Consider the following 56187-nt stretch of genomic DNA (forward strand, 5'->3'; position numbering starts at 1 on the left):
CGCCCGGTTACATTCCGAACCCGGAAGCTAAGCCTTTCAGCGCCGATGGTACTGCAGGGGGGACCCTGTGGGAGAGTAGGACGCCGCCGAACAATCTTTGAAGGACCCTTGGTCCCAGCGTGCATGCTGGGACCAAGGGTCCTTTTTGTTTTTGTTTGATCTTTTCTCAAAGCGCGTCGGGCGGCCGGCTGCGCGAGAATGACTGCGGTACCCGAAGACAGGAGCCATAGCCATGTCCACCAACTCCCCCGACGATCGTCCGGAGCGCGAGCCGCGTCGTAGGGACGGTGGTGAGCGGGGCGGCTTCCGTGGGCCGCGTCGCGACGACAACCGTGGCGGTGGCGGCGGGTTCCGTCGTGACCGTGACGACCGTGGCGGGCGCCCCGCTGGCGGTGGTGGCGGTGGTGGCGGTGGATTCCGCCGCGATGACCGCGCGCCTCGCCGGGACGACCGCCGTGACGACCGTGGCGGGTTCCGCCGTGATGACCGGCGTGATGACCGTGGCGGGTTCCCCCGTGATGACCGTGGTGCGTTCCGTCGGGACGACCGGCGTGATGACCGTGGCGGGTTCCCCCGTGACGACCGCGCGCCTCGCCGGGACGACCGGCGCGATGACCGCCGGGACGACCGCGGTGGGCGCCCCTCGGCCGGCGGTGGCGGTTTCCGGCGGGATGACCGTGACCGTGGCGGCTTCCGCCGGGACGACAACCGTGGCGGTGGCGGCGGCTTCCGTCGTGACGAGCGGCCCGCGTTCCGCCGTGACGACCGGGGCGACGACCGTGGCCGCCCGGGGTTCAACCGTGACGACCGTGGGCCTCGCCGGGATGACCGTGGTCGTGATGACCGGGGTGGCTTCCGTCGTGATGAGCGGCGTGACGACCGGCGCGACGACCGTGGCGGGTTCCGTCGCGATGACCGCCCGGCGTTCAACCGTGACGACCGTGGGCCTCGCCGGGACGATCGTGGTCGTGATGACCGGGGTGGCTTCCGTCGTGATGAGCGGCGTGACGACCGGCGTGATGACCGTGGCGGGTTCCCGCGTGACGACCGTGGCGGTTACCGGCCTCGTGACGATCGCCGTGACGACCGTGGTGGCTTCCCGCGCGACGAGCGGGCGCCCCGTCGGGACGACCGGCGTGACGACCGGGGTGGGTTCCGTCGGGACGACCGCCGGGATGACCGGCCGCGTGGGCCTCGGCGGGACGACCGTGACCGGGGTGGGTACCGGGGGCGGGACGACCGTGGTGGGTTCCGTCGGGACGACCGCCGGGATGATCGGCGTGACCGGGAGCGGGAGCCCATCAAGCGGCTGCCCATCCCGCCGGAGGTCACCGGTGACGAGATCGACAAGGACGTCCGGCAGGAGCTGATGAGCCTGCCGAAGACGCTGGCCGAAGACGTCGCCAGGAACCTGGTGATGGTCGCCCAACTGATCGACGAGGACCCGGAGAAGGCGTACGCGTACTCGCGCATCGCGCTGCGGCTGGCCTCGCGCGTGGCCGCCGTGCGGGAGGCCGCCGGCTTCGCCGCGTACGCGACGCAGAAGTACGCGGAGGCGCTGGCCGAGTTCCGGGCCGCCCGGCGGATGACCGGGAGCGTGGAGCTGTGGCCGGTCATGGCGGACTGCGAGCGCGGCCTGGGGCGGCCCGAGCGGGCGATGGCGATGGCCGGTGAGCCCGAGGTGCAGAAGCTCGACAAGGTCGGCCAGGTCGAGATGCGGCTGGTCGCCGCCGGGGCGCGCAGGGACATGGGGCAGCTCGATGCCGCGATCGTGACCCTTCAGAGCCCGGAGCTGGCGTCCAACTCCGTCCAGCCGTGGACGGCGCGCTTGCGCTACGCGTACGCCGACGCCCTGCTGGAGGCGGGGCGTGAGGACGAGGCGCGGGAGTGGTTCGCCAAGGCGCTGGAGGCCGACAAGGACGGCTCGACCGACGCCTCCGACCGGCTGGCGGAGCTGGACGGGGTGGAGTTCGTCGACGCCGCCGCGGAGGACGGAGAGGAAGTCGAGGCGGACGACGAGTCGCGCGACTGACTGACGTGAAAAGGGGCGGCACCCTCGCGGGTGCCGCCCCTTTCGTATGCCTGCGTGACCGCGTCAGTCGACGTCCAGGCTGCGCAGCACCAGGCCCGTGGCGGGCTTGGGGCCGAAGGAGGTCGATTTGCGGGGCATGGTGACGCCCTGGCGGGCCAGGTCGCGGACGACTTCCTCGTGTACCGGGTGCATCAGGACCGCCGTTCCGCCCCGGCGTTCGGCCTGGGCGACGGCGGCCTCGGCGTCGTGGATGTAGGTGATGTCCTCGGGGGTGTCGGGGACGCGCCAGATGTCGTCGATGAGTGCGGCGTGCAGGACGGTCGCGTCCAGCGTGCGCCAGGCCTCCGGGCGGTCCGCCGGGATCGTACGGGCCAGGAGGTCCGGCGCCGGGCGGTCGATGAGGTGGAAGGGGCCGGTGCCGCCGCCGGTGAGGAGGAAGGCGTTGCCCTCCGAGGCGGCGTCGGCGAGGGCGTCCAGGGCGGCCGGGAGGGGGCCGTCGACGGTGCGGACGCGGAAGGTGTCGTCCAGGGCGGTGAGCGCGTCGGCGACCGGGAGGCGGTTGAGGAGCCGGTGGATGGCGCGGACCTGGAGCGGGTAGCGGGCCGTGTCGATGAGGAGGACGAGGCCGTAGTTCCAGGGGCCGGGCGTGGGGTGTTCCTCGCGGAGGCGGAGGTAGGTGGCCCAGCGGTGGTGGCCGTCGGCGATCAGTGCCTGGTGCCGGCCGAGGTCGTCGGCGACCTCGGCGAGGGCGGCCGGGTCGGTGACGGACCACAGCCGGTGGCTGATGCCGTCCTCGGTGGTGGTGGCGAGGAGGGGCGCGCGGAGGGCGGTGCGTTCGATGACGGCGGTCGCGCCGGTGGCGGTGCCATTGCCCCGGTAGGTGAGGAGCAGCGGGTCGAGGTTGGCGGCCGTCGTGCGCATGAGGGAGGCGCGGTCCTCGACGACGTGCGGTATGACGTCCTCGTGGGGCAGGACGATCCCCTCGGCGGGGGTGGTGAGCTCCAGGGCCCCGATGAGGCCGCGCTGGAGGAGGTCGCCCTTGCGCTGCTCGTACACGTAGAGCGCGGGCTCGGCGTCGGCGGCGAGGACGCCGTCGGAGAGCCAGGCGTGGAGGGTGTCGGCGGCCTGGCGGTGGCGGGCCTCGGTGGTGGCCGCCTGCGGCAGGATCAGCCGGACGATGTTGTGGGGGTCGGCCGACTCCAGGTGGTGCACACCGTCGGGCCGGACGACGACGTCGTACGGCGGAGAGGTCACCGCGGCAAGGCTCCCGACCCGTTCGGGGACATAGCGCAGCCCACGGAAAGGTGTCAGGTGCAGACCGCCGTTGGCCGCAGAACCTGTGGTGTTCATCCCTGCATCGTATGTGGATCGAGGGTATGAGCGATGATCGGGGGCATCGGCTTTCGTCAGCGAGGAGTTCGGGACATGGGGCAGCGGGGCAGGAACCGGCCGGGTGGCAGTGCGCGCGCGCTGAGCGAGGCGTACGACACGGCGCTGCTCGACCTGGACGGGGTGGTGTACGCGGGCGGGGAGGCGATCCCGTACGCGGTGGAGGCGCTGGGGGCGGCCCGGGACGGCGGGATGCACCTCGCGTACGTCACCAACAACGCGTTGCGGACGCCGGACGCGGTCGCCGCGCATCTGACCGAGCTGGGGGTGCCGGCCGAGCCGTCCGATGTGATCACCTCGGCGCAGGCGGTGGCCCGGATGATCGCCGAGCAGCTCCCGCGGGGCTCGCGGGTGCTGGTGGTCGGCGGTGAGGGGCTGCGGGTCGCGCTGCGTGAGCGCGGGCTGGAGCCGGTGGAGTCGGCCGATGACGACCCGGCGGCCGTGGTGCAGGGGTACGGGGGGCCGGAGCTGCCGTGGGGGCGGTTCGCGGAGGCGTCGTACGCCATCGCGCGCGGGGTGCCGTGGTTCGCGTCCAACACCGATCTGACGATCCCGAGCGGGCGGGGCATCGCGCCGGGGAACGGGGCGGCGGTGGAGGTGGTGCGCATCGCGACGGGCGCCGAGCCGCAGGTGGCCGGCAAGCCGCTGCCCCCGATGCACCGGGAGACGATCCTGCGGACGGGTGCGGAGCGGCCGCTGGTGGTGGGGGACCGGCTGGACACCGACATCGAGGGGGCGTTCAACGGGGGTGTGGACTCGCTGCTGGTGCTGACCGGGGTGACGGACGCGGCCCGGTTGCTGGCCGCAGTGCCGGAGCACCGGCCGACGTACGTGGACGCCGATCTTCGGGGGCTGCTGACCGGGCAGCCGGAGGTGGCCGGGACGGCGGAGGCCGGATTCGGGTGTGGCGGGTGGACGGCGTCGGTGAGGGGTGCGGCGTTGGTGCTGGAGGGGGAAGGGGACGTCATCGACGGGCTGCGGGCGCTGTGCGCGGCGGCGTGGACGTACGCCGGGGACGGTTCGTGCGCGCTGGACGCGGGGAAGGCGCTGGCCCGGCTGGGGTGGTGAGGGCCGGCGGTCCGCCCGTGGAGGGCAGGGAAAGGTAGGCTAACCTAACCGGGTGTTGATCGACAGTCCTCCCGAACAGAGCGCGGATCCGACAGCCGCAGCCGAGCCCGCCCGGGGCCGCCGCCGTGCGGTGCGCGCGGCGGGACTGCTGGTCTCCGTCGGTGTCCTGCTGCTGATCTGTGTCGCGAGCATCGTGGTCGGGGCCAAGCCGGTCCCGCTCGGCGATGTGTGGCACGGCCTGTTCCACAGCTCCGGTACGGGCAACGACGTCCTCATCCAGGACCTGCGGATGCCCCGGACCGTCCTGGGAGTGATCGTCGGCGTCGCGCTGGGCCTGTCCGGCGCGGTGATGCAGGCCCTCACCCGCAACCCGCTCGCCGAACCCGGCCTGTTGGGCGTGAACGCGGGCGCATCGGCCGCCGTCGTGACCGCCATCAGCTTCCTGGGCGTCACCTCGCTGACCGGCTACGTGTGGTTCGCGTTCCTGGGCGCCGCCGTCGTGTCCGTGGTGGTGTACGCGCTCGGCGGCAGCCGGAGCGCCACCCCCGTACGGCTCGCGCTCGCGGGTACGGCGGCGACGGCCGCGCTGTACGGGTACGTCAACGCCGTGCAGTTGCTGGACTCCGCCGCCCTGGACCGGCTGCGCTTCTGGACCGTCGGCTCGCTGGCCAACGCCGACATGGCGACGGTCCGCAGCGTGGCCCCGTTCATCGGCGTGGGCGTCGTCCTCGCGCTGCTGATCGCGCGGCCGCTCAACGCCATGGAGATGGGCGACGACACCGCCCGCGCGCTGGGCGCGCACCTGAACCGGACGCGCGCCCTCGGCATGGTGTCGGTGACGCTGCTGTGCGGCGCCGCGACCGCCGCGTGCGGGCCGATCGTCTTCATCGGCCTGATGGTCCCGTACCTCGTGCGCGCCCTGACCGGCCCCGACATGCGGTGGATCCTGCCGTACGCGGCGGTGCTCTCGCCCGTGCTCCTGCTGGGCTCCGACGTGCTGGGGCGGGTCGTGGCCCGGCCCTCCGAACTCCAGGTCGGCATCGTGACCGCGCTCGTCGGCGGGCCCGTCTTCATCCACCTCGTACGCCGCAAGAGGATGGCCCAGTTGTGACCGCACGTACCGTGACCGCACGTACGGTGAAAGCCCTCCGTACGCCCGGGGGCCTGTCCGTCCGCTACGAGCCGCGCGCCGCCGTCGTCGTGCTGCTGCTGGCGGTGGTGACCCTGGCGGCCGGCGTCGTCCTCATCGGCAGCGGCGACTTCCCGATCGCGCCCGGCGACGTCGTCGCCACGCTGCTGGGCAACGGCACAATGGCGCAGGAGTTCATCGTCCAGGACCTGCGGCTGCCGCGCGTCCTCGTGGCGGTCCTCGTGGGCGCGTCGCTGGGCCTCGGCGGCGCCGTCTTCCAGTCCGTCTCGCGCAACCCGCTGGGAAGCCCCGACATCATCGGTTTCGGGCAGGGCGCCACCGTCGGCGCGCTGACCGTGATCGTGCTCTTCGGGGGCAGCGCCACGGCCGTGGCGGGCGGCGCCGTCGTGGGCGGTGTGGTGACCGGCGTACTGATCTACCTGCTGGCCTGGAAGCGGGGCGTGCACGGCTTCCGGCTGGTGCTCATCGGCATCGGCGCGGCCGCCGTTCTGACCGCCGTCATCCACTACCTGATCACCAAGGCGAACCTGATCGACGCCACCCGTGCCGTGCTGTGGATGACCGGCACCCTCGACGGCCGTGACTGGGCCCAGTTCTGGCCGCTGCTCGCCGTGTGCGCCCTGCTCGTGCCGCTGGTGCTGGGGTACGGGCGGCCGCTGCGGATGCTGGAGATGGGCGACGACGCCGCGTACGCGCTCGGGGTGAAGGTGGAGAAGACGCGCCTGGTGCTGATGGGGTCGGCGGTGCTGCTGGTGTCCGTCGCCACGGCCGCCGCCGGTCCGATCACCTTCGTCGCGCTGAGCGCCCCGCAGCTCGCCCGCCGGCTCACCCGCGCCCCCGGCCCCAACCTCGCCGCCTCCGCCCTCATGGGCGCCGCGCTGCTGCTCGTCGCCGACTGGACCGCCACCAACGCCTTCGGCGAGCGGGAGCTGCCGGTGGGTGTCGTGACCGGCGTCGTCGGCGGCGTGTACCTGCTGTGGCTGCTGGTGACCGAGCGCAAGGCAGGCCGCATATGACCCCCGCCCCCGGGAACCGGGGGAACCCCGTGAACGACGAGAAGAACGCCAGGAGTACGTCCATGCAGCAGCGCCTGAGCGCGGAGGCGGTCACCCTCGCCTACGAGCAGCGGATCATCGCCCGTGACCTCTCGGTCGAGATACCCGACAATTCGTTCACGGTGATCGTCGGCCCGAACGCGTGCGGCAAGTCGACGCTGCTGCGGGCCCTGTCGCGGATGCTGAAGCCGACAGCGGGGCGGGTGCTGCTGGACGGGCAGGCCATCCACTCGATGCCCGCCAAGAAGGTCGCCAGGACGCTGGGTCTGCTGCCGCAGTCCTCCATCGCGCCCGACGGCATCACCGTCGCGGACCTCGTCGCGCGCGGCCGCTACCCGCACCAGGGCCTGCTGCGCCAGTGGTCCCCGGAGGACGAGCGCATCGTCCAGGAGTCGATGGACGCGACGGGCGTGGGCGAGCTGGGCGACCGGTACGTCGACGAGCTGTCGGGCGGACAGCGCCAGCGCGTGTGGATCGCCATGGCGCTCGCCCAGCAGACCCCGCTGCTGCTGCTCGACGAACCGACGACGTACCTCGACATCCAGCACCAGATCGACGTGCTCGACCTGTGCGCCGAACTGCACGAGACCCAGGGCCGCACCCTGGTCGCCGTCCTGCACGACCTGAACCACGCGGCCCGGTACGCCACGCACCTCATCGCCGTACGGGACGGGGAGATCGTCGCGGAGGGCCCCCCGTCCGAGGTGGTCACCGCCGAGCTGGTCGAGCGCGTCTTCGGGCTGCGCTGCCAGGTCATCGACGACCCCGAGACGGGCACGCCGCTGGTCGTACCGGCGTCCAGGCAGGCCCGGTCACGCGGGTCGCGGGTGGCTGCCGCGGCGGGTGCTGCGGCTGCGGTGGGGGAGTAGGGGCTCAGCGGGAGAGCGGCGGGGAGTGGCGGGGTTCAGGGCGGCGGCCCGGGGGGGCTTGGGCCGGGGCGGAGCGGGGCCGGTCGCCCGGGCCGGGGCGGCTCGGGTCCTGGGCCTGGGGCGCTCGGGCCGTGGGCCTGGGCCGCTTGGGCCGTGGGCCTGGGGCGCTCGGGTCCCGGGCCTGGGCCGCTTGGGTCCCCGGCCTGGGCCGCTCCGGCTGCGGTCCCGGGCCGCTCGGGTCTCGCTACAGGAGGGACCGGAGGCGCAGGAGGTCGCGGAAGCCCGCCTCCAGCCTGATCCGGCCCGACGCCCACGCCTTCGCGAAGTTCAGCTCGCCGTCCACCAGCGCCACCAGGTCGTCGCCGGCCATGGCCAGCCGGATTTCGGCCTTCTCGCGGGGCGGGCCGTCCAACCGGTCCCGCACCTCGATCCGGCCGCCCACCAGGCGGCCCGTGAAGGTGGTGTCCAGGTCGGTGATGTGGCAGCTCAGCGTGCGGTCGAGCGCCGCGGCGCTGCGCACCTCGCCGTTCGCGTGCCGGAGGTTGTCGGAGAGTCTGTCGAGTGCGCTGCGGCACTCCTCGATCGTGGCCATCGTGACCGACCGTACCGCAGCCCTTCGCGGTAGCGTCTGGGCATGAGCGACTTGATGCCCGAGGCCCCCGAGGCCCCCGAGATCCCGGAAGGCGCCGGGGACCGGACCGTGGAGTCCTGCGACCCGGCCGCGCCCGCGCCCCTGGGCGTCGAGCGGATGCCGACCGGGCACCCCCGGGTGGACGCGGCTCTGGAGCGGCTCGGTGACGCCGACCACCTCCCGGCGGAGGGGCACCTGGAGGTGTACGAGGATGTACACCGGGGGCTGCGGGAGGCGCTGGCCGCGCTCGACGCGGGTCCCCAGCCTTCGCCTTCGTACGAACACAGGAGCTGAACCGAACGTGGCAGGAGTCGCACGCCGCCGTCTCGACGCCGAGCTGGTACGCCGGAAGCTGGCCCGCTCGCGGGAGCACGCGAGTCAGCTCATCGCGGCGGGGCGGGTGACCGTCGGCGGTACCACCGCCACCAAGCCCGCCACCCAGGTCGAGACCGCCGCGGCCATCGTGGTCGCGCAGGACGACGCCGACCCCGACTACGTCTCGCGCGGCGGCCACAAGCTCGCGGGGGCGCTGGCGGCGTTCGTCCCGCGCGGGCTGAAGGTCGAGGGCCGGCGGGCGCTGGACGCGGGCGCGTCGACGGGCGGGTTCACCGACGTCCTGCTGCGTGCCGGGGCCGCGCACGTGGTGGCCGTCGACGTCGGCTACGGGCAGCTCGCCTGGTCGCTCCAGAGCGATGAACGCGTGACCGTCAAGGACCGTACGAATGTGCGTGAGCTGACGCTGGACGCGATCGACGGAGATCCGGTGGACCTGGTGGTGGGCGACCTGTCGTTCATCCCGCTGGGGCTGGTGCTGCCCGCCCTGGCGGGCGTCTCGGCGCCCGACGCCGACCTGGTGCTGATGGTGAAGCCGCAGTTCGAGGTGGGCAAGGAACGGCTCGGCAGCGGCGGGGTCGTCCGCAGTCCCGAGCTGCGCGCCGAGGCGGTGCGCAACGTGGCGCGGCAGGCCGGCGAACTCGGGCTCGGCGTGCTGGGCGTCACCGCCAGTCCGCTGCCCGGCCCGTCCGGCAACGTCGAGTACTTTCTGTGGCTGCGGGCGGGCGCGCCCGCGCTGGATCCGGCGGATGTGGAACGCGCCGTGGCGGAGGGACCTCGTTGAGTTCATCGACAGCCTTTACGACGACTGCTGCACCCCGCACCGTCTTCCTGCTCGCGCACACCGGCCGGCCGGCTGCTGTCCGCAGCGCCGAGCTGGTCGTACTCGGGCTCCTGCGCAGCGGCATCGGCGTGCGCGTCCTCGCCGCCGAGGCGGCCGACCTGCCCCTGCCGCCGACGGTCGAGACGGTGCCGGAGGCGTCGCCCGACGTGCTGGACGGGTGCGAGCTGCTGATCGTCCTCGGCGGTGACGGGACGCTGCTGCGCGGCGCGGAGTTCGCCCGCGCCTCCGGGGTGCCGATGCTCGGCGTGAACCTGGGGCGGGTCGGCTTCCTCGCGGAGGCCGAGCGCGACGACCTCGACAAGGTCGTGGACCGGGTGGTCACGCGGGCGTACGAGGTCGAGGAGCGCATGACCCTGGACGTCACCGTGTACAACAACGGCGACGTGCTGCACAGCGACTGGGCGCTCAACGAGGCCGCCGTACAGAAGGTCTCGGCAGAGCGCATGCTGGAGGTCGTCCTGGCGATCGACGGCCGGCCGGTGACCGGCTTCGGCTGCGACGGGGTGATCTGCGCGACGCCGACCGGTTCGACGGCGTACGCCTTCTCGGCGGGCGGTCCGGTGATCTGGCCCGAGGTGGAGGCACTGCTGATGGTGCCGATCGGGGCGCACGCGCTGTTCGCCAAGCCGCTGGTGACGACGCCGGACTCGGTGCTGGCGGTGGAGGTCGAGCCGCACACCCCGCACGGGGTGCTGTGGTGCGACGGGCGGCGCACCGTCGAACTGCCCGCCGGCGCACGGGTGGAGGTCCGGCGCGGGGCGGTGCCGGTACGGCTGGCCCGGCTCCACCACGCGTCGTTCACGGACCGGCTGGTCGCCAAGTTCGCCCTCCCGGTGTCGGGTTGGCGCGGCGCGCCGCACTGAGGGGGCGTGGGCGGCCGCGCCGCGGTCGGTCTGGTCGGGTTGGGTGTGTGGGTCTGGCCGGGGCCCGGGTCGGCGCCTGGTCGACCCGGGCCTAGGTGGCCTTGACCACCGATATCGCGCGCCGGCGCATCACCGCACGTACGGGCAGGCCCGTCGACAGCAGCGTCAGCAGCAGCGTGCCGGCCGCGATGCCGGCGAGCACCGGCCACGGCACGTAGGGGAAGGGTGACCCGAAGGCGGCCCGAAGCAGCGGGGCCAGGGTCGCCAGCCCGATCGCCCCGCCCAGCAGCAGCGCGGTCAGCGTGACCGTCAGCGCCTCCCAGGCCGCCATCGCCCGTACCTGGCGGCGCTGGCCGCCGACCACCCGCAGCAGCGCCACGTCGCGGCGCCGCTCGAACGAGACCATGGCGAGCGTGTTGGCCGCGGCTATCGCGGCGAAGCCGGCGTACAGAGCCGTACCGCAGTAGTCCAGCCACACCTCGCTCGCCGTGCCGGCCGAGCCCGTGCGGTACTCGGCGGTGGTACGGGCCGCGATCTTGGTGAAGCCGAACCCGACGACGAGGACCAGCGGGACGACGGCGGCCGCGAACCGCCTCGGCTGGGAACGTACGTTGAGCATCGCCAGCCGCGCGCTCCCGCCCATCCGGCCGGTGACCGCCGACACCAGCCGGGCGGCCGGGCCGATGAGGCGCGGGCCCAGCAGCCCCGTACCGACGCAGAAGAGGATGAGGACGAGGAACGCGCCCTGGCCCGCCTTCTCGGCCGGCTGCCGCTGGAGCAGGACACTCAGGGCGGCCCCGCCCGCCACCGCGACCAGCCCGAGCACCGCCCTCGGCCACCCCAGCCCGGGCCGGCCGCCCGACGAGGCCTCCGCGAGCGCCCGGGCGGGGCGCAGCAGCGAGAACCGCAGCGAGGACAGCACGGCGGCGACCGTGGACGTCACGGCGGCGACCGCCAGGCACACCGGCAGGGCGAGCCAGCCGAACCGGAATTCCGCCCCGGCCGGTGCCAGCCCGTGCGTCACCATGCCGCCGAACCAGACCCGGGCCAGCAGGCCGCCCAGGGCGAAACCCGCGGCCGCCGCCGGGAGCGAGGCGGCGAGGGCCTGGACGGCCACGGCCCGCCGTATCTGGCCGGGGCGGGCGCCCACCGCGCGCACCAGGGCCAGCTCGCGGTGCTGCTGGGCGATGGCCGTGCCCATCGTGGACGCGACCACGAAAATCGACATGTAGACCGATCCGACGAGCAGCACGAGCGCGATCTCGCCGGTCCCGGGCGCGGTCGGCACCATCAGCATCATCGTCGACGCGCTGACGACGGTGGACGCGAACAGCGCGGCGACCGCCGTGCCGATGAAGGCCGGCGGGTGTGCGCGCAGTGAGGCGAGGGCGAGTCGGATACTCATAGTGATCATGGTGACGGGCGGCGCACGGCCCGCGCCATGACGCTGCTCCCCGGATCGAGAGGGGGGTTATCCCCACTCCGGCGGGTGACAGATGACGGCGGCCTCCGCGCCCCGACCTGCGGCTTCGGCGACGCGGGGCGGGGGCCGTCGCACAGCGGGCCCCGGACCTCGTAAGGTCTTCTCCGTGTTGGAGGAGATGCGGATACGGTCGCTCGGGGTCATCGACGACGCGGTGGTCGAGCTGTCACCCGGTTTCACCGCGGTGACCGGCGAGACCGGCGCGGGCAAGACCATGGTCGTCACCAGCCTCGGACTGCTGCTCGGCGGGCGCGCCGACCCCGCCCTGGTACGGATCGGTTCGCCGTCCGCGGTCGTCGAGGGCCGGATCAGTGTGCCGCCCGGCGCGGCCGCCGCCGTCCGGGCCGAGGAGGCGGGCGCCGAACTCGACGAGGGCGCGCTGCTCATCAGCCGCACCATCTCGGCGGAGGGCCGCTCCCGCGCGCACCTGGGAGGGCGTTCCGTGCCGGTCGGCGTGCTCGCCGAGCTGGCCGACGAACTCGTCGCCGTGCACGGCCAGACCGATCAGCAGGGCCTGCTCAAGCCGGCGCGGCAGCGGGGCGCGCTCGACCGGTACGCGGGTGACGCGGTGGCCGTCCCGCTCGCCAAGTACACCTACGCGTACCGACGGCTGCGGGCGGTCACCGCCCAGCTCGACGAGCTGACCACGCGCGCGCGTGAGCGGGCGCAGGAGGCCGACCTGCTGCGCTTCGGGCTGGCCGAGATCGAGGCGGTCGAGCCGCGGGCGGGCGAGGACGTGGAGCTCGCCGCCGAGGCCGAGCGCCTCGGTCACGCCGAGGCCCTCGCGTCCGCCGCCGCGCTGGCCCACGGGGCGCTGGCGGGCGACCCCGAGGACCCGGAGGTCCTCGACGCGACGACCCTGGTCGCGGGCGCGCAGCGGGCGCTGGACGCCGTACGGTCGCACGATCCGGCGCTCGCCGCGCTCGCCGACCGGATGGGCGAGATCTCGATCCTCCTCGCGGACGTGGCCGGGGAGCTCGCCGGGTACGCCGACAATCTCGACGCCGACCCCCGGCGCCTGGCCGCCGTCGAGGAGCGGCGCGCCGCGCTGACGGCCCTCACCCGCAAGTACGGCTCCGATGTCGCCGCCGTCCTTTCCTGGGCGGAGGAGGGCGCCGCCCGGCTCACCGAACTGGACGGTGACGACGAGAGGATCGGCGAGCTGGCGGCCGAACGGGACGCCCTGCGCGCCGAACTGTCCGGGCTGGCCCAGGCCCTGACGGACGCGCGGACGGAGGCGGCGGCGCGGTTCGCGGACGCCGTCACCGCCGAGCTGGCGTCGCTCGCCATGCCCCACGCGCGCGTGTCGTTCGACATCCGGCAGACCGACGACCCGGAGGGCGTCGAGGTCGGCGGCCGGACGGTCGCCTACGGGCCGGCCGGTGTCGACGAGGTCGAACTGCTGCTCGCCCCGCACCCGGGAGCGCCGCCCCGGCCGATCGCCAAGGGCGCGTCGGGCGGTGAGCTGTCCCGGGTGATGCTCGCCGTCGAGGTCGTCTTCGCCGGTACGGACCCCGTGCCGACGTACCTCTTCGACGAGGTCGACGCGGGCGTCGGCGGCAAGGCGGCCGTGGAGATCGGGCGTCGGCTGGCCAAGCTCGCCAAGTCGGCCCAGGTCGTGGTCGTCACGCACCTGCCGCAGGTCGCGGCCTTCGCCGACCGTCAACTGCTCGTCGAGAAGACCAACGACGGGTCCGTGACGCGGTCCGGGGTCACCGTCCTGGAGGGCGAGGACCGCGTACGCGAGCTGTCACGCATGCTGGCCGGCCAGGAGGACTCCGAGACGGCCAGGGCGCACGCGGAGGAGCTGCTGGCGACGGCCAGGGCGGACGCCTGACGGACGATGGCGATGCCCTGATGGATGCCGGGCGCGGGGTTCGTAAGGTGATCCCATGATCGGATTGAGCAGGGTCATGGGGCTCGCCGTCGCCGCCGGGGCCGCCCGTGGCGTGTACCGGGCGTTGCGGTCGCGGCACGACGAGGGCCGGCGGGGCGAGGGCTGGCGGCGGAAGAACTACGCCGGGCGGACCGTCGACCTGTACGCCGGGCCCGCCGTGGCCGCCGGCGCCGCGCTCGGCGCCCTCCCGGCGGGCGGCAGCGGCCGGGAGCGGGGCGCCGCCGTGCTGGCCGGGCTCGCGGCGGGCGCCTGCGGGGCGTACGACGACAGGAACGGCGACCACCGGCGGGGCTTCCGGGCCCACCTGGGCGCCCTGCGGGACGGCGAGGTCACCAGCGGGGCCGTCAAGCTCTTCGGGGTGGGCGCCGCCGCTCTCGCCGCCGGCGCGCTGCTCAAGGAGCGGCCCGTCGACAAGGTCCTCGCGGGCGTGGTGATCGCCGGTACCGCCCACTTCGTCAACCTGGTGGACGTACGGCCCGGCCGGGCAGCCCTCACGGTTCTCGCACTCGGGGTGCCCGGCCTGCTGCGCGGCGGGCCGCTCGCCGCCGCGCCGATGGGCGCCGCGGCCGCCGTCGTCGCCGACGACCTCGGTGAGCGCACCATGCTCGGCGACGCGGGTGCCCACGCCCTGGGCGCGGCCCTCGGCACCGCGATCGCCGCCGCCAACGGGCGCGCCGGGCTCGCGGTCCACGCCGCCGGGCTGGTCGCCGCCGCGGCGTACGGAGACACCGTCAGCCGCCTGGCAGGATCACCCGTGTGAGTGATCGCGGGGCGCGGTTTACGCCCCGCGACACGGCCGCTTCGCCCGGGCGGTGCCGGAACGTGCGTACGGGCTGGCATTCTTGGGCACGTGACACTGCGTACGGTCCAAGTGCTGGGCGGTGGCAGCGCGGGCAGCAGCGCTCATGTCAGATCACTGGCCGCCGGGCTGGTGGCGAGGGGCGTACGAGTGACCGTGTGCGCCCCCGCCGAACTGGACCACGACTACGACTTCCTCGGCACCGGGGCCCACTTCATGCCCGTACCGCGCCGCAGCGACCCGGTCGCCATCGGGGCCCTGCGCATGGCTTTCACGGGCGCCGACGTGGTCCACGCCCATGGGCTGAACGCCTCGGTGCGTGCCGGGCTGGCACTGGGCTCCCAGCCCGTACCGCTCGTCGTGACGTGGCATACGCGTACGCACGCCGAGGGTGCCCGTGGCCAGTTGATCCGGCTCATGGAGCGAAAGACCGCACGGGCAGCGGCCGTTGTGCTGGGTACCTCGTCCGAACTCGTCGACCGGGCACGGCGGCGCGGCGCCCGCGACGCGCGGCTCGGTCCCGTCTCGGTCCCCGCCCCGCACGAGGGCGTCGCCGAGGCGCAAGCGGGCAAGGCGCGGGCGGAACTCGGCGCCATGGACCGGCCGTTGGTCATGGCAGTCGGCGCGCTGGAACCGCACCGTGGTTACGGCACGCTCCTGGACGCCTCCCGGCTGTGGCTGTGCCACGACCCGGTGCCGCTGGTCGCCGTCGCGGGGGAGGGGCGGCAGCGGCCCGGGCTCCAGCGGCGGATCGACGCGGAGGGCCTGCCGGTGCGGTTGCTCGGGCGGCGCGACGACGTCACGGCGCTGCTCGCGGCGGCGGACGTGGCGGTGCTCCCGAGCCGCTGGGAGGCGCGCGCCCCACTCGCCCAGGAAGCCCTGCGGCTCGGCGTCCCGCTGGTCGCCACGGCGGTGGGCGGGGTGCCGGAACTGGTCGGGGACGCGGCGGTGCTGGTGCCGTACGGGGACGCGGGCGCGCTGGCGGCCGCGGTCTCGGCCCTGCTCGCCGACCCCGCGCGGCGGGCCGGGCTGGCGGCGGCGGGGCGGGCACAGGCGGGGACGTGGCCGACGGAGGACGAGACGATCGCCCAGGTGCTGAGCGTGTACGACGAGCTGTGCGCGGGCGGGTGACGTTTCCCCCACCCCGCCCCTTCCCGAAACCGGGGGCTCCGCCCCCGGCCCCTGGCCGAGCGGCCGCTGCGGGGGCTGGCGCAACCCCCACGGCCCCGTGCGGCGGCTTCGCGCCGCCGGATGCGCTGGTTCCGCCCCGGGACTCGTGCCGGGTGGCCGGTTGCGGGGCCGGCGCCCCCACGGCCCCGTGCGGCGGCTTCGCGCCGCCGGGAGCCGCCGGCTCCCCCTCCGGGCCTGCTGCCTGGGGGGATGGGGGCTGGCGCTTCCCCATGGCCCGTGTGCGGCAGCTTCGCACCGCCGGAGGTGGGCCGGCCCCCCCACGCCTCGCGGGGGTACGCCCCCACGCCCCCGTGCGCGGCAGCTTCGCGCCGCGGGGCTTCCGCCCCCTCACCCCGCGCCTCGCGGTCCGGGAGCGCGGCCCGGTCCCGGGCACCTCACGCCGTGTGGCGGCGTGCCCGGAGGGCCAGGGAGAGGGCCAGGACGGTCTGCGGGTCGTCCAGGTCCGTGCCGAGGAGGTCGCCGATGCGGGCCAGGCGGTTGTAGAGCGTCTGGCGGTTGAGGTGCAGTTCGCGGGCCGTTTCCGCCTTGCGGCCCGCGTGCGCGAGGTACGTCTCCAGCGTCGGCAGCAGGGGCGGACGCGACGTGCGGTCGTGGTCGCGCAGCGGGCCGATCGCCCGGTCCACGAAGGCGGCGAGGTCCGGATGATCCCGCAGCCGCCACAGCAGCAGGTCGATGTCCAGGCGCCGCGCGTCGTACCAGGGGCGCTCCGGCAGGCCCTGTGCCGCGGTCGCCGTCTCCGCCGCGTGCCGCAGGCCCGCCGACGCCGCCGCCCAATTGCCCGCGACGCCCACCACCACGACCGGCGCCCCGGCCCCCGCGCGTTCCAGCCCCGCCCGCGCCACGCCCGCCCGCAGCGCCGCGGCCACCCGGTCGGCGACCGCCGCCCGCTCCGACAAGGTACGCAGGCCCAGCAGGAGCGGGACCCGGCCCTCGACGGGGCGGACGCCCAGCAGGACCGGGACGCCCACGGCGGACAGCTCCTCCAGCACGGCGCGGGCCAGCACGGACCAGTTGCCGGACGGCATCACATCGGACGCGAGGCGCATGACGACCGGCAGCAGGGGGCCGTCTCCCGGTTTGAACCCCAGCACGCGCGCCTGCGCGGGCGCGTCGTCCGCCGTGATGCGGCCCTCCGCGAGGTCGGTGAGGAAGTCGCCCCGGCCCCGCGCCGCCAGCTCCTCCTCCTGCCGTGCCTGCATCAGCACCACCGCCAGGATGCCCGCCGCCCGTTCCGCCGCCATGCGGTGGACGGGGAGCAGCGCGCCCGAGACGGAAAGGAGCACCAGGCGGGCGCGTACCGCGGCCGCGCCCGGACCGCCGCCCGGCACGTCCACCAGCACCGCCCCGGCCGGCGGGCCCGCCTCCCGCGCCTCGCGCTGGCCGCGCAGCCCCTCCCACACCTGGAGCGGATCGGCCGGCCCCGCACCGCCGCCCGCGGCGTACAGCAGTTGGCCGTCCGCGGTCTCCAGAAAGACCGGATTGGCGGCGAAATCGGCGAGGATGCCCAGCACCTGTGGCACCCCGCCCCCGCCCAGCAGCGCCTCCGTGCACCGCCGGTGCACGTCCTCGGCCCGCCGCAGCAGCGCGTAGTGCCCGTTGACGATCTCGGTGTGGACCTCCTCCGTCACCGAGACGAACGGGACCTCCCGGTGGAGCTGGACCAGCGGCAGCCCCGCCGCCCGCGCCGTCTCCACGATCGTCGCGGGCAGCCGGGAGAACCTCGGCCCCAGCTCCACCACCAGCGCCGCGATCCCGCGCTCCGCCAGCCGCCGCACGAACGCCCGCTGCTCGGCCGGCCGCGTACCGAGCCCCAGCCCGGTCGTCAGCAGCAGCTCGCCGCCCTTCAGCAGTGACGCGATGTTCGGCACCTCGCCGGCGTGCACCCAGCGCACCGTCCGGTGCAGCCGGTCCGCCCCGGTCACCACCTCCGGGAGCCCACCGCGCAGCCCGGGCAGCTCCAGCGCCCGCTGCACGGTGATCCCGCCCTGGTCGTTCATGGAGGTCATCGAGGTCATACGGCCGGACGCTACCCGCGGGCGTGTGCCCAGGACATCACCGGGAGATGACGACTGCCGGCAGCGGGCGACAACTCGTCGTGCCGGCCCGCCATTTGCGTGACCGCCTGTCGATTGTGGCGTACGTCACTCGGGAGGAAGGTGTCCGGCCATGGCACAGAATCCCACCCCAGCAGGCCGCGAGGTGCAGCGGCTCAAGGCGAACTCCGTCGGCCTCGTCGGCGTCGTCTTCATGGCGGTCGCCACCGCCGCGCCGATCACCGCGATGACCGGCAACCTGCCCATCGCGGTCGGCTTCGGCAACGGCACCGGCGCCCCGGCCGGCTACCTCTTCGCGACCCTCGTCCTCACCGTCTTCTCCGTCGGCTATGTCGCCATGGCGAAACGGATCACCGCGGCCGGCGCCTTCTACGGCTACATCTCGCACGGCCTCGGCCGTATCGCCGGTATGGCCTCCGGCATGCTCGCGGTCCTCGCGTACATCGTCTTCGAGGCCTCGATCGTCGGCGTCTTCGCCTACTTCACCAAGACGACCGTCGCCGACCAACTGGGCGTGGACCTGCCGTGGATCGTGTACGCGGCCGCGATGCTGGCCGTCACCGCCGTCCTGGCGTACTTCGACATCAACCTCACCGCCAAGGCCCTCGGCGTGATGCTCGTCGCCGAGGTCGCGGTGCTCTTCGCGGTGGCGACAGCGGTGCTGCTCGCGGGCGGCGGGCCCGACGGCATACCCATGGAGCCCATCAACCCCGCCAACGCCTTCACCGGCGCCTCCGCCGGACTGGGCCTCTTCTTCGCCTTCTGGTCGTGGGTCGGCTTCGAGTCGACCGCGATGTACGGCGAGGAGTCCCGCGACCCCAAGCGCGTCATTCCCCGCGCCACCCTCGTCTCCGTCGTCGGCGTGGGGCTCTTCTACATCTACGTGTCGTGGATGACGATCGCCGGCAACGGGCTCGACGGCGCCGTGAAGGTGTCCGCGTCCGCCAGCCCGCTCGACCTGTTCTTCGACCCGACGCGCTCGTACATCGGCGCCTGGGCCGTCGACGCCTTCCAGTGGCTGCTGCTCACCGGCTCCTTCGCCTGCGGGATGGCCTTCCACCAGTGCGCCTCGCGCTACCTGTACGCCATCGGCCGCGAGGGCTTCCTGCACCCGGCACTCGGCCGTACGCACGCCACGCACGGCTCGCCGTACATCGCCTCCTACGTGCAGAGCGCCATCGCCGTCGTCCTCGTCGGCGCCTTCTGGCTCACCGGCCAGGACCCGTACATCCACCTCTACACGCTGCTGGCGATCCTCGGCACGATGGCGATCCTCATCGTCCAGACGCTGTGCTCGTTCGCCGTCATCGGCTACTTCCGCAAGAACCACCCCGAGGACCGGCACTGGTTCAGGACGTTCACCGCACCGCTCCTCGGCGGCATCGGCATGACGGCGGTGGTCGTCCTGCTGGTGCTGAACATGGAGACCGCCGCGGGTCTCGCCGCCGACTCCCTCTTCTTCACCCTCATCCCGTGGATCGTCGGCGCCGTGTTTTTCGGCGGCCTGGGGCTCGGCTTCTACCTGAAGGCCAAACAGCCCGACCGGTACGAGATCATCGGCCGGATCGTCCTCGAGGACGCGGCCGAGCGTGACGACGACACCCAGCAGCACGACGACCAGCCCGCCGCGACCGTCTGAGGAGCACCACCATGTCCCGTACGCCCCTGATGCGCGCCCTGCGCGACATAGCCGCCCACCGCGCCGCCGCCGAACGGCTCGGTATGCCCGTCGCCGCCGTACGCGGCTCCACCCGCCGCGAACTGCTCCAGCGCGCCGCCGCCCTCGGCCTCGCCGCCGGTGTCGGCACCGCCGTGGCGGCCACTACCACCCGGGCCCACGCCGCGACCGCCCCGCGCATCGCCGTCGTCGGCGCCGGAATCGCCGGCCTGACCGCCGCCCTCACCCTCAAGGACGCGGGCCTGAACTGCACGCTGTACGAGGCCAACCCGACCCGCGTCGGCGGCCGCATGTGGACGCAGCGCGACCACTGGGCCTACGGCCAGATCTCCGAGATCGGCGGCGAGCTGATCGACACCAGCCACAAGAAGATCCAGGAGCTCTGCCGCCGCTTCGACCTGCCGCTGGAGGACTTCCTCGGCGGCGGGCCGGCCGGCGCCGAGGAAGTCCTGTGGTTCGACGGCACCTACTACCCGCGCCACCAGGCCGACGAGGACTTCAAGGCCGTCTACCAGCAGCTCCACCGGGACCTCCAGGAAGCCGGCGAGGTGAAGTGGAACCAGTCCACCCCGGCCGGCACCGCACTCGACAACATGTCGATATACGACTGGATCGAGAGCCGTGTCCCCGGCGGGCACTCCTCGCCCCTCGGCCAGTTCATCGACGTCGCCTACAACGTCGAGTACGGCGCCGAGACCACCGAGCAGTCCTCCCTGGCCCTCGTGCTGCTGATGGGCTACCAGACCAATCCCGGCCACTTCAACGTCTGGGGCCTGTCCAACGAGCGCTACCACATCACCGGCGGCAACGACCAACTCCCCAACGCCATAGCGAGGTCCCTGCCCTCCGGCACCCTCCGCATGGGCTGGTCGCTGACCGCCGTACGCGCCAACGCGGATGGCACCCAGACCCTCACCTTCAGCGAGGGCGGCACCACCCGCACGGTCACCGCCGACCACACGATCCTGTGCGTACCGCTGCCGATCCTCAAGCGGCTCGACCTGACCCAGGCGGGCTTCGACCCGCTCATGAAGGACCTGCTCCGTGACGCGCGCATGGGTCACTGCACCAAGCTCAACATGCAGTGCGGCACCCGCCCCTGGCGCGGCACCGGCCCGTGGCCGGGCGTCTCCGCCGGAGACTGCTTCACCGACACCGACGTCCAGCAGACCTGGGACACCACCAAGATCCAGCCCGGCACGGGCGGCATCCTCATCCAGTACAACGGCGGCACCCTCGCCCAGTCCCTGACGCCCGCCGGGCCGTTTTCCACCGAGTCCGACCCGTACGTCCGCGACCTCGCCGCCCGTCGCCTGCGCGGCATCGACGCGTTCTTCCCCGGCACGTCCAAGGCCTGGACCGGCCGCGCCCAGCTCTCCGCCTGGCACCGCAACCCGTACACGCTGGGCGCGTACTCGATGTGGCCGGTCGGCTACCTGCACCGGTACGCCGGGTACGAGGGCACCGCGCAGGGCCCCGGCGGCCGCATCCACATCGGCGGCGAGCACTGCTCCTACGACTTCCAGGGCTTCATGGAGGGCGGCGCGACCGAGGGCGAGCGCGCCGCCCGGGAAGTCATCGCGGTGTGTTAACCGCCGTACGCGCCCGAGGCGGTCAGCCGCAGTGCCGTGTCGATCAGCGGCACGTGGCTGAACGCCTGCGGGAAGTTCCCGACCTGGCGCTGCAGGCGCGGATCCCACTCCTCCGCCAGCAGCCCCAGGTCGTTCCGCAGTCCCAGGAGCTTCTCGAACAGCTTGCGTGCCTCGTCGACCCGGCCGATCATCGCCAGGTCGTCCGCCATCCAGAACGAGCACGCCAGGAACGCGCCCTCGTCGCCCGGCAGGCCGTCCACGCCCTCCTCCGCGCCCTCGGTGGGGTAGCGGAGGATGAAACCGTCCTCCGTGGACAGCTCCCGCTGGATCGCCTCGATGGTGCCGATGACCCGCTTGTCGTCCGGCGGCAGGAAGCCCATCTGCGGGATCAGCAGCAGTGAGGCGTCCAGCTCCTTCGAGCCGTACGACTGCGTGAAGGTGTTGCGCTCCGGGTCGTAGCCCTTCTCGCACACGTCCCGGTGGATCGTGTCGCGCAGGTCCCGCCACTTGTCCAGCGGCCCGTCCACGTCACCCGACTCGATCAGCTTGATCGTCCGGTCGACCGCGACCCACGCCATCACCTTGGAGTGGGTGAAGTGACGACGCGGCCCGCGCACCTCCCAGATGCCCTCGTCCGGCTGGTCCCAGTGGTCCTCCAGGTACCGGATCAGCTTGAGCTGGAGGAGGGAGGCGTAGTCGTTGCGCGACAGGCCCGTCATGTGTGCCAGGTGCAGGGCCTCGGTGACCTCGCCGTACACATCGAGCTGGAGCTGTTGCGCGGCGCCGTTGCCGACCCGCACCGGGGCGGAGTTCTCGTAGCCCGGCAGCCAGTCCAGCTCCGCCTCGCCGAGCTCGCGCTCACCGGCGATGCCGTACATGATCTGGAGGTTCTCGGGGTCGCCGGCGACCGCGCGCAGCAGCCACTCGCGCCAGGCACGGGCCTCCTCGCGGTAGCCGGTGCGCAGCAGCGAGGACAGGGTGATCGCCGCGTCCCGCAGCCAGGTGTAGCGGTAGTCCCAGTTCCGTACGCCGCCGATGTCCTCCGGCAGGGAGGTGGTGGGCGCGGCGACGATGCCGCCCGTCGGGGCGTACGTCAGCGCCTTCAGGGTGATCAGTGAGCGGACCACGGCCTCGCGGTAGGGCCCCCGGTAGGTGCAGTGCTCGACCCACTCGCGCCAGAACTCGGACGTGGCCTCCAGCGCGCCCAGCGGGTCCGCCATCGGCGGCTGCGGGTGGTGCGAGGGCTGCCAGCTCATGGTGAAGGCGACCCGGTCGCCCTCCTTGACGGTGAAGTCCGAGTACGTGGTGAGGTCCTCGCCGTGCGTCTCCGCGTCGGTGTCCAGCCAGATGGAGTCGGGGCCGGCGACGGCGACCGTCCGGCCCTCCACCTGGTGCACCCAGGGCACCACGCGGCCGTAGGAGAACCGCATCCGCAGCGCGGACCGCATTGGTACCCGGCCGCTGACGCCCTCCACGATCCGCACGAGCTGCGGGGCGCCGTCACGCGGCGGCATGAAATCGGTCACGCGGACAGTGCCGCGTCCCGTGTCCCACTCGGATTCCAGGATCAGCGAGTCCCCGACGTACCGGCGCCGGTCGGCGGCGGGCGGCTCGGCGTCATCGGCGTGCGCCGGCCCGATCCGCCAGAAACCGTGCTCCTCGGTACCGAGGAGTCCTGCGAAGACGGCATGCGAATCGAAGCGGGGCAGGCACAGCCAGTCGGCCGTTCCGTCCCGGCAGACCAGGGCGGCGGTCTGCATGTCTCCGATGAGTGCGTAGTCCTCGATGCGCCCGGCCACGTGCAATCTCCAGTCGAACGGCAACGTTCGCCCCCGTGGGGCGCTTTCTGGGGTCAAGGTCAAGGACCGCCGACGAGCACGACGTGCCCGGTGACGGGCGGGGGTGGTGCCGTTGTGGGGGCCTGGCTCGGCAGCGGGTTTCCGAGCAGGATACGACGCCCTCCGGCCCTCTGTGTGATCGTTCCGGTAGAGCTGTTGAGCAGAACGAGTGACCCTGGTCTCCCCCCGTGAAACCCCTGCCCCGGTCGTGCGCACCGGGTATCCGCACGCGTGCGCTGCGTGTCCCCGGAGCTCCCGGCACCGGCCGCAAGGGACGGGACCGGTCGGGCGCGCCCGCCGCCGGGCGCCGGCCGGGCGGCGTGGCGCGTGTGGCGGAAGCGGGGGTGCCGGGTCGCTGATACCCTGGTAGCCCGTGGACCGGTGGGCGCCGCACCTCGAATCGGCGGCCCCCGAACCGCAGCGACGGCACCCCCGGAACTCCCCGGAATCCTCCGGACCGGACGCCGGTACGCACCTCCAGACCGCGACCACGGGAGCCCCCTCTTGGCCATGCCGCCCAAATCCACGACGACCAAGCACATCTTCGTCACCGGGGGTGTCGCGTCCTCCCTCGGCAAGGGCCTGACCGCCTCCAGCCTGGGTGCGCTCCTCAAGGCGCGGGGCCTTCGGGTCACGATGCAGAAGCTCGACCCGTACCTCAACGTCGACCCGGGCACGATGAACCCGTTCCAGCACGGCGAGGTGTTCGTCACCAACGACGGCGCCGAGACCGACCTGGACATCGGCCACTACGAGCGGTTCCTCGACGTCGACCTCGACGGCTCGGCCAACGTCACCACCGGCCAGGTCTACAGCCAGGTCATCGCCAAGGAGCGGCGCGGCGAGTACCTCGGCGACACCGTCCAGGTCATCCCGCACATCACCAACGAGATCAAGCACCGCATCCGGCGCATGGCGACGGACGACGTGGACGTCGTGATCACGGAGGTCGGCGGCACGGTCGGCGACATCGAGTCGCTGCCGTTCCTGGAGACCGTCCGTCAGGTCCGCCACGAGGTCGGCCGCGACAACGTCTTCGTCGTGCACATCTCGCTGCTGCCCTACATCGGCCCGTCCGGCGAGCTGAAGACCAAGCCGACCCAGCACTCCGTGGCCGCGCTGCGCAACATCGGTATCCAGCCGGACGCGATCGTGCTGCGCGCCGACCGTGACGTACCGACCGCGATCAAGCGCAAGATCTCGCTGATGTGCGACGTCGACGAGGCGGCCGTGGTCGCGGCCATCGACGCCAAGTCGATCTACGACATCCCGAAGGTGCTGCACACCGAGGGTCTGGACGCGTACGTGGTGCGCAAGCTGGACCTGCCGTTCCGCGACGTCGACTGGACGACGTGGGACGACCTGCTGGACCGCGTGCACAACCCCGACCACGAGGTCACGGTCGCGCTGGTCGGCAAGTACATCGACCTGCCCGACGCCTACCTGTCGGTGACCGAGGCGATGCGCGCCGGCGGTTTCGCCAACAAGGCCCGCGTCAAGGTCAAGTGGGTCACCTCCGACGACTGCAAGACCCAGGCGGGCGCCGCCAAGCAGCTCGGCGACGTCGACGCGATCGTCATCCCCGGCGGCTTCGGCGAGCGCGGCGTCAACGGCAAGGTCGGCGCCATCCAGTTCGCCCGCGAGAACAAGATCCCGCTGCTGGGCCTGTGCCTGGGCCTCCAGTGCATCGTGGTCGAGGCCGCGCGGAACCTGGCGGGCATCACGGACGCCAACTCCACCGAGTTCGACCCGGCCACCTCCCACCCCGTCATCTCGACGATGGAGGAGCAGCTCGCCTACGTCGAGGGCGCGGGCGACCTGGGCGGAACGATGCGCCTGGGCCTGTACCCGGCGAAGCTCGCCGAGGGCTCGATCGTCCGCGAGGTCTACGGCGACCAGCCGTACGTCGACGAGCGGCACCGTCACCGCTACGAGGTGAACAACGCCTACCGCGCCGAGCTGGAGAAGAAGGCGGGCATCGTCTTCTCGGGCACGTCCCCGGACAACAAGCTCGTCGAGTACGTGGAGTACCCGCGCGAGGTGCACCCCTACCTGGTCGCCACCCAGGCGCACCCGGAGCTGCGCTCGCGCCCGACCCGCCCGCACCCCCTCTTCGCGGGTCTGGTGAAGGCGGCCGTCGAACGGCAGCAGGCCGCACGCAAGACGGGCAAGTGACCCGCTAGCGATACGGTTGACCGGGGTACGCGCCCTCAGCGGGCACGTGCCCCGGTTTTCTGTGTACGAAGTCCGTGCGAGGAGGACGTCTTTCATGACCATCAAGGACACGCCCGAGGAGTGGCAGGTCACCGCGTCGACGGTGCCGTTCCGGGGCAACAAGACGAGTGTCCGCGCCGACGACGTGGTCATGCCGGACGGGTCCGTCGTACGCCGGGACTACCAGGTCCACCCCGGCTCGGTCGCGGTCCTCGCCCTCGACGACGAGGACCGGGTCCTGGTGCTGCGCCAGTACCGCCACCCGGTGCGGCACAAGCTCTGGGAGATCCCGGCCGGACTGCTGGACGTGCCCGGCGAGAACCCGCTGAGCGCGGCGGTGCGCGAGCTGTACGAGGAGGCGCACGTCAAGGCCGAGAAGTGGAACGTCCTCACGGACGTGTACACCACCCCGGGCGGCTGCGACGAAGCCGTACGGATCTTCCTCGCGCGCGGCCTGTCGGCGGCGGAGGGCGAGCGGTTCGAGGTGGCCGAGGAGGAGGCCGACATGGAGGTCGCCCGCGTGCCCCTCGACGAGCTGGCGCGGGGTGTCCTGGCGGGCGAGCTGCACAACAACTGCCTGGTCGTGGGCGTGCTGTCGGTCCTCGCCGCCCGCGCGGGCGAGGGGCTGGACGCCCTCCGTCCGGCGGAAGCCCCCTGGCCGGCCCGCCCGTTCGAGGCATAGACCCCGGGCCGGTGTGACGATCGGCTGATCCGATTGAGGGACTCGGCGGTCGTGGTCCACGAGGTGCGTACCGGAGGCTGAACTACGCTCGGATCGCCCGCTCGGGGATCCGGCGGGATCAGCACGTGCGCAGGCGGACGGGAGCGTGGCCCGTGACGGATCAGGCGGTGGACTTCGGCGGCTCGGGCGGTGCGGACCGGTCCGGTACGCGGGCCGGGCGCCGTCGGTTCTTCGGGCGGGTGCGCGAGCTCAAGGAGCTGCGGGCCGACATCGCCCGCGCCGGGCTCGACACCCTCGCCGGGCGGCCCTCCCCGCGCGCCCGGGTCCTGCTGATCGCCGGACGGCCCGGCAGCGGGCGCACCGCGCTCGCCGAGGAACTGGTCGGCGACCTCGCCCGCGGCTACCGCGACGGCGTGCTGCGCGCCCGGCTCACCGAGCCCGGCGGCGAGCCGGTGCCCGTCGAGCGGGTCGCCCGCGGGCTGCTGGACCGGATCGGCGTCCCCGCCCCCGCCGGGGCCGGCGAGGACGAGCTGACCCAGCTCCTCCGGGACACCTTCGCCGAGCGCCGCGCCCTGCTCCTGCTGGACGACGCCGCGAACGCCGAGCAGGTCGACGCGCTGCTACCCGACAACCCCGACTGCCTGGTCGTCGCCGTCGCCCGGGGCCCGCTCACCGGCGTCCCCGACGTACGGCCCTGCACGGTCGGCGGACTGGACGCCAAGTCCGCCATCGAACTGCTCGACAGCTTCACCGGCTCGGTACGGATCACCGTCGACCCACAGGCCGCCGAGACGCTCACCGAGCTGTGCGGCGGCCAGCCCGCCGCCCTCGTGCTGGCAGGCGGCTGGCTCGCCGCCCGCCCCATGTCGTCCGTCGCCGACCTCACCAAACGGCTGCGCTCCCTGCCCGACGAGCCGGACCGCCCCGCCGCCTCCCGCCCGCTGGCGCGCGCCTTCCGCCTGGCCTACGAGGCGCTGCCCGCGCCCGCCGCGCGGATGCTGCGCCTGCTCGCCCTCGCCCCGGTCGGTCTCGCCGACGCCCACACCGCCTCCGCGCTGGCCGGCTGCTCGGTGTCGGCCGCCCGGTCGATGCTGGAGGGCTTCGCCGCCTTCGGGCTCCTCCACGAGGCGGACGCCGAACAGTACGAGGTGCCCGGCTGCCTCCTGCCGCTGCTGCGGGAGCGGCTGGACACCGAGGACCGGCCCGCCGAGGTGCAGCTCGCCCGCGCCCGGATGCTGGAGCGGACCGTACGGCTGCTCCAGTCCTGCCGGGCGGTCACCGAGCCGGAGGGCTCGCCCGCCCGGCGCAAGCTCGCCGGGCTGCCCCGGGCGCTGCGCTTCCCGACCCGCGAGGCCGCCGCCGACTGGCTGCGCACCCGGCAGCCCGCGCTGCTGGCCGCCGCCCGGGTCGCCGTCGCCGACGGGGAGCTCGACACCCTGGCCCGCCGCCTGGTCGCCGCCCTCGTCCGGGCGCTCGCCGCGCACCGGGGCACCGAGGAGGCCGCGCCCGAGCTGTACGGGCTGCACCAGCTCGTGCTGGACGTCGCCGAGCGCCGCGGTCTGCACCGCGAGCGGGCCGCCGCCCTGCTGAACCTCGCCGACCTGGACGCCCGCACCGGCCGCACCACCGACGCGCTGGCCCGCTACCGGGCCGCCCTGGACGCCGGAAGGCTCGCCAGTGACCCGTACGCGATCAGCCGCGCGATGGAATCCGTAGGCGGCGCGTACCAGGAGCTGGGGGACTGGCAGCGGGCCGCCGACTGGTACGGGCGGGCGCTCTCCCAGCGCCTGGCCCGCGACGAGCGGGCGGACCAGGCGCGGCTGTACGGCAGGCTCGGTGCCGTACACACCTACGAGGGCCGGTACGGCGAGGCGCTGAGGAACTGGCGGGCGGCCGCGGCCGGATATCGCCGACTCGGTGATCTCGCGGGCCACGCCCGGGCGTTGAGCGAGGCGGCCCGGGTCCAGGAGTACGCCGGCCGGCCGCAGGACTGCCTGCGCACCTGCGAGGAGGCCGTGGAGTGGGCGCGCCGGGCCAAGGACGTGCGGCTTCTCGCGGCGCTCCAGCTCCGGCTCGCGGACACGCTCGACCGGCTCGGCGATCCCGCCGCGGCCCGGCTGCACCGGGCGGCGGCTGATCGACTGTTGGGAACGGAGGACTCCGCCGGTGGGACTGCCTACGAAATCCGCAGTGCTTCAGCCAAAGATTAGGGCTTTGCAAGGCTAGACAACGGGAGACCCTTCAATAGACTGGGTGAGCCGCGATTGACCGCGGTGTATCCCGGTGCGTCCTGTGCATCCGGGTATGTATTGCATTGCCCCCGTACCCCCAAAGCCAAGGACCGTGATCGACGTGAAGGTCGGCATCCCCCGCGAGGTCAAGAACAACGAGTTCCGGGTGGCCATCACCCCCGCCGGTGTGCACGAGCTCGTGCGCAACGGTCACCAGGTCTTCATCGAGCAGAACGCCGGTGTCGGCTCCTCGATCACGGACGACGAGTTCGTCGCCGCCGGCGCGCGGATCCTGTCGACCGCCGACGAGGTGTGGGCCACCGCGGACCTGCTGCTGAAGGTCAAGGAGCCGATCGCGGAGGAGTACCACCGCCTCCGCAAGGACCAGACCCTCTTCACCTACCTGCACCTCGCCGCCTCCCGTGAGTGCACGGACGCCCTGATCGAGTCCGGCACCACGGCCATCGCGTACGAGACGGTCGAGACCGCCAACCGCGCCCTGCCGCTGCTCGCCCCGATGTCCGAGGTCGCGGGCCGGCTGGCCCCGCAGGTCGGCGCCTACCACCTGATGCGCTCGGCCGGCGGCCGTGGCGTCCTGCCGGGCGGTGTCCCGGGCACCCACGCCGGCGAGGCCGTCGTCATCGGCGGTGGCGTCTCCGGTTGGAACGCCACCCAGATCGCCGTCGGCATGGGCTTCCACGTGACCCTGCTCGACCGTGACATCAACAAGCTGCGCGAGGCCGACAAGATCTTCGGCACGAAGGTCAAGACCGTCGTCTCCAACGCCTTCGAGCTGGAGAAGGCCGTCACCGAGGCCGACCTCGTCATCGGCGCCGTCCTCATCCCGGGTGCCAAGGCCCCGAAGCTGGTCACCAACGAGCTCGTCGCCAAGATGAAGCCCGGAAGTGTCCTTGTCGACATCGCGATCGACCAGGGCGGCTGCTTCGAGGACTCCCGTCCGACCACGCACGCCGAGCCGACGTTCACCGTCCACAACTCGGTCTTCTACTGCGTCGCCAACATGCCGGGCGCGGTGCCGAACACCTCCACGTACGCGCTGACCAACGCCACGCTGCCGTACATCGTCTCGCTGGCCAACAACGGCTGGGCCGAGGCGCTGCGCCGCGACCCGGCGCTGGCCAAGGGCCTCAACACCCATGACGGCAAGGTCGTCTACCGGGAGGTCGCCGAGGCCCACGGCCTGGAGCACGTCGAGCTGAGCTCGCTCATCGGCTGACCCGCCGGCTGACCGTCAACGGTTGCCGTCAACCTCACACATCCGGCCGGACCTTGCTCGACGAGGTCCGGCCGGACGTGTGTCCGGCGGCCTCCTGACCGACGCTCAAGTCGTCTCGAACGTAACCCTTTAACCGTTTCGCACACCCGCGAAACGTGTCGATGCGTGGCCGTGCGCCCTTGACAGGGGAGTGTTTCTTTGCCGACACATCGGCCCGCGTCCGGGCGATTGTGTTGCTGCGGAGCGGTGACACGCCATAGAGTCGCCAACCGTCGGCATGGTGCCACGCTGACCTATCGATAAGTTTCCTGGCCACTTCCAAGGAGGTAAGACGACTTGTGAATGAGTCGACATTTACTCCCGGAGGTGGTCAGCCAGGAACGGTCGGCGATGCCGGCTCGGTCGCTGTCCGAACCTTCGCGGCCGGCCAGCAGCACATGACGACAGCCCACACGATGAAGATGATGGACGGCCAACACGTGAACGCCATGGCCGGCAACGAGAGTGGCCGAGAGTCCACCCACTTCGCCGCCTACGACGAAGTCCCCGAGGGGCACTTCTACGACCCTGACGCCGAGTACGAGCCCGACCCCGAGTACGCGGCCACCCTCGCCCCCGACGCTGCCCGCCAGCGCCGCGAGCGGATCGGCCCCACCGGACGGCCCCTGCCGTACTTCCCGATCCCCGGACCGCTGACCGACCACGGTCCCGCGAAGATCATCGCGATGTGCAACCAGAAGGGCGGCGTGGGCAAGACGACGTCGACCATCAACCTGGGCGCCGCGCTCGCGGAGTACGGACGGCGGGTCCTGCTCGTCGACTTCGACCCGCAGGGAGCCCTGTCGGTCGGTCTCGGTGTGAACCCGATGGAGCTCGACCTCACCGTCTACAACCTGCTCATGGAGCGGGGCATGTCGGCGGACGAGGTCCTGCTGAAGACCGCCGTGCCCAACATGGACCTGCTGCCCAGCAATATCGATTTGTCAGCCGCTGAAGTGCAGTTGGTGAGCGAGGTCGCGCGAGAGTCCACGCTGCAGCGGGCGTTGAAGCCCCTGCTGAACGACTACGACTACATCGTGATCGACTGTCAGCCCTCGCTCGGTCTGCTGACCGTCAACGCGCTGACGGCCGCTCACAAGGTGATAGTGCCGCTGGAGTGCGAGTTCTTCGCGCTGCGTGGCGTCGCGCTGCTGACCGAGACCATCGAGAAGGTCCAGGAGCGGCTCAACCCGGAGCTGGAGCTCGACGGCATCCTCGCCACGATGTACGACTCCCGCACGGTGCACAGCCGCGAGGTGCTCGCGCGCGTCGTCGAGGCCTTCGACGACCACGTGTACCACACGGTGATCGGCCGGACCGTGCGCTTCCCGGAGACCACGGTCGCGGGTGAGCCGATCACCACGTACGCCTCGAACTCGGTCGGTGCGGCCGCCTACCGCCAGCTCGCCAGGGAGGTGCTCGCCCGGTGTCACGCCGAGTGAGTCTGCCCGGTGCCGACGAGTTGTTCCGTACGACAGGGGGCATGGCGCTTCAGTCGTCCACCCCGCGCCGCCAGAACGGCGAGCCGCGGGTGCCGGCGCCGGCCGGCGAGAGCGACACCTCGGCGGCGGCCCCCGCCCCCGCCTCCGCTCCGGAGGAGCACTCGGCCGCCGAGGCGGACGCGGCGGAGCCCCGCAGCCGGGCGGCGGAGGACCCGGCGCCCGCGCCCGCCGCGCAGGCCTCGCCGGCCTCGCCGCCCGCGAAGGCGGCCGCCCCGGCGCCGGCCCGCCGCCGGGGACGCGCGGCGAACCGGCGGCCCAGCGGACGCGAACGGCACGACGAGAAGATCACCGTGTACGTCTCCGCCGAGGAACTCATGGACCTGGAGCACGCCCGCCTGGTCCTGCGCGGCGAGCACGGCCTCGCCGTCGACCGCGGGCGCATCGTCCGCGAGGCGGTCGCCGTGGTGCTGGCCGACCTGGAGTCGCGCGGCGACGCGAGCATCCTCGTGCGGCGCCTGCGCGGGCGCTGACGGTAGCCTGCGCGGGCCGCCGCCCGTTTTCGCTTCGCCCCTGGACCAGGATGCCCCCGACCGACGCTCCCACCCCCCGCCGCCGCGCCCTGGGCCGCGGCCCGGGGGCCGCACGGCCGGAGGCCCCCGGCTCCCGGGCGCCCGAACCGCCGCCCCTGCCGGCTCCGCCCGAACCGGCCGGCGCCCCCGAGCCGGTTCAGGAAGCCCCCGAGCCCGCCCCGGAGGCCCCGGAACCCGTTCCGGACGCCGCGGTCGCCCCAGAACCCGTTCCGGACGCCCCGGTCGCCTCCGAGCCGGTCCCGGGACCCGTTCCGGATGTCACGGACGGGCGGTTCACCGTGCGGCTGGCGAACTTCGAGGGGCCCTTCGACCTGCTGCTCCAGCTCATCTCAAAGCACAAGCTGGACGTCACCGAGGTCGCCCTGTCCAGGGTCACCGACGAGTTCATGGCGCACATCCGGGCCATGGGGCCCGACTGGGACCTCGACCAGACCACGGAGTTCCTGGTCGTGGCCGCCACGCTGCTCGACCTCAAGGCCGCCCGGCTGCTGCCCGCCGCCGAGGTGGAGGACGAGGAGGACCTCGCGCTGCTGGAGGCGCGGGACCTGCTGTTCGCACGGCTGCTCCAGTACCGCGCGTACAAGCAGGTCGCCGAGATCTTCAGCGACCGGCTCGACAGTGAGGGGCGGCGGTACCCGCGTACGGTGGGGCTCGAACCGCACCACGCCGAGCTGCTGCCGGACGTCGTCATCAGCATCGGCGCCGAGGGGTTCGCCAAACTGGCCGTCAAGGCCATGCAGCCCAGGGCCAAGCCGCAGGTGTACGTCGACCACATCCACGCCCCGCTGGTCAGCGTCCGTGAGCAGGCCGAGGTGGTGATCGCCCGGCTGCGGGAGCGGCGCGAGGTGAGCTTCCGGGAGCTGGCCCAGGACGCCCCGGACACCCTCACCGTGGTGGCCCGCTTCCTGGCGCTGCTGGAGCTGTACCGGGAGAAGGCCGTCGCCCTGGACCAGGACGAAGCGCTGGGGGAGCTCGTCGTGCGGTGGACGGGTACGGACGGCGTCGCCGTGACGGACGAGTTCGACCGCGAGAGCGGCCAGGAGGAGACGTGATGGAGCTGAAGCCGGCCCTGGAGGCCGTCCTCATGGTCGTCGACGAGCCCGCCACCGAGGAGCACCTCGCCAAGGTGCTGGACCGCCCCCGCCGGGAGGTCGCCGACGCGCTGCGCGAGCTGGCCGACGAGTACGACGTACAGCGGCGCGGCTTCGAGCTGCGGCTGGTCGCCGGGGGGTGGCGGTTCTACACGCGCCCCGAGTACGCGGAGGCCGTGGAGAGCTTCGTCCTCGACGGGCAGCAGGCCCGGCTCACCCAGGCCGCCCTGGAGACCCTCGCGGTCGTCGCGTACCGCCAGCCGGTGAGCCGGTCGAGGGTCTCGGCGGTACGCGGAGTCAACTGCGACGGGGTCATGCGCACCCTCCTCCAGCGGGGTCTGGTCGAGGAGGCGGGCACGGAACGCGAAACAGGTGCGATCCTGTACAGGACGACGAACTACTTCCTGGAGCGGATGGGCCTTCGCGGCCTGGACGAGCTCCCCGAGCTCGCGCCCTTCCTCCCCGAGGCGGACGCGATCGAGGCAGAGACGCAGGAAGGGCTCCCGTCGTTCGATCCAGACGACGACAAGACGGAACTTTGATGCGAAGCAGCAGCGGCAGGAACAGCAGCGGAAACAACGGCGGGAGCCGTGGTGGCAACAGCGGCGGCCGCGGCAGCAGCGGCGGCCGTGGCAATTACCGGGGTGCCGGTAACAGCCGCGACGACCGGCAGGGCCCCAAGCGCGGGAGCAACCCGCGCCGCCCCCGCCCCGAGGAGCGCAGCTACGACGTGGGCGGCCCGTCCGAGGCCCCGAAGCGCGGACGCGGCGCCGCGGCCCGCGGCGGCGCCAAGGGCGGACCCAAGCAGTCCCCCCAGCGCGGTGGCGGCCGCACGACCCCGGCGCGCCCGCGTGAGCTGGACGCCCGGATCGAGGAGCGCAACCGCGAGCGGTACGCGAACAAGCCCCAGATCAAGACCCCCAAGACGTTCGGGGACCAGGAGGGCGAGCGGCTCCAGAAGGTGCTCGCCCGCGCCGGCATGGGCTCCCGGCGTGCCTGTGAGGAGCTGATCGACGCCGGCCGGGTCGAGGTCAACGGCAAGATCGTCATCGAGCAGGGCACGCGCGTCGACCCGGAGAAGGACGAGATCAAGGTCGACGGGCTGACCGTGGCGACCCAGTCGTACCTCTTCTTCGCGCTGAACAAGCCCGCCGGTGTCGTCTCGACCATGGAGGACCCGGACGGCCGCCAGTGCCTCGGCGACTACGTCACCAACCGTGAGACGCGGCTCTTCCACGTCGGACGGCTCGACACGGAGACCGAGGGCATCATCCTGCTCACCAACCACGGTGAGCTGGCCCACCGCCTCACGCACCCGAAGTACGGCGTGAAGAAGACCTACCTGGCCGCCATCACCGGCCCGCTGCCGCGCGAGGTGGGCAAGCGGCTCAAGGAGGGCATCCAGCTCGAGGACGGCTACGCCCGCGCCGACCACTTCCGGGTGGTCGAGCAGACCGGCAAGAACTACCTGGTCGAGGTGCAGCTCCACGAGGGCCGCAAGCACATCGTGCGCCGCATGCTCGCCGAGGCGGGCTTCCCGGTCGAGAAGCTCGTACGGACCGCCTTCGGTCCGATCCAGCTCGGTGACCAGAAGTCGGGCTGGCTGCGCCGCCTGACGAACACCGAGGTCGGCATGCTGATGAAGGAAGTCGGGCTGTAACAGCCCATACCGGTAAGAAAGCCCGTGGCCTGCGGAAAGGCCGCGGGCTTTCGCGCTTGTGGGGTGCCCTCGGGCACCTTTATAGTCAAGGTGACTCTTAAGGAGGCGGCGTTGCGACTCCCCATCACCCTTGCCGCGTACGGCGGGCGGACCTGGACCCACGGGGGTGGCTCAGGCCCCTACGCCTGCGCGGTGGGGGTGATGCGGGTATGAGCGAGCGCCGCGAGCCGCGCCCGGACGGCTACGACCCGTACGCCTTCGAGCCGTTCGCCGTCACCGTCGACCTGGCCGTCTTCACCGTCCGCGAGGACGCGCTCCAGGTCCTGCTCGTCCAGCGCGGACAGGAGCCCTACAAGGGCTGCTGGGCCCTGCCCGGCGGGTTCGTGCTGCCCCGCGAGTCCGCCGGCCAGGCCGCCCGCCGCGAGCTCGCCGAGGAGACCGGCCTGTCCGACGCCACCGCCGCCCGCCTCCACCTGGAACAGCTCCGCACCTACAGCGACCCGGACCGCGACCCCAGGATGCGGGTCGTCTCCGTCGCGTACACCGCCCTCGTACCGGACCTGCCGGAGCCCAGGGGCGGCGGGGACGCGGCGCACGCGCAGTGGCTGCCGTACGGCTCGTACGGGCCCCTCGCCTTCGACCACGACACGATCCTCGCCGACGCGCACGAGCGCGTGGGCGCCAAGCTCGAGTACACCTGCCTCGCCACCGCCTTCTGCCCGCCCGAGTTCACCCTCGGCGAGCTGCGGCAGGTGTACGAGACGGTGTGGGGCGTCGAGCTCGACCGCCCCAACTTCCGGCGCAAGGTCCTCACCACACCCGGATTCGTCCAGGCCGTGGAAGGGCCGCCGCGCCTCACCGGCGGACGGGGGAAACCGGCCGCTCTGTACCGGGCGGGAGAGGCCACGGCCCTGCACCCGCCACTGCTGCGACCGGAAGGACGGCAGGAATGATCACGTCCAGGACCATCACCAAGCAGGCGGCCACCGGCTCGCTCATCGGGCTCGCGCTCGGCGACGCGCTGGGCTTCCCGACCGAGTTCAACGACGTCCCCGCCATCCTCGCCAAGTTCGGGCCGTGGCGCGGGATGGCCCTGCCGAAGCCCGCGATCGTCACCGACGACACCCAGATGACCCTCGCGGTGGCCCGTGCCGTCCGGACCGCGCTCGGCCGGGGCCCGCTCGCCCCGCTGCGGCTGGTCCGGCCGCTGCGCGAGGAGTTCGTCGACTGGTACCACTCGCCCGAGAACAACCGGGCGCCCGGCCGCACCTGCCTGGTCGCCTGCCGGAAGCTCGACACCGGCGGCGACCGGCCCTGGCAGGAGGCCAGCCAGATCGGCTCCAAGGGCTGCGGCGCCAACATGCGGGTCGCGCCCATCGGGCTCGTACCGGGACTCAGCCAGGAACAGCGCGCCGGCGCCGCCCAGCTCCAGGCCGCCCTCACGCACGGCCACCCCACCGCGCTGGCCGCCTCCGACCTCACCGCCCGGGCGGTGTACCTGCTCTCGCAGGGCGCCGAGCCGATGGGCCTGGTCGGGCAGCTCCGCTCGTACGCGTACGAGAACCGCTCCCGCTACCACCAGCAGTGGCTCGGCGACCTGTGGACGTACTCCCACGACGCCACGCCGCAGGCCTTCATCGAGCGCGGCTGGGACGAGTGCGCCGACGCGCTGACCACACTGGACGCCGCGCTGCGCACGGCCGACCCGGAGACCGATCCGTGTCTGCTGACGGGCGAGGGCTGGATCGCCGAAGAGGCCCTGACGACCGCCCTCTTCTGCTTCCTGCTCTTCCCGGAGGACCCCCTCACCGCCCTGCGCCGTGCCGCCTGCACCAAGGGCGACTCCGACTCCATCGCCTGCCTGACCGGCGCCTTCGCGGGTGCCCACCTCGGCGCCGGGGCGTGGCCGAAGGAGTGGGCGGACCGGATCGAGTACGGCAGCGAACTGCTGACGCTGGGGGCGCTCTGGGACGCCTGATCCCGCCGGCCGGCTACCCGGCCCGCAGCGCCGACGCCCGCCGGGTGCGGAACAGGAAGTCCTCGACGGCCCGGCGGTCCGGTTCGGGTGGGAGCGGGGACCGCACGGCCGCCTCGTCCGCCTCGGTGGCGAGGCGGGTCATCCACGACTCGACCTCCTGCCAGGACACCTCACCGCGCTTGACGGCCAGCAGCCGCTCGCGCGCGTCGCCCACGTCGATCACCAGCTCGCCGGTGCGCAGCAGGTCACGGCAGGTCGCCAGCAGGCGCAGCAGGTGCATGGCGTGCTTCCAGCGGGGCGCGCCGTACTGGCGGACGTCCGCGTCGAGCTTCTTGCGCTGGCCGGTCGCGTACCGGACGAAGGTCTGGTGCGCCTGGCGGGACAGGAACGCGCCGCGCAGCGGCAGCAGTTCGCGGCCGGTGTCGTCGACGTGCTCGACGAGCGGTGAGTGCAGGCACTCCAGGATGTTGGGGTTGGCGCGCAGGGCCAGCTCGCAGAAGCGCTCCAGCTCCCAACTGAACTGTTCCTCCGCGGGGCCCTCTATGTGTGTGGGCGGCTTGTCGAACCGCCACTGGAGCGGGGTGGGGGCCAGGAACACACCGCGGCGGTCGGTGTCGCTGTCGTCCGTGGCCAGCCCGAAGGCGCGCGACCCCATGACGCAGGAGTAGATCGTGTGGTCGCGCACCAGTTCGTCGGGGGTCGGCATGCGCCAGACCCTACGTCAGACGGATGCTGTCCCCCGTGACGGTGATCTGCTCGGCGGGCAGCGGCCGGGTGGCGGGGCCGCGGGCGACCGAGCCGTCGGCGATGCGGAACCGGCTGCCGTGGCAGACGCAGTTGATCGTGCCGTTCTCCACCGTGGCGACGATGCACGCCTGGTGGGTGCAGACCGCGGAGAACGCCTTGAACTCGCCCTCCCGCGGCTGGGTCACCACGACCTTGCGCTCCTTGAAGATCGTGCCGCCGCCGGCCGGGATGTCGGCGGTGCGGGCCAGCTCGCCGTCCGGCGGCTGCGGCGTGGGCGTGGACGTGGGCGGCGCAGGGGACGCGGGCGACGCGGGCGACGTGGGGCCGTCGTCGCCGCAGCCCGTGACCAGCGCGGCGGTCGCGGAGGCGGCGGCGGCGAGGACGGTACGGCGGGGGGTGGGTGCTGGACTCATGGGCCGCATCCTGGCCCCCTGCGCCCCCCGGACGAAGCAACCGCGCTGACGGTTACGCCCGGGGAGCGAGCCCCGTGACGCGGCCGGCCGCATCACGGCGGATCTCCCGTACGCCCACGACGGCGGCGCGGTCGAGCGGACCGTACACATGCGGGAAGCGCCGGTCGCCCGAGCCCTCCCAGCGGACCTCGGCGGTCAGCAGCGCCTCGTCGAGGAGCAGCAGGAGCAGCGGACCCGGGACGTCCCGGTAGTGGGCGTCGACGATGGCCAGCGCCGTGTCCTCGTCGGGCGAGCAGTGCACGAAACCCTCGGAGGCGAGGGAGGCGGGGCGGTACGGGGCCTCGGGGCCGGCCGTCCATTCGGGCTCCGGTACGACATGAAACAGCATGCCGACAGTCTGCATGCCGGACACATCCGGCGCGTCCGCCCCGGCTGACTAGGCTGAACGACAGCACACGCGCGAGCGGCACGGACGAAGGAGCAGGCACGTGGCGGTACGAGCGGTCCGAGGGGCCGTCCAACTGGAGCGGGACGACGCCGGGCACATGCGGGACCAGGTCGGCGAGCTGCTCACCGCCGTACTGGAGCGCAACGGCCTCACCGCCGACGACCTGATCAGCATCTGGTTCACCGCGACGCCCGACCTGCACAGCGACTTCCCGGCCGTGGCGGCGCGCGAGCTCGGCATCGTGGACGTCCCGCTGCTGTGCGCCCAGGAGCTGGACATCGCCGGCGCCATGCCGCGCGTGGTGCGCCTGCTCGCCCACGTCGAGACCGACCTGCCCAAGTCCGCCGTCGCGCACGTCTACCTCGGCGCCGCGGCCGCCCTCCGCAAGGACATCGCCCAGTGAGAACCGCAGTCGTCATCGGAACCGGGCTGATCGGCACCTCGGCCGCCCTCGCGCTGACCGGGCGCGGCGTCACCGTCCACCTCGTCGACCACGACCCCGCCCGGGCCCGTACCGCCGCCGCGCGCGGCGCGGGCACCGAGGAACCGCCCGAGGGCCCCGTCGACCTGGCGATCGTCGCCGTACCGCCGGCGTACGTCGCCGCCACCCTCGCCGAAGCCATGCGCGGCGGTATCGCCCGCGGCTACCTCGACGTGGCCAGCGTCAAGGGCGGGCCCAAGCGGGAGCTGGAGGAGCTGGGCCTCGACCTCTCGGCGTACATCGGTACGCACCCGATGTCCGGCAAGGAGCGCTCGGGCCCGCTCGCCGCGACGGCCGACCTCTTCGAGGGCCGCCCGTGGGTGCTGACCCCCACCCGGGACACCGACACCGAGGTGCTGAACCTCGCCCTGGAGCTGGTCGCCCTGTGCCGGGCGGTCCCGGTCGTCATGGACGCGGACGCCCACGACCGGGCGGTCGCGCTGGTCTCGCACACCCCGCAGCTCGTGTCCTCGATGGTCGCCGCGCGGCTGGCGGACGCCGACGAGACGGCGGTACGGCTGTGCGGGCAGGGCATCCGGGACGTGACGCGCATCGCGGCGTCCGACCCGCGCATGTGGGTCGAGATCCTGTCGGCGAACCCCGGCCCGGTCGCCGACGTCCTCGCCGGAGTGGCCGCGGACCTGAACGAAACGGTCGAGGCCCTCAGGTCCCTCCAGTCCGCCGACGAGGACAAGCGGCGCGACGGCGCCACGGGCGTCGAGGACGTCCTGCGCCGCGGCAACGCCGGCCGCGCCCGCGTCCCCGGCAAGCACGGCGGCGGCCCGGTCGCCTACGAGACGGTCGCCGTCCTCCTCAGCGACCAGCCCGGCGAGCTCGCCCGCATCTTCGCGGACGCGGGCCGGGCGGGCGTCAACATCGAGGACGTCCGCATCGAGCACGCGACGGGCCAGCAGGCGGGCCTCATCCAGCTCATGGTCGAGCCCGCCTCCGCCCCCGTCCTCTCGGCGGCCCTCCGCGAAAGGGGCTGGGCACTGCGGCAGTAGCCCCCCGGCGGCGGGCGTAGCTCGAATGGGTGCAAGGGGTACGGGCAGCAGTCGGTAACCTTGTGCCGGGCCCCTTGGCATCCGGCCGGCCCTCTCCCGCGTACCAGGAAGGTGTCCGACACCGTGGAATCCGTGATCGTCGCCATCGACGGCCCCTCCGGCACGGGCAAGTCGAGCACCTCCAAGGCGGTCGCCGCCAAGCTGGGGCTCAGCTACCTGGACACCGGCGCGCAGTACCGGGCGATCACCTGGTGGATGATCACCAATGGCGTGGACGTCGCCGACGCGGACGCCGTCGCCTCCGCCGCCGGCAAGCCCACCATCGTCTCCGGCACCGACCCCTCCCACCCGACGATCACCGTCGACGGCGTGGACGCCTCCGGACCCATCCGGACCCAGGAGGTCACCTCCAAGGTCAGCGCCGTGAGCGCCGTGCCCGAGGTGCGGCAGCGGATCACCGAGCTCCAGCGGTCCATCGCCGCGAGCGCCGAGCAGGGCATCGTCGTCGAGGGGCGGGACATCGGCACCACGGTCCTGCCCGACGCCGACCTGAAGATCTTCCTCACCGCGTCCCCCGAGGCCCGCGCCGCCCGCCGCTCCGGCGAGCTCAAGGGAGCCGACGTCCACACCACCCGCGAGGCGCTGATCAAGCGGGACGCGGCCGACTCCAGCCGCAAGACGTCCCCGCTCGCCAAGGCGGACGACGCCGTCGAGGTCGACACCACCGACCTCACGCTCCAGCAGGTCATCGAGTGCGTCGTCACCCTCATCGAGGAGAAGCGAGCCGCCGCGTGACCCCACCCTCCGAGAAGGGCGCCGCGGTCGGCCGGGGCATCGGCATCGGGCTGATGTACGGGCTGTGGAAGCCCCGCGTCCTCGGCGCCTGGCGGGTCCCGGCCTCCGGGCCCGTGATCTTCGCCGTCAACCACGCGCACAACCTCGACGGCCCCATGCTGATGGGCACCGCGCCCCGGCCCGTGCACTTCCTGATCAAGAAGGAAGCGTTCAAGGGGCCGCTCGGCCCGTTCCTGGAGGGCATCGGCCAGCTCAAGGTGGACCGCGGGGCACCCGACCGCACCGCCATCACCGGCGCCCTCGACGTGCTGGCGCACGGCGGCGTGCTGGGCATCTTCCCGGAGGGCACCCGGGGCGAGGGCGACTTCGCGTCGCTGCGCGCCGGCCTCGCGTACTTCGCCGTACGCAGCGGCGCCCCCATCGTCCCGGTCGCCGTCCTGGGAAGCACCGACCGCCGCGGACGGTTGATAAAGGCGCTGCCCCCGCTGCGCAGCCGCGTCGACGTCGTCTTCGGCGACGCGTTCCAGGCGGGGGACGGCTCCGGACGCCGCACCCGCACGGCGCTGGACGACGCGACCGTACGCATCCAGGAGCGGCTCACCGCCCACCTGGAAAACGCCAAGCGCCTCACCGGGCGCTGAGCCAGACTTGAGTAGCGGATCGCTCGATCCGCCGATGATGAACGAGGAACGGACTTCATGAACGACCAGCACGACCACGGGGCACTCGGCGACACCGAGTACGCGGAGTTCATGGAGCTCGCCGCCGAAGAGGGCTTCGACATCGAGGACGTCGAAGGCGCGATCGAGGAGGCCGGGCACGGCCCGCTCCCGGTCCTCGCCGTCGTCGGCCGGCCGAATGTCGGCAAGTCGACCCTGGTGAACCGCATCATCGGCCGCCGTGAGGCCGTCGTCGAGGACAAGCCCGGAGTCACCCGCGACCGCGTCACCTACGAGGCCGAGTGGGCCGGCCGCCGCTTCAAGGTCGTCGACACCGGCGGCTGGGAGCAGGACGTCCTCGGCATCGACGCCTCCGTCGCCGCCCAGGCCGAGTACGCCATCGAGGCCGCCGACGCGGTCGTCTTCGTCGTGGACGCCACCGTCGGCGCCACCGACACCGACGAGGCCGTCGTCAAGCTGCTGCGCCGGGCCGGCAAGCCCGTCGTCCTCGCGGCCAACAAGGTCGACGGCCCCTCCGGCGAGGCCGACGCCGCCATGCTCTGGTCGCTGGGCCTGGGCGAGCCGTTCCCCGTCTCCGCGCTCCACGGCCGTGGCACCGGCGACCTGCTGGACGAGGTCCTCAAGGCCCTGCCCGAGGCGCCTGAGCAGAGCTTCGGCACCGCCGTCGGCGGCCCGCGCCGCATCGCGCTCATCGGCCGTCCGAACGTCGGCAAGTCGTCCCTGCTCAACAAGGTCGCCGGCGAGGAGCGCGTCGTCGTCAACGAGATGGCCGGCACCACCCGCGACCCGGTCGACGAGCTCATCGAACTCGGCGGCACCACCTGGAAGTTCGTCGACACCGCCGGTATCCGCAAGAAGGTCCACCTCCAGGAGGGCGCGGACTACTACGCCTCGCTGCGTACGGCGGCCGCCGTCGAGAAGGCCGAGGTGGCCGTCGTCCTGATCGACACCACCGACTCCATCTCCGTCCAGGACCAGCGGATCATCACCATGGCCGTCGAGGCGGGCCGCGCGCTCGTCATCGCGTACAACAAGTGGGACGAGCTCGACGAGGAGCGCCGCTACTACCTGGAGCGCGAGATCGAGACCGAGATGCAGCAGGTCTCCTGGGCCCCGCGCGTCAACGTCTCCGCCCGTACCGGCCGCCACATGGACAAGCTCGTCCCGGCGATCGAGACGGCGCTGGCCGGCTGGGAGACCCGCGTCCCGACCGGGCGGCTGAACGCCTTCCTCGGCGAGCTCGTCGCGGCCCACCCGCACCCGATCCGGGGCGGCAAGCAGCCGCGCATCCTGTTCGGCACGCAGGCGGGCACCAAGCCGCCGCGCTTCGTGCTGTTCGCGTCGGGCTTCCTGGAGCACGGCTACCGGCGGTTCGTCGAGCGCCGGCTGCGCGAGGAGTTCGGCTTCGAGGGCACCCCGATCCACATCTCGGTGCGCGTGCGCGAGAAGCGCGGCCGCAAGAAGTGACCCGATGACGACGTCGGGGCCGGAGCGAATCGTTCGCTCCGGCCCCGACGTCGTCGTTCCCGCTGTCGTTCACAGCCCCCTGCGAGGCGCCGGCGGCAGCGCCGCCGGTACGTGGTGGTGGCCGGTGTGCCGCCGCATGCCGACCTGCTGCCACCCCGTCGTGTAGCCGCTGCTGTGCTGTGTCTGGTACGAACCGGTGCCGCCCGAGCCGAACGTCCCGAAGGCCTTGAACCCCAGGTCCTCCTCGCCACTGCGATCGCCCGGCAACGTCCGGAACGACCTGAGGTACTCCGAGTACAGCGCGTCGTAGATCGGCGTGGCCGACTGGGTGGACAGTCCCTCGTGCGCGGAACGCATGGCGGGAATCTGCTGGTACGGCTGGCGGGATGGCTCGTATGCGTGCACGTATGTGCCAACGACCTCGCCGCCCTTCGGATGCGGCCCCGGGCCGGAAAACGCCGGTCGCGGTACCGGTGTGACCGGCGGCCCGTACGCGGGCCGTGTGCCGGGGCGCGCGGCCGGGTCGTCCACGGCCCTGGCGTGCATCAGGTGCCGGCCAGCGGCATCGCCGCCGCCACCAGCCGGCCGTTCGCCGCCGCCTTCTCCAGGGCGTCACGCAGCAGGTCCTCGCGCGGCTGCTGGCCGATGGAACCGACCGGGGCCGCGAAGACCAGCACCGTGTGCGACTTGTTCGCGGCGGCGCGCCAGCCCTCGGTGACCTGGAGCGGCTGGTGGGCCTGCCACCAGGCGACCGGGCTGCCGCCCCCCGTACCCGGCTGGAGGATGGCGTGCAACTGGCCCATGGCCAGCAGCACCGACCAGCCGCCGATCGCCGCGGGCTTCTGGTTCACGTCGGCGACCGGCAGGAAACCCTGCTCCAGCAGCAGCGGCAGGAACTCGTCACCGCCGCCGGTCGACCCCGGCCGGGCGATGGGCGCCGTCGGCTCCACGACCAGCGCCGGGTGCAGTTCGTTGTCGATCAGTACGAGACCACTGGTGACGCCCAGGACGGCCTGGTCACCGGCGGCCACGGGCGCCGCGGGGGCCACCGGGGCGGCCTGCGCCTCGGTACCGGTGATGGACCGGACGGCGCCCTGGAGCTGCTCCTCGGCGACCTTGACGACCTGGGAGGGGATGCAGGTGGCGTGGGCGAAGGCGAGGACGGCGGTCTCCTCGCCGACGAACAGCACGGTGCTGGTGCGCTCCTGCTCGGAGTCGCCCGGGGTGCGGCAGGAGGTGCAGTCGTAGCTGCCCGGGGCGTTCTCGCCGGCGAGCAGCCGGTCGGCCTCTTCATCGCCGATCTCGGCGCGTACGTCCTCGCTGACGTCGAGCATGCGGGGCACGGGTGGCTCCTCGGACTCGTTGCGTGCGATGCCGGGCGGATCCCGGCTCGTCTCATGAAGAGTTCAACGGGCGATCCTCTGCCGGAGTCACGGGTTGCCTCGCGCCTCGGCGCGTCGGCCGACCGGGTGGCCCTCGCCGCCGCCCCCGCGCGGCGGCGGCGTGCGGCGCCATGACCATGCCTAGCGTGGGCCGATGCCGAAGATCCGCTTGTGGCCGGCCGTGGTGCCGGCCGTGTTGTTGCTCGTGACGGGGGCGACGAACGCGGTCGCCGCACCGGCCGCGCCCGGCAGCCACCCGCCGCCGCCCGCGCCCGGACCCCGGAGCGAAGCCGTACGCGGCGCCGCCGGCTGCGCCGACGACCAGTGGCCGTGGGGCTGCGTGGCGGAGTGCGAGAGCGGCGGCCGCTGGAACCTCAACACGGGCAACGGCTACTACGGCGGGCTCCAGTTCAAGCAGTCCACCTGGGAGACGTACGGCGGCCTCGCCCACGCCCCGCGCGCCGACCTGGCCAGTCGGCGGCAGCAGATCACGGTCGCGGAGGAGGTGCTCCGCTGGCAGGGCTGGGTGGCCTGGCCCACCTGTTCCAAGAAGTACGGGCTCTCCGGCCGCGCCCACACCGTCCGGCCGAAGGACACGCTGACCTCCGTGGCGCGGCGGTTCAAGGTGCCGGGCGGCTGGAAGGCGCTGTACAAGGCCAACCAGAAGACCGTCGGGGCGGACCCGGACACGATCCGGCCGGGGACGATGCTGGCCCTCCCCGGCCTCAAGCCGGCCCCGAAGGGGGCCGCCGTTCCCCCGAAGAAGGTCCCCCCGAAGATCGGGAAGTGAATTCGGCCAGCTCGCCGCTGAACGACAGCGCGCCGCGCCGCAGTTCATGGGCCAGGGTGCCGTGCGGGAGGCCGGCCGGCGGGCGCTGCTCGGCGAGGACGACCGCCGCGCCCCGGTCGGCGAGGCCGCCCAGCAGGCCGTAGGTACGGGCCGCGACGGCGGGCGACATGCCGAGGGCCGGCTCGTCGACGAGGACGACACGCGCGGGCGTGAGCAGGGCGCGGGAGAGCGCCAGCATCCGCTGCTCACCCCCGGAGAGGGTGCCGGCGCGGCGGGGGAGCAGCGGGCGGAGCTCGGGGTACGCGTCGAGGGCGGGCGTGAAGTCCCGGCCCGGGGCGCCCAGCCGGAGGTTCTCGGTGACCGTGAGCGTGGCGTACACGGCGCGCCGGTCCGGTACGAAGCACAGGCCGCGGCGCGCCCGCCGGTGGGCGTGCAGCCGGGTCACGTCGGCGCCCCGCCACAGCACGCGTCCGGCACTCAGCGGCACCGTACCGGCGAGGGCGCGCAGCACGGTGGTACGCCCCGAGCCGTTGCGGCCGAGGAGCACGGTGACGGTGCCGGGCGGGACGGGCAGGTCCACGCCGTGCAGGGCCTCCAGGGGGCCGTAGCGGACGTGGGCGGCGCGCAGCGCGATCTCGACGCTCATGACACGATCCGCCCCGCCTCCATGACGTGCACGGTGTGCGCGACGTCCGCGACCAGGTCGAGGTCGTGCTCGACGACCAGGACGGCCGTCCCGTCCGCCGCGAGGGCCTTCAGCACGCGGGCGAGGGCGGCGGTCTCATCGGCGTCCAGCCCGGCGGCGGGCTCGTCGAGCAGCAGGGTGTGCGGCCGCCCCGCGAGGGCGCGGGCCACCTCGACCCGGCGGAGGGCGCCCGTGGACAGCCCGGCGGCGGGCAGGTGGCGGGCGCGGGTGAGGCCGAGCAGCCGCAGGGCCTGCTCGACGGCGTCCGGATCGTCGCGCACGCGTCCCTGCTCGCCGCCGACGCGTACGTTCTCCTCGACCGTCAGGGACGGGAAGACGGCCAGCTCCTGGAACGTCCGGGCGATCCCGAGCCGGGTACGGGCGTGGGAGGGCCGCGCCGTGATGTCGGTCCCGTCCAGGCTGACCCGTCCGGAGGCGGGGCGGGCGGTGCCGGCCAGGCAGTGGAACAGGCTGCTCTTGCCGGCGCCGTTGGGCCCCACGAGGGCGGTGACCCTGCCGGGTTCGACGAGCAGGTCCACGCGGTCGAGGGCGGTGAACCCGTCGTAGCGGAGGGTGACTTCGCGGGCCTCCAGGCCGCGGGTGGGGGCGGCGGGGGCGGGTGCGGCCCTGGGCCGGCGGGGGTGCGCCCGGCGTCCGGCCGGGCTGGTGACGCCACCGGCACCACCCGTGCGGCTGGGACGGTCGGGTGCGGGCCCTCCCGTGGCCGGCCGGCCGGCGGCGGCTGTGGGCGGGTGGGTTCCACGCGCGCGTGCAGGGCGGCGTCGGCGGGCCGGAGGGCCCGGTGGGCGGGCCGCCCCCGGCAGCAGCGACGTCAGGGGCGGGACGCGGGCCGTGAAGGCGGCCAGGAGGCCGATCACCGCCGCCGCCGCGCCGCCCCGGGCGCCCGCGTCGAGGCCGACCAGGAGGACCGCGGCGACCAGCGGGCTCAGCAGGCTGTCGGCGCCCAGGACCAGGACCGCGGCGAACCACAGCAGGCCGCGTACCGGGTCGTACGCCTCCGGGTCGAAGGCCTGGACGCCCATGCCCAGCAGGCCGCCGCCCAGCGCCGCCAGGGCCGCGCCCGCGACGAAGGCCCAGACCTTCAGGGCGGGGACCGGCACGCCCGCCGCCTCCGCGCCCGCCTCGTGGTCGCGCAGCGCGGCCAGCGCCCGCCCCGTACGGCCCCGGCGCAGGGCCGCGACCAGGAGCAGGGCGAGGGCCAGGACCGCGAGCTCGACGGCGTAGTAGGCACGGTCCGAGGCGAGGCCCGCCGGGCGCGACAGGGAGAGCCCCGCCGTGGCATAGGGCTGCGCGAACACGAACCGGCTCACGGCCACGCCCACCGCCAGCGTCGCCAGCGCCAGGGCCAGGCCGTGGCGGCGGATCGCCGGCCAGCCCGTGAGCAGGCCGAGCGGGGCGACCAGCACGGCGGCGACCAGGAGCGCGGTGAGCTCCGGGAGGCGGGGCAGGCCCGGGAAGCGGCCCGCCGCCAGCAGCGCCGTGAACAGGGCGCCCAGGCCCGCGTACGCCGCCTGGCCCAGCGAGATCTGACCGCCCCGGCCGGTGACCACGACCAGGGACAGCAGGACGACGGCGAGCGCCGGGACCCGCACCGCCGTCTGGAGGTCGCCGCCGGCGAACCCGAGCGGCAGCAGGAACAGCACGCCCGTCGCCACCCACACCCCCGGAGGGACGCGCGCCCCCGCCGTCGACGTACGCGGCAGGGCGTCCCGCGCCCCCACGCCCGGCAGCACCAGCGCGGCGACCAGCAGGGCGACGACGAACAGGTTGGTGGCGACGGCCTGGACCAGCGGGCCCGCCCAGCCCATCGGGTGGAACCGGGTCAGTTGGGCCTGGGAGACCGCGACGACCAGCGCGGTCGCCACCGCCACCGGAAGGCTCCGCATCCGGGCCACCACCGCCACCGCGATCACCTCGACGACCAGCAGCGGCAGCCCGTACGGGTCGAGCCGTACGTACGGCGCCAGCAGCACGCCCGTCAGCCCCGCCGTGAACGCCCCGAAGGCCCACCCCACCGCCGACACCCGGTCCGCGTCGATCCCGCCCAGCACCGCCAGCGCCCGGTTGTCCACCACCGCCCGCAGCTCCCGCCCCAGCTTCGTCCAGCGGGTCACCGCCCCCACCGCGCCGCCCACCAGCAGCACCGAGGCCAACTGCGCCCACGGGTCGTCACCCAGCAGCACCGGCGCGTCCGCCCGCGCCCCGCCGCCCCACACCAGCGCCGCGCCCCCGACGAGCAGTACGAACACGCCGATGGACGCCACCAGGGTCCGCGCCGGGTCCAGGTCGAGCACCGCCGCCGGCCGGAACACCGCCCGGTCCAGCACCAGCCCGATGCCGGGTGCCACCACCAGCAGCGTCAGGCACGCGGCGAGCGGCAGCGGCCAGCCCCACTCCACCACCAGGTGCCGCAGCACGTACGCGCAGATCATGGCGATGGCGCCGTGCGCGAGGTTCAGCACGCCCGTCGCACGGTAGGTGACGATCAGTCCGATGCCGGTCAGGGCCGCCGCGCTGCCCACCGCGAGCCCGGCCAGGACGAGTTCGTACGTGAGGGACGACACGTCAGCTCTCGGGCTCGCACACCGGGCACGGGTCCAGCGCCGCGTCGCCGGCGGGCACCACGTCCGCCTTGCCCGCCACGAGGGGGCAGTCCGGGCGGTGCGCCAGCGTCCCGCCCGGAACCCGCACCGGCGGGGCGTCGGAGGACGGGCGGTCCGTCCCGGCCTGCGGCTCCTGCGGCCGGGCCCCGGAGCCGCGCGGGACCGGCGCCCCGCCCAGCAGGACCGCCCCCGCGACGATCAGCGCCGCGCCGGGCACCGTGCAGGACGCCAGGTACGGGATCTGCCGTTCCGCGAAACGCTCGCCGGACACCCCGTACCAGCCCAGCACGCACAGCACCGCGCCGATGGCGGCGGCCACGACCCCGCCCCACCACAGCAGTCGCGATGTCGGCATCCCGGGCCTCCGCTGGCTCCGCTGGCGAGATAGGGCGATTCCTTGCACTATGCCCAAGAAGGCCCAAAAAGGCACAGACCCCGGAACCCGGTGGTGAGCCAGATGGTCCACAAGAGTCTCCCCAAGCGTCCCCGCGCCGCGGCACTGGCCGCCGCAGCGGTCCTGGTCCTCGTACCGACCGCCGCGGCCTGCGGCGACGGCAACGGCGAAGCGGAAAGGTCCCCGACCGCGACCGCACCCCAGAACCAGCCGGCCGACCCGGCCGCGGCACGACAGCAGATCCAGAAGAACTGGACAGCCTTCTTCGACCCGAAGACCCCGGTCGACGAGAAGGTCAAGCTCCTTGAGAACGGCGACCGGATGCGGCCCGTCCTCCAGGCGTTCGGCGCCAACCCACAGGCCGCGCAGACCTCCGTGAAGGTCAAGAACGTCGCGTTCACCTCGGCCACCCAGGCCAATGTCACCTACGACCTGCTGGTCGGCGGCAACCCGGCCCTGCCCGACTCCAAGGGCACCGCCGTGCACCAGCAGGACACCTGGAAGGTGTCCGTGAAGACGCTGTGCGCGCTGGTCAAGCTCAGCCCCGATGCGACAGCCGTGCCGGGCTGCTGAACGCCTGCTGCCGGCGGCGCTCCTGCTGCTCAGCCTGCTGCTGAGCGCCGCCTGCGGCAGCCGCCTTCCGGAGAGCGATTTCGAGCACCGGCCCACCGCCCCCACGACCGGCGGCGGGGAACCGATCCGGATCGGCGTCATCACCGGAGCCACCAGCCCCGTCGGCGGCGGCGCCCTCACCGGCCCGCGCGACGGGGCGCTGGCGTACTTCGCCGCCCTCAACGCCCGCGGCGGCATCGACGGCCGCCGCGTGGAGGCCATCACCTGCGACGACGGCGGCAGTGGCGTCGGCAACAACGAGTGCGTGCACGAGCTCGTCGACGAGAAACGGGTCTTCGCCCTGGTCGCCACCACCGCCCTCGACTACGCGGGCGCCGCGCGCGTGTCCCGGGCGGGCGTCCCCGACATCGGCGGCCAGCCGCTCGGCCCCGCGTACGACACGTACCCGCACCTGTACGGGATCTACGGCAGCTCCGCGCCCCGCACCGGCGGCGAACCCGGCTGGAACGGCGTCCTGACCGGCGGCACCGAGGTCTACCGCTGGTTCAAGCGGGCACACGGCGCCCGCACGGCGGCCGTCGTCTCCTACAACCAGGCCGCCTCCGCGGCGTACGCCCGGCTGGTCGAGCGCGGCCTGGAGGCAGAGGGGTACCGGGTCGTCACCGAACAGGTCGACTTCGCCCTCCCCAACTACCGCGCCGTCGCCGCCGACCTCCGCGAACAGGGCGTCGACGTCGTCTTCGACGCCCTGGACACCCACGGGAACGCCCAGCTCTGCGCGGCGATGGACGCCGTCGGCGTGAACGTCACCGCCAAGGTCACCAACGTCCAGAACTGGAACCAGGACGTCCCGCGCGACTTCGAGGACGCCCCGCGCTGCCGCAACGCCCTGTGGGTGACCGGCGCCAGCCGCAACCACGACGAGGAGGACCACCCCGCCGTACGGGAGTTCCGGGACGCCATGAAGGGCAAGCCGCTGTCGCAGTGGGCGCTGGAGGGCTGGGCGGCCGCCATGTGGTTCACGGACGCCGCACGGTCCTGTACGAAAACCGGCCTCACGCGCGCGTGCGTCGAACGGTTCATGAACCGCGCCGAGCCGTACACCGCCCGGGGCCTGCTCCTGCCCGTCGTCTTCGAGCGGCTCCCCGAGCCCCCGAAGACCCGTCACACCTGCCTGTCCGTGGCCCGTTGGCAGGACGGCCGGGGCTGGGTCACCCAGGGCGGCGACATGTACGACAACTGCGCCACCGTGCCCCAGCTCACCTACCGGCCCTGACCGGCCACGGGCCCTGACCGGCCGCTCCTCGGAAAGCCAAGTACAGTCCACCCTTGACGACCACTTCGACGGCCATCGGACCAGTCCGGACCACCAGGGGGACGCGGCGACGCGATGCATATCTCTTTCCTGCTGCACAACGCGTACGGCATCGGCGGCACCATCCGTACGACGTTCAACCTCGCCCAGACCCTGGCCGAGCGGCACGACGTCGAGATCGTGTCCGTCTTCCGCCACCGCGAGGAGCCGACCCTCGGCGCCCCCGCCGGCGTGACGATGAAGCACCTGGTCGACCTGCGCAAGAACAGCCCCACGTACGACGGCACGCACCCCGACTACAAGAAGCCCGCCAAGGTCTTCCCGCGCGGCGACGGACGCTGGAAGCAGTACAGCCGCCTCACCGACGACCGGATCGCCGCCCACCTGAAGAGCCTTCAGGCCGACGTGGTCGTCGGCACCCGCCCCGGCCTCAACGTCCATATCGCCCGCCAGGCCCGCCGGGGCCCCGTCCGCGTCGGCCAGGAGCACCTGACCCTGGACAGCCACGGCTACCGGCTGCGCCGGGAGATCGGCCACCGCTACGCCCTGCTCGACGCGATCACCACCGTCACCGAGGCCGACGCCCGCTCCTACCGCGGCAAGCTCAAGCTGCCCGGCGTACGCATCGACTCCGTGCCCAACAGCGTGCCCGCCCCGACGGTCGCGCCCGCCGACTCCACGGCCAAGTGGGTCGTCGCGGCCGGCCGGCTCACCCGAGTGAAGCGCTACGACCTGCTCGTCGAGGCGTTCGCGAAGGTGGTCGCCGCCCGCCCCGACTGGCGGCTGCGGATCTACGGCGCGGGCGACGCCACCGGCAACGAGCGGACCGCCCTGCGCGCCCTCATCGAGGCACGCGGGCTGCACAACCACGTCTTCCTGATGGGCACGGCCAACCCGCTGGAGCCCGAGTGGGTCAAGGGCTCCATCGCCGCCGTCACCTCCCGCCTCGAATCCTTCGGCATGACCATCGTCGAGGCGATGCGCTGCGGCCTGCCGGTGGTCTCCACCGACTGCCCGCACGGTCCCGGCGAGATCATCGAGGACGGTGTCGACGGGCGGCTGGTGCCGGTCGGCGACGTGGACGCCATCGCCGCCGCGCTGCTCGCCCTCATCCAGGACGACGAGCTGCGGCGCCGCACCGGACAGGCCGCGCTCGCGGCGTCGCAGCGCTTCGACCCGGTCCGGATCGCCGAACGCCACGAGGCGCTCTTCACCGAGCTGGTCGCGCAGGGCGCGAACGGCCGCTCGCGCGGCCGGGCCCGCGACGCGCTCCACCGCACCCGCGGGGCGGTCCTCGACGCCGCGTACGCGGTGCGTTACAAGGCCGCCGATGTGCTCCGGAAGGGAAAGCCCGCATGAGCGACGCCACCACCACGGCCCCCGCGCACGGCGCGCCGCCCCGCGCGGACTGCGTCGCGGACTCCGCAGGTGGCATCACCTTCGACCTGGTGGTCGTCGAGGCCGCCCAGCCGGTGCTGGTACTGCGCCGGCGCGGCGGCTCCGGCGGCCCGTCGGACGAGACCCGGCTGCCGCTCACCCCGGCGAGCGAGGGCCACCTGCGCGCGGTGCTGCCGAGCACCATGGAGCTCGCCGAGGGCCGCTGGGACGTCTACCTGGACGAGCGTGCCGTGGAGCCGGGCATCCGGGACCTGCGGGCGCTCGTCGACCGGGTGCCGGACGAGGAGGGCGGGGTCGCCGTCCGCGTCCCGTACCCCACGGCGGACGGCCGGCTCGCCGTGCGGAGCTGGACGCGCATGCCGCACGCCGAGGCGGGCGACATCCACTTCGGCGAGGGCGCCTGCACCGTCGAGGGGACGCTGCACGGGGTGCGGCTCGGCGACGGTGCGATGGCCGAGGCCCGGCTGGGCGGGAAGGTCCGCACGGTGCCGGCCGACGGCGAGAAGGGGTCGTTCTCCTTCACCCTCGCGTACGACACGCTCGCCGAGCCGCCGGTCGCGGCGGAGCAGCTCTGGGAGCTGTGGCTGCGGCCCGAGGCGGACGCGGAGCCGGTGCGGATCTCGCGCGTCCTGGACGACGTCTGGGACCGGAAGAACGTCTTCGTGTACCCGGTGCACCAGGGCGAGGGCTACAAGGCGGCGCCCTGCTACACGACCGACAACGACCTCTGCGTACGGGTCACGAAGTAGCACCGGTCGCGGACCGTACCTGTCCGCGACCGGTGGCAGACTCGCGCGCATGTTGGAGACCTCGGCACGACTGCTGCGCCTGCTGTCCCTGCTCCAGGCCCACCGCGAATGGTCCGGCGCCGACCTCGCGCGGCGCCTCGGCGTCACGCCGCGCACGGTACGGCGTGACGTCGACCGGCTGCGCGAGCTCGGCTACCCCGTCAACGCCAGCCCCGGCACGGGCGGCGGCTACCAGCTCGGCGCGGGCGCCGCGCTGCCCCCGCTGCTCCTGGACGACGACGAGGCGGTCGCGGTCGCCGTCGGGCTGCGCACCGCGGCGGGCAGCGGCATCGAGGGCGTCGGCGAGACGTCGGTGGGCGCCCTGGCCAAGCTGGAGCAGGTGCTGCCCGACCGGCTGCGGCGCCGCGTCAGCGCGCTGACCACCTTCACGGTGCCGATGCTGCGCGCGCCCGAGTCCCGGGTCGACCCATCGGTGCTCACCGAGCTCGCGGCCGCCTGCCGGGACAGTGAGCGGCTGCGCTTCGAGTACCGCGACCACAGCGGCTCGGCGACCCGCCGCACGGTGGAGCCGCACCGCCTGGTGTGCACCGAGCGCCGCTGGTACCTGGTCGCCTGGGACGTGGACCGCTCCGACTGGCGTACGTTCCGGGCGGACCGGATCGTTCCCAGGCCGCCGCACGGGCCGCGCTTCCCGCCCCGTACGCCGCCCGCCGAGGACCTGGCGGCCTACGTCTCGGAGGGCGTGTCCACGACGGCGTACGCGGCGAAGGCCGTCGTGCGCCTCCATGTCCCGGTCGCGGAGGCCGCGCGGGTGGTCGGGCCGATGGACGGCGTCCTGGAGGCGGAGGGGGAGTCGACGTGTCTGCTGCGCACGGGCGCCGCCGGTCTCGACGTCCTGGTGATCCACGTCGTACTCATGGGTCTGGAGTTCGAGGTGGTGGAGCCGCGCGAGCTGGATGACCACATCCGGGTGGTCCGTGACCGCCTCTCGCGGGCCCTTGACCGGTCCGCCCAGTCGCATCGGCACTGTGGCAATTCTGCGGGGAACGCGTGAATGCGCTGTGGCGTGCCCATTATCGTGACGATATGTCGAAGCGTTTTTCGGGGCTCGCGGGAATTCGCCCGTACGGCGGTTCGGAAAGGGACTCCCGCCCCTCCGGAATTCCGGTGGCAACGCCCGTGGGAGTGCCGTGGGAGTGCCCTCCGGCGGAAGAGCGCCTTACTGAACACATGTCGTGATCCTGTGACACAAGCGTGACCGCTGAGGTACGTGAGGATGGTGGGGCGATGCGCCCGGCCCGGCTTCCGTCACCGTGCGCCGCGGCCTACGGTGAAGGACATGGCACCGATTCCGAGCTCCCCCCAGCAGCCCGACGACAGCCCCGAGTCGTACGTAGGCCTCGACGAACGTGACGCGGAGCAGCGCGCCCGCTCCCATGGCTGGACCACGGTGCGGTCACTGCCACCCGGCACGATCATCACCCTGGAGTTCGTGGCGGGCCGGATCAACTTCGAGGTCGACGACGCCACCGTCACCCGCTGCTGGGTCGGCTGACGCATCCGCACGGACAAGGGCCCCGGCTTGGCGAAGCCGGGGCCCTTTCCTCGTCTGCCGTGGCGTCTCAGCCGCCCGTCACCGGCCGTGAGCGCGGCGGCCGGCGGCTGCCCGCCGGAGTGACGGGCGTCCGCTCCGACCGCACCACCGCGTGCGGCCGCGGCTGCGTGAGCGTGGTCCTGACCGTCGCCGGACGGCCGACGCCGCCCGCGGCCGGTACCGGCTCGCGCACCGGCTCGTCGTCCGCGCCCACCGGCCGCTGCTGGTATATCGCCGGCCGGGGACCGCCCGCGGCGACGGGCAGCGACGGCGCCTGGCGCCGACGGGCCCGCACCTGCTCGCGCACCGAGAAGATCAGGCCCTCGGCGCGGGCGATCAGCGGCTCGCACCAGGGCAGCCCGAGCAGGATCAGCAGTCCGGCCGCCCAGCCGAGCAGCACATCACTCAGCCAGTGCGTACCGAGGTAGACGGTGGTCAGGCCCACACCCAGGGCCACCACGGCGGACAGGGCCGACAGGTAGCGCCTGGCCCGGGGGGTGGTGGCGAGATAGGCGAGAATGCCCCAGGTCACCACGGCGTTGGCGGTATGTCCGGAAGGAAATATATCGCCGCCCGCGAACATCTCGGCCGAGCCGATCTGCGTCGCGTAGTGGGGGCCCAGCCGGCCCAGACCGAGTTTGACCGCGCCCACCGTGACGTTCAGCAGCAGCAGGGCGGCGCCCAGCACCAGCAGCGGGCGGAGCGTGTGCTGCCGCCAGGAGCGCCAGCCGAGCCAGGCCGCCACCATCACGGCCGTGGGGCCGCGCTGGCCCAGTACCACGAAGTAGTCCAGCGTCGCGTGCAGCTCCGGCCACTGCTGATACGGCCGGAAGAGCATGACCTTCCAGTCGAGGGTCACCAGCCACGACGAGACGAGCACGGCCACCACGATGGCGAGGTAGAACGCCGACGTCCCGCCGAAGAGGGCGAGACGGGTGCGGCTCATCCGCGGGATCTCAATCTTCGGCGGTTCCGGCTCCCGGTCCAGACGGGCAAAGATGTCGGTACGCACCCAATCGACGTTACAGGGAGTGAGTGTCGGCCCACGCCCATCCGCTCTCTTCGTGATGACGATGTGATGTGGAGTGTGTCTCAGTCGGCTGTTTATTCCGTGCTTATCCATAAACCTCGGGGGCCGTGGCCCGATAACCGCGGGGCCATTGGTCGGAAGTGTGTTTGTGTGCCACGGGAAATGGCCGGGGGCGGCCCGGGGCCCTCGAATTCCTCCTCCCGCCGCCGGCCGCCTCCCCCTGGTACGCGGCCCGGCCCCGCCCCTGACGGGCCGGCCGGAGTGGCGTACGCCACACCCGCGCGTCTGCCCCCGTGAGAGGTGGACCACGCGCCACCGGCCGGGACTCGCGTACGCTGGCGGCTCACTCGCCCATCGATGCCGGGCCCCCGGAAGTCGTCCCCCTCCGGCCGGTGCCCACCGAGCGCGAGGGTTCATCCGTGGTCTGTGGGAGGTTCGTACATGTCCGTGACGACCACGGCCGGAGCACGGCTGCGTGCCACCGGCGGCGGTGCCAACCGCTGGGTCGTCCTCGTCGTCCTCTGCGTCAGCCTGCTGCTGGTCGCGCTCGACGCCACCGTCCTCCACGTCGCCGTCCCCGCCGTCACCGAGGACCTGCGCCCCAGCTCGACGGCGCTGCTGTGGATCGTCGACGCCTACCCCCTGGTCTGCGCCTCGCTGCTGATCCTCTTCGGCACACTCGGCGACCGGATCGGGCGGCGCCGGGTCCTGCTGGCGGGTTACGGACTGTTCGGCGTGGCCTCGGCGGTCGCCGCCTTCGCCGACACGCCGGCCGTGCTGATCGCCGCCCGCGCGCTGCTCGGTGTTGGCGGCGCGATGATCATGCCCGCCACTCTGTCGATCCTCCGCGCGGTCTTCCCCGACCGCCGCGAACGCGCCACGGCGATCGGCATCTGGACGGCCGTCGCCGCCGTCGGCGCCGCCACCGGGCCCGTCCTCGGAGGCTTCCTGGTCGAGCACTTCTGGTGGGGCTCGGTCTTCCTCATAAACATCCCCCTGATGGCGCTGATCCTGCCGCTGGGCCGCTGGCTGCTCCCCGAGTCCAAGGGCAGCGGCGACGGTCCCTGGGACGTGCTCGGCGCGCTCATGGCGGCGGCCGGTGTGCTGGGCGTGGTCCTCGGCGTCAAGCGGGCCGGCGCCGGCGGCCCGGTGCTGAGCGTGGAGACGGCCGGGCCGCTGCTGCTCGGCGCGGCACTCCTGGTCCTCTTCGTACGGCGGCAGAGGCGCCGCGCGCACCCGCTGATCGACATGCGGATGTTCGCCCGGGCGGCCTTCACCACCTCCGTCGGCTGCATCGTCCTCGCCATGCTGGCGCTGGTCGGCCTGGAGCTGATCGCCGTCCAGTACCTCCAGCTCGTCCTGGACCTGAGCCCCGTCGAGACCGGGCTGCGGCTGCTGCCGCTCACCTTCGCCGCGATGGCCGCCGGCGCCACCGGCTCGTACACGCTGCGGCGCGTCGGCCCCCGCCGGATGGTCGGCTGGGGCTTCGTGCTCACCGCCGGGGCCGTCCTGCTGCTGGTCCTGATGGGCCAGCACGACCGGCCGCTGCTGCTGACGATCGGCTTCGTGCTGCTCGGCTTCGGGCTCCAGACCACGCTGTTCGGCGCGTACGAGTCGATGCTGAGCGAGGCCCCGGCGCACAGCGCGGGCGGCGCCGCCGCGATCGGCGAGACCTCCTACCAGCTCGG

At 73.3% G+C, this 56187-nt stretch carries 52 protein-coding genes and 1 rRNA gene (1 of these 53 only partly in view); 38 read left to right on the forward strand and 15 right to left on the reverse strand.

Features of this window, described 5'->3' with window-relative positions; translation table 11 throughout:
* Window positions 1-92: ribosomal RNA gene (gene rrf, locus AB0J57_RS29915) — 5S ribosomal RNA — on the forward strand; the annotation flags it as partial.
* Between the two features lie 74 nt (window positions 93-166).
* Here the strand turns inward: rrf and AB0J57_RS29920 are convergent.
* A complete protein-coding gene (locus AB0J57_RS29920) occupies window positions 167-1429 on the reverse strand; it encodes a hypothetical protein (protein WP_366131474.1) in 1263 nt (420 codons plus the stop codon).
* On the opposite strand from AB0J57_RS29920, the gene AB0J57_RS29925 reads away from it, so the two are divergent.
* On the forward strand, window positions 1370-2032 hold the full coding sequence (locus AB0J57_RS29925) for a tetratricopeptide repeat protein (RefSeq protein WP_366131475.1): 663 nt from the start codon (window positions 1370-1372) through the stop codon (window positions 2030-2032). The genes AB0J57_RS29920 and AB0J57_RS29925 overlap by 60 nt on opposite strands.
* 63 nt (window positions 2033-2095) lie before the next feature.
* Here the strand turns inward: AB0J57_RS29925 and AB0J57_RS29930 are convergent, their stop codons facing one another.
* Complete coding sequence (locus tag AB0J57_RS29930; protein WP_366131476.1) at window positions 2096-3382, reverse strand: DUF1015 domain-containing protein; 1287 nt, start codon at window positions 3380-3382, stop codon at window positions 2096-2098.
* 75 nt (window positions 3383-3457) lie between these two features.
* Here AB0J57_RS29930 and AB0J57_RS29935 point away from each other — a divergent pair, with 75 nt between their 5' ends.
* The 4 genes from AB0J57_RS29935 to AB0J57_RS29950 all read left to right on the forward strand — a co-directional run bounded on the left by AB0J57_RS29935 (window position 3458) and on the right by AB0J57_RS29950 (window position 7563).
* Complete coding sequence (locus AB0J57_RS29935) at window positions 3458-4489, forward strand: HAD-IIA family hydrolase (protein ID WP_366131477.1); 1032 nt, start codon at window positions 3458-3460, stop codon at window positions 4487-4489.
* A gap of 52 nt (window positions 4490-4541) precedes the next feature.
* Window positions 4542-5600, forward strand: coding sequence for an iron chelate uptake ABC transporter family permease subunit (locus AB0J57_RS29940; RefSeq protein ID WP_366131478.1), 1059 nt, complete (start codon window positions 4542-4544; stop codon window positions 5598-5600).
* Complete coding sequence (locus tag AB0J57_RS29945; protein ID WP_366131479.1) at window positions 5597-6655, forward strand: iron chelate uptake ABC transporter family permease subunit; 1059 nt, start codon at window positions 5597-5599, stop codon at window positions 6653-6655. Before AB0J57_RS29940 ends, AB0J57_RS29945 begins: the two co-directional genes overlap by 4 nt.
* A 62-nt stretch (window positions 6656-6717) precedes the next feature.
* Window positions 6718-7563 (forward strand): ABC transporter ATP-binding protein, encoded by an 846-nt coding sequence (locus AB0J57_RS29950; RefSeq protein ID WP_366131481.1) that lies wholly within the window; start codon window positions 6718-6720, stop codon window positions 7561-7563.
* A 244-nt stretch (window positions 7564-7807) separates the two neighbouring features.
* On the opposite strand, the gene AB0J57_RS29955 is transcribed toward AB0J57_RS29950, so the two are convergent.
* Window positions 7808-8155, reverse strand: a complete 348-nt coding sequence (locus AB0J57_RS29955) for an SCP2 sterol-binding domain-containing protein (protein ID WP_366131482.1) — start codon at window positions 8153-8155, stop codon at window positions 7808-7810.
* A gap of 42 nt (window positions 8156-8197) precedes the next feature.
* Between AB0J57_RS29955 and AB0J57_RS29960 the strand changes: the two genes are divergently transcribed.
* Genes AB0J57_RS29960 through AB0J57_RS29970 form a run of 3 tightly spaced genes read left to right on the forward strand, consistent with a single transcriptional unit; the run spans window position 8198 to window position 10234 of the window.
* Window positions 8198-8488: a hypothetical protein gene (locus AB0J57_RS29960; protein ID WP_366131483.1), complete on the forward strand. Its 291-nt coding sequence runs from the start codon at window positions 8198-8200 to the stop codon at window positions 8486-8488.
* Window positions 8489-8495: 7 nt separating this feature from the next.
* On the forward strand, window positions 8496-9311 hold the full coding sequence (locus AB0J57_RS29965; protein ID WP_366131484.1) for a TlyA family RNA methyltransferase: 816 nt from the start codon (window positions 8496-8498) through the stop codon (window positions 9309-9311).
* Window positions 9308-10234, forward strand: coding sequence for an NAD kinase (locus AB0J57_RS29970; protein ID WP_366131485.1), 927 nt, complete (start codon window positions 9308-9310; stop codon window positions 10232-10234). The genes AB0J57_RS29965 and AB0J57_RS29970 overlap by 4 nt, the downstream gene beginning before the upstream one ends.
* Window positions 10235-10325: 91 nt before the next feature.
* Here AB0J57_RS29970 and AB0J57_RS29975 read toward each other — a convergent pair whose 3' ends face one another.
* Window positions 10326-11639 carry an FtsX-like permease family protein gene (locus AB0J57_RS29975; RefSeq protein WP_366131486.1) on the reverse strand — a complete coding sequence of 438 codons (1314 nt, stop codon included), beginning with the start codon at window positions 11637-11639 and terminating at the stop codon, window positions 10326-10328.
* A 196-nt stretch (window positions 11640-11835) separates the two neighbouring features.
* Here AB0J57_RS29975 and recN point away from each other — a divergent pair, with 196 nt between their 5' ends.
* The 3 genes from recN to AB0J57_RS29990 all read left to right on the forward strand — a co-directional run bounded on the left by recN (window position 11836) and on the right by AB0J57_RS29990 (window position 15544).
* Window positions 11836-13554, forward strand: coding sequence for a DNA repair protein RecN (gene recN / locus AB0J57_RS29980; protein ID WP_366131662.1), 1719 nt, complete (start codon window positions 11836-11838; stop codon window positions 13552-13554).
* Between the two features lie 55 nt (window positions 13555-13609).
* Window positions 13610-14374, forward strand: coding sequence for a hypothetical protein (locus AB0J57_RS29985; RefSeq protein WP_366131487.1), 765 nt, complete (start codon window positions 13610-13612; stop codon window positions 14372-14374).
* A 90-nt stretch (window positions 14375-14464) separates the two neighbouring features.
* Window positions 14465-15544, forward strand: a complete 1080-nt coding sequence (locus AB0J57_RS29990) for a glycosyltransferase family 4 protein (RefSeq protein ID WP_366131488.1) — start codon at window positions 14465-14467, stop codon at window positions 15542-15544.
* A gap of 434 nt (window positions 15545-15978) precedes the next feature.
* Here the strand turns inward: AB0J57_RS29990 and AB0J57_RS29995 are convergent, their stop codons facing one another.
* On the reverse strand, window positions 15979-17601 hold the full coding sequence (locus AB0J57_RS29995; RefSeq protein WP_366131664.1) for a PucR family transcriptional regulator: 1623 nt from the start codon (window positions 17599-17601) through the stop codon (window positions 15979-15981).
* 169 nt (window positions 17602-17770) lie between these two features.
* On the opposite strand from AB0J57_RS29995, the gene AB0J57_RS30000 reads away from it, so the two are divergent.
* Together AB0J57_RS30000 and AB0J57_RS30005 are read left to right on the forward strand one after the other, a co-directional pair.
* Entirely contained in the window at window positions 17771-19297 is a 1527-nt protein-coding gene (locus AB0J57_RS30000) for an APC family permease (protein WP_366131489.1), read from the forward strand.
* A gap of 11 nt (window positions 19298-19308) precedes the next feature.
* Window positions 19309-20928: an NAD(P)/FAD-dependent oxidoreductase gene (locus AB0J57_RS30005; protein ID WP_366131490.1), complete on the forward strand. Its 1620-nt coding sequence runs from the start codon at window positions 19309-19311 to the stop codon at window positions 20926-20928.
* On the opposite strand, the gene AB0J57_RS30010 is transcribed toward AB0J57_RS30005, so the two are convergent.
* Window positions 20925-22727, reverse strand: coding sequence for a glycoside hydrolase family 15 protein (locus tag AB0J57_RS30010; protein WP_366131491.1), 1803 nt, complete (start codon window positions 22725-22727; stop codon window positions 20925-20927). The genes AB0J57_RS30005 and AB0J57_RS30010 overlap by 4 nt on opposite strands.
* Before the next feature lie 549 nt (window positions 22728-23276).
* Here AB0J57_RS30010 and AB0J57_RS30015 point away from each other — a divergent pair.
* The 11 genes from AB0J57_RS30015 (at window position 23277) to AB0J57_RS30065 (ending at window position 35930) form a co-directional block, all read left to right on the forward strand.
* Entirely contained in the window at window positions 23277-24941 is a 1665-nt protein-coding gene (locus AB0J57_RS30015) for a CTP synthase (RefSeq protein ID WP_366131492.1), read from the forward strand.
* A gap of 94 nt (window positions 24942-25035) precedes the next feature.
* On the forward strand, window positions 25036-25662 hold the full coding sequence (locus AB0J57_RS30020) for an NUDIX hydrolase (protein ID WP_366131493.1): 627 nt from the start codon (window positions 25036-25038) through the stop codon (window positions 25660-25662).
* Window positions 25663-25814: 152 nt separating this feature from the next.
* The gene (locus tag AB0J57_RS30025; RefSeq protein WP_366131494.1) at window positions 25815-27872 is read left to right on the forward strand and encodes a tetratricopeptide repeat protein; all 2058 of its coding nucleotides are present in this window, start codon (window positions 25815-25817) and stop codon (window positions 27870-27872) included.
* A 142-nt stretch (window positions 27873-28014) separates the two neighbouring features.
* A complete protein-coding gene (gene ald, locus AB0J57_RS30030; RefSeq protein WP_366131665.1) occupies window positions 28015-29130 on the forward strand; it encodes an alanine dehydrogenase in 1116 nt (371 codons plus the stop codon).
* Window positions 29131-29468: 338 nt separating this feature from the next.
* Window positions 29469-30611: a ParA family protein gene (locus AB0J57_RS30035; RefSeq protein ID WP_126886469.1), complete on the forward strand. Its 1143-nt coding sequence runs from the start codon at window positions 29469-29471 to the stop codon at window positions 30609-30611.
* Window positions 30608-31141, forward strand: a complete 534-nt coding sequence (locus AB0J57_RS30040) for a hypothetical protein (protein WP_366131666.1) — start codon at window positions 30608-30610, stop codon at window positions 31139-31141. The genes AB0J57_RS30035 and AB0J57_RS30040 overlap by 4 nt, the downstream gene beginning before the upstream one ends.
* A gap of 50 nt (window positions 31142-31191) precedes the next feature.
* Window positions 31192-32253 carry a ScpA family protein gene (locus tag AB0J57_RS30045; protein ID WP_366131495.1) on the forward strand — a complete coding sequence of 354 codons (1062 nt, stop codon included), beginning with the start codon at window positions 31192-31194 and terminating at the stop codon, window positions 32251-32253.
* Complete coding sequence (gene scpB, locus AB0J57_RS30050; protein ID WP_366131496.1) at window positions 32253-32834, forward strand: SMC-Scp complex subunit ScpB; 582 nt, start codon at window positions 32253-32255, stop codon at window positions 32832-32834. Before AB0J57_RS30045 ends, scpB begins: the two co-directional genes overlap by 1 nt.
* Window positions 32834-33952, forward strand: coding sequence for a pseudouridine synthase (locus tag AB0J57_RS30055; RefSeq protein WP_366131497.1), 1119 nt, complete (start codon window positions 32834-32836; stop codon window positions 33950-33952). The genes scpB and AB0J57_RS30055 overlap by 1 nt, the downstream gene beginning before the upstream one ends.
* Window positions 33953-34161: 209 nt before the next feature.
* Entirely contained in the window at window positions 34162-34905 is a 744-nt protein-coding gene (locus tag AB0J57_RS30060; RefSeq protein ID WP_366131498.1) for an NUDIX domain-containing protein, read from the forward strand.
* Window positions 34902-35930 carry an ADP-ribosylglycohydrolase family protein gene (locus AB0J57_RS30065; RefSeq protein WP_366131499.1) on the forward strand — a complete coding sequence of 343 codons (1029 nt, stop codon included), beginning with the start codon at window positions 34902-34904 and terminating at the stop codon, window positions 35928-35930. Before AB0J57_RS30060 ends, AB0J57_RS30065 begins: the two co-directional genes overlap by 4 nt.
* Window positions 35931-35943: 13 nt before the next feature.
* Here AB0J57_RS30065 and AB0J57_RS30070 read toward each other — a convergent pair whose 3' ends face one another.
* Genes AB0J57_RS30070 through AB0J57_RS30080 form a run of 3 tightly spaced genes read right to left on the reverse strand, consistent with a single transcriptional unit; the run spans window position 35944 to window position 37478 of the window.
* Window positions 35944-36636 (reverse strand): nucleotidyltransferase domain-containing protein, encoded by a 693-nt coding sequence (locus AB0J57_RS30070; RefSeq protein WP_366131500.1) that lies wholly within the window; start codon window positions 36634-36636, stop codon window positions 35944-35946.
* Window positions 36637-36646: 10 nt separating this feature from the next.
* Window positions 36647-37090, reverse strand: a complete 444-nt coding sequence (locus AB0J57_RS30075) for a Rieske (2Fe-2S) protein (RefSeq protein ID WP_366131501.1) — start codon at window positions 37088-37090, stop codon at window positions 36647-36649.
* 52 nt (window positions 37091-37142) lie between these two features.
* Entirely contained in the window at window positions 37143-37478 is a 336-nt protein-coding gene (locus AB0J57_RS30080; RefSeq protein ID WP_366131502.1) for a DUF952 domain-containing protein, read from the reverse strand.
* Between the two features lie 100 nt (window positions 37479-37578).
* Here AB0J57_RS30080 and aroH point away from each other — a divergent pair, with 100 nt between their 5' ends.
* From aroH to der, 5 genes are all read left to right on the forward strand, one after another.
* Window positions 37579-37941: a chorismate mutase gene (aroH, locus tag AB0J57_RS30085; protein WP_366131503.1), complete on the forward strand. Its 363-nt coding sequence runs from the start codon at window positions 37579-37581 to the stop codon at window positions 37939-37941.
* Complete coding sequence (locus AB0J57_RS30090; protein ID WP_366131504.1) at window positions 37938-39023, forward strand: prephenate dehydrogenase; 1086 nt, start codon at window positions 37938-37940, stop codon at window positions 39021-39023. Before aroH ends, AB0J57_RS30090 begins: the two co-directional genes overlap by 4 nt.
* A gap of 111 nt (window positions 39024-39134) precedes the next feature.
* Entirely contained in the window at window positions 39135-39818 is a 684-nt protein-coding gene (cmk, locus tag AB0J57_RS30095; protein WP_366131506.1) for a (d)CMP kinase, read from the forward strand.
* The gene (locus tag AB0J57_RS30100; RefSeq protein ID WP_366131507.1) at window positions 39776-40459 is read left to right on the forward strand and encodes a lysophospholipid acyltransferase family protein; all 684 of its coding nucleotides are present in this window, start codon (window positions 39776-39778) and stop codon (window positions 40457-40459) included. Before cmk ends, AB0J57_RS30100 begins: the two co-directional genes overlap by 43 nt.
* Before the next feature lie 57 nt (window positions 40460-40516).
* Window positions 40517-41965, forward strand: coding sequence for a ribosome biogenesis GTPase Der (der, locus tag AB0J57_RS30105; protein ID WP_366131508.1), 1449 nt, complete (start codon window positions 40517-40519; stop codon window positions 41963-41965).
* Between the two features lie 69 nt (window positions 41966-42034).
* On the opposite strand, the gene AB0J57_RS30110 is transcribed toward der, so the two are convergent.
* Window positions 42035-42370 (reverse strand): hypothetical protein, encoded by a 336-nt coding sequence (locus AB0J57_RS30110; protein WP_366131509.1) that lies wholly within the window; start codon window positions 42368-42370, stop codon window positions 42035-42037.
* Between the two features lie 140 nt (window positions 42371-42510).
* The gene (locus tag AB0J57_RS30115) at window positions 42511-43308 is read right to left on the reverse strand and encodes a hypothetical protein (protein ID WP_366131510.1); all 798 of its coding nucleotides are present in this window, start codon (window positions 43306-43308) and stop codon (window positions 42511-42513) included.
* Window positions 43309-43501: 193 nt separating this feature from the next.
* Here AB0J57_RS30115 and AB0J57_RS30120 point away from each other — a divergent pair, with 193 nt between their 5' ends.
* The gene (locus tag AB0J57_RS30120; RefSeq protein ID WP_366131511.1) at window positions 43502-44137 is read left to right on the forward strand and encodes a transglycosylase family protein; all 636 of its coding nucleotides are present in this window, start codon (window positions 43502-43504) and stop codon (window positions 44135-44137) included.
* Here the strand turns inward: AB0J57_RS30120 and AB0J57_RS30125 are convergent.
* The 3 genes from AB0J57_RS30125 to AB0J57_RS30135 are packed head-to-tail and all read right to left on the reverse strand — an operon-like array spanning window position 44073 to window position 47801.
* A complete protein-coding gene (locus AB0J57_RS30125; RefSeq protein ID WP_366131513.1) occupies window positions 44073-44783 on the reverse strand; it encodes an ATP-binding cassette domain-containing protein in 711 nt (236 codons plus the stop codon). The genes AB0J57_RS30120 and AB0J57_RS30125 overlap by 65 nt on opposite strands.
* Window positions 44780-47407 (reverse strand): ATP-binding cassette domain-containing protein, encoded by a 2628-nt coding sequence (locus tag AB0J57_RS30130; RefSeq protein WP_366131514.1) that lies wholly within the window; start codon window positions 47405-47407, stop codon window positions 44780-44782. The genes AB0J57_RS30125 and AB0J57_RS30130 overlap by 4 nt, the downstream gene beginning before the upstream one ends.
* A gap of 1 nt (window position 47408) precedes the next feature.
* Window positions 47409-47801 carry a hypothetical protein gene (locus tag AB0J57_RS30135; RefSeq protein WP_366131516.1) on the reverse strand — a complete coding sequence of 131 codons (393 nt, stop codon included), beginning with the start codon at window positions 47799-47801 and terminating at the stop codon, window positions 47409-47411.
* A gap of 102 nt (window positions 47802-47903) precedes the next feature.
* On the opposite strand from AB0J57_RS30135, the gene AB0J57_RS30140 reads away from it, so the two are divergent.
* From AB0J57_RS30140 to AB0J57_RS30165, 6 genes are all read left to right on the forward strand, one after another.
* Window positions 47904-48413: a hypothetical protein gene (locus tag AB0J57_RS30140; protein ID WP_366131517.1), complete on the forward strand. Its 510-nt coding sequence runs from the start codon at window positions 47904-47906 to the stop codon at window positions 48411-48413.
* Window positions 48388-49689 carry an ABC transporter substrate-binding protein gene (locus AB0J57_RS30145; protein WP_366131518.1) on the forward strand — a complete coding sequence of 434 codons (1302 nt, stop codon included), beginning with the start codon at window positions 48388-48390 and terminating at the stop codon, window positions 49687-49689. Before AB0J57_RS30140 ends, AB0J57_RS30145 begins: the two co-directional genes overlap by 26 nt.
* A gap of 114 nt (window positions 49690-49803) precedes the next feature.
* Window positions 49804-51087: a glycosyltransferase family 4 protein gene (locus AB0J57_RS30150; RefSeq protein ID WP_366131519.1), complete on the forward strand. Its 1284-nt coding sequence runs from the start codon at window positions 49804-49806 to the stop codon at window positions 51085-51087.
* The gene (locus AB0J57_RS30155) at window positions 51084-51875 is read left to right on the forward strand and encodes a hypothetical protein (protein ID WP_366131520.1); all 792 of its coding nucleotides are present in this window, start codon (window positions 51084-51086) and stop codon (window positions 51873-51875) included. The genes AB0J57_RS30150 and AB0J57_RS30155 overlap by 4 nt, the downstream gene beginning before the upstream one ends.
* A gap of 49 nt (window positions 51876-51924) precedes the next feature.
* On the forward strand, window positions 51925-52929 hold the full coding sequence (locus AB0J57_RS30160; protein WP_366131521.1) for a YafY family protein: 1005 nt from the start codon (window positions 51925-51927) through the stop codon (window positions 52927-52929).
* A 285-nt stretch (window positions 52930-53214) separates the two neighbouring features.
* A complete protein-coding gene (locus AB0J57_RS30165; RefSeq protein ID WP_366131522.1) occupies window positions 53215-53430 on the forward strand; it encodes an I78 family peptidase inhibitor in 216 nt (71 codons plus the stop codon).
* 67 nt (window positions 53431-53497) lie between these two features.
* Here the strand turns inward: AB0J57_RS30165 and AB0J57_RS30170 are convergent, their stop codons facing one another.
* Window positions 53498-54481 carry a phosphatase PAP2 family protein gene (locus AB0J57_RS30170; protein WP_366131523.1) on the reverse strand — a complete coding sequence of 328 codons (984 nt, stop codon included), beginning with the start codon at window positions 54479-54481 and terminating at the stop codon, window positions 53498-53500.
* Window positions 54482-54940: 459 nt separating this feature from the next.
* Here AB0J57_RS30170 and AB0J57_RS30175 point away from each other — a divergent pair, with 459 nt between their 5' ends.
* Window positions 54941-56187, forward strand: partial view of an MFS transporter gene (locus AB0J57_RS30175; protein WP_366131524.1) — the 5' portion only. 445 nt of this gene lie beyond the right edge of the window; only the first 1247 of its 1692 coding nucleotides appear in the window; its start codon is at window positions 54941-54943; the stop codon falls past the right edge of the window.

Origin of the sequence: Streptomyces sp. NPDC049837, from assembly GCF_040674455.1 — a bacterium.
Taxonomy (GTDB): Bacteria; Actinomycetota; Actinomycetes; order Streptomycetales; family Streptomycetaceae; genus Streptomyces.

What these genes read in the sequence shown, in the direction of transcription:
- AB0J57_RS29925 (WP_366131475.1), top strand. Translation starts at nt 1,370, where the DNA reads ATGAGCCTGCCGAAGACGCTGGCCGAAGACGTCGCCAGGAACCTGGTG.
- AB0J57_RS29930 (WP_366131476.1), bottom strand. Translation starts at nt 3,382, where the DNA reads ATGAACACCACAGGTTCTGCGGCCAACGGCGGTCTGCACCTGACACCT.
- AB0J57_RS29935 (WP_366131477.1), top strand. Translation starts at nt 3,458, where the DNA reads ATGGGGCAGCGGGGCAGGAACCGGCCGGGTGGCAGTGCGCGCGCGCTG.
- AB0J57_RS29950 (WP_366131481.1), top strand. Translation starts at nt 6,718, where the DNA reads ATGCAGCAGCGCCTGAGCGCGGAGGCGGTCACCCTCGCCTACGAGCAG.
- AB0J57_RS29955 (WP_366131482.1), bottom strand. Translation starts at nt 8,155, where the DNA reads ATGGCCACGATCGAGGAGTGCCGCAGCGCACTCGACAGACTCTCCGAC.
- AB0J57_RS29960 (WP_366131483.1), top strand. Translation starts at nt 8,198, where the DNA reads ATGAGCGACTTGATGCCCGAGGCCCCCGAGGCCCCCGAGATCCCGGAA.
- AB0J57_RS29975 (WP_366131486.1), bottom strand. Translation starts at nt 11,639, where the DNA reads ATGAGTATCCGACTCGCCCTCGCCTCACTGCGCGCACACCCGCCGGCC.
- recN (WP_366131662.1), top strand. Translation starts at nt 11,836, where the DNA reads ATGCGGATACGGTCGCTCGGGGTCATCGACGACGCGGTGGTCGAGCTG.
- AB0J57_RS29985 (WP_366131487.1), top strand. Translation starts at nt 13,610, where the DNA reads ATGATCGGATTGAGCAGGGTCATGGGGCTCGCCGTCGCCGCCGGGGCC.
- AB0J57_RS29995 (WP_366131664.1), bottom strand. Translation starts at nt 17,601, where the DNA reads ATGAACGACCAGGGCGGGATCACCGTGCAGCGGGCGCTGGAGCTGCCC.
- AB0J57_RS30000 (WP_366131489.1), top strand. Translation starts at nt 17,771, where the DNA reads ATGGCACAGAATCCCACCCCAGCAGGCCGCGAGGTGCAGCGGCTCAAG.
- AB0J57_RS30005 (WP_366131490.1), top strand. Translation starts at nt 19,309, where the DNA reads ATGTCCCGTACGCCCCTGATGCGCGCCCTGCGCGACATAGCCGCCCAC.
- AB0J57_RS30015 (WP_366131492.1), top strand. Translation starts at nt 23,277, where the DNA reads ATGCCGCCCAAATCCACGACGACCAAGCACATCTTCGTCACCGGGGGT.
- AB0J57_RS30020 (WP_366131493.1), top strand. Translation starts at nt 25,036, where the DNA reads ATGACCATCAAGGACACGCCCGAGGAGTGGCAGGTCACCGCGTCGACG.
- AB0J57_RS30045 (WP_366131495.1), top strand. Translation starts at nt 31,192, where the DNA reads ATGCCCCCGACCGACGCTCCCACCCCCCGCCGCCGCGCCCTGGGCCGC.
- scpB (WP_366131496.1), top strand. Translation starts at nt 32,253, where the DNA reads ATGGAGCTGAAGCCGGCCCTGGAGGCCGTCCTCATGGTCGTCGACGAG.
- AB0J57_RS30055 (WP_366131497.1), top strand. Translation starts at nt 32,834, where the DNA reads ATGCGAAGCAGCAGCGGCAGGAACAGCAGCGGAAACAACGGCGGGAGC.
- AB0J57_RS30060 (WP_366131498.1), top strand. Translation starts at nt 34,162, where the DNA reads ATGAGCGAGCGCCGCGAGCCGCGCCCGGACGGCTACGACCCGTACGCC.
- AB0J57_RS30065 (WP_366131499.1), top strand. Translation starts at nt 34,902, where the DNA reads ATGATCACGTCCAGGACCATCACCAAGCAGGCGGCCACCGGCTCGCTC.
- AB0J57_RS30070 (WP_366131500.1), bottom strand. Translation starts at nt 36,636, where the DNA reads ATGCCGACCCCCGACGAACTGGTGCGCGACCACACGATCTACTCCTGC.
- AB0J57_RS30075 (WP_366131501.1), bottom strand. Translation starts at nt 37,090, where the DNA reads ATGAGTCCAGCACCCACCCCCCGCCGTACCGTCCTCGCCGCCGCCGCC.
- AB0J57_RS30080 (WP_366131502.1), bottom strand. Translation starts at nt 37,478, where the DNA reads ATGCTGTTTCATGTCGTACCGGAGCCCGAATGGACGGCCGGCCCCGAG.
- der (WP_366131508.1), top strand. Translation starts at nt 40,517, where the DNA reads ATGAACGACCAGCACGACCACGGGGCACTCGGCGACACCGAGTACGCG.
- AB0J57_RS30120 (WP_366131511.1), top strand. Translation starts at nt 43,502, where the DNA reads ATGCCGAAGATCCGCTTGTGGCCGGCCGTGGTGCCGGCCGTGTTGTTG.
- AB0J57_RS30125 (WP_366131513.1), bottom strand. Translation starts at nt 44,783, where the DNA reads ATGAGCGTCGAGATCGCGCTGCGCGCCGCCCACGTCCGCTACGGCCCC.
- AB0J57_RS30135 (WP_366131516.1), bottom strand. Translation starts at nt 47,801, where the DNA reads ATGCCGACATCGCGACTGCTGTGGTGGGGCGGGGTCGTGGCCGCCGCC.
- AB0J57_RS30140 (WP_366131517.1), top strand. Translation starts at nt 47,904, where the DNA reads ATGGTCCACAAGAGTCTCCCCAAGCGTCCCCGCGCCGCGGCACTGGCC.
- AB0J57_RS30145 (WP_366131518.1), top strand. Translation starts at nt 48,388, where the DNA reads ATGCGACAGCCGTGCCGGGCTGCTGAACGCCTGCTGCCGGCGGCGCTC.
- AB0J57_RS30150 (WP_366131519.1), top strand. Translation starts at nt 49,804, where the DNA reads ATGCATATCTCTTTCCTGCTGCACAACGCGTACGGCATCGGCGGCACC.
- AB0J57_RS30155 (WP_366131520.1), top strand. Translation starts at nt 51,084, where the DNA reads ATGAGCGACGCCACCACCACGGCCCCCGCGCACGGCGCGCCGCCCCGC.
- AB0J57_RS30160 (WP_366131521.1), top strand. Translation starts at nt 51,925, where the DNA reads ATGTTGGAGACCTCGGCACGACTGCTGCGCCTGCTGTCCCTGCTCCAG.
- AB0J57_RS30165 (WP_366131522.1), top strand. Translation starts at nt 53,215, where the DNA reads ATGGCACCGATTCCGAGCTCCCCCCAGCAGCCCGACGACAGCCCCGAG.